General features: G+C 65.4%; 54 protein-coding genes and 1 pseudogene (1 of these 55 running past the window's edge). 45 read left to right on the top strand and 10 right to left on the bottom strand.

Annotated features, from left to right (window positions below):
• Positions 1–246, bottom strand: partial view of a universal stress protein gene (locus MXC11_RS02915; RefSeq protein ID WP_250005037.1) — the 5' portion only. 192 nt of this gene lie to the left of the window's left edge; 246 of the gene's 438 nt are visible here — the first part of the coding sequence; the start codon lies at positions 244–246; its stop codon lies beyond the left edge, outside the window.
• 145 nt (positions 247–391) lie between these two features.
• Here MXC11_RS02915 and fadB point away from each other — a divergent pair, with 145 nt between their 5' ends.
• The 6 genes from fadB to MXC11_RS02885 all read left to right on the top strand — a co-directional run bounded on the left by fadB (position 392) and on the right by MXC11_RS02885 (position 7598).
• Positions 392–2542, top strand: coding sequence for a fatty acid oxidation complex subunit alpha FadB (gene fadB / locus MXC11_RS02910; RefSeq protein WP_250005034.1), 2151 nt, complete (start codon positions 392–394; stop codon positions 2540–2542).
• A 10-nt stretch (positions 2543–2552) separates the two neighbouring features.
• Entirely contained in the window at positions 2553–3728 is a 1176-nt protein-coding gene (gene fadA, locus MXC11_RS02905) for an acetyl-CoA C-acyltransferase FadA (protein WP_250005031.1), read from the top strand.
• A 48-nt stretch (positions 3729–3776) separates the two neighbouring features.
• A complete protein-coding gene (locus tag MXC11_RS02900; protein ID WP_250005028.1) occupies positions 3777–4043 on the top strand; it encodes a DUF1653 domain-containing protein in 267 nt (88 codons plus the stop codon).
• A 120-nt stretch (positions 4044–4163) separates the two neighbouring features.
• On the top strand, positions 4164–6767 hold the full coding sequence (gene topA, locus MXC11_RS02895; protein ID WP_250005025.1) for a type I DNA topoisomerase: 2604 nt from the start codon (positions 4164–4166) through the stop codon (positions 6765–6767).
• A complete protein-coding gene (locus tag MXC11_RS02890) occupies positions 6767–7285 on the top strand; it encodes a DUF6586 family protein (RefSeq protein ID WP_250005022.1) in 519 nt (172 codons plus the stop codon). The genes topA and MXC11_RS02890 overlap by 1 nt, the downstream gene beginning before the upstream one ends.
• A gap of 73 nt (positions 7286–7358) precedes the next feature.
• Entirely contained in the window at positions 7359–7598 is a 240-nt protein-coding gene (locus tag MXC11_RS02885) for a hypothetical protein (RefSeq protein WP_250005020.1), read from the top strand.
• A gap of 43 nt (positions 7599–7641) precedes the next feature.
• Here MXC11_RS02885 and lexA read toward each other — a convergent pair whose 3' ends face one another.
• Positions 7642–8256 carry a transcriptional repressor LexA gene (lexA, locus tag MXC11_RS02880; protein ID WP_250005017.1) on the bottom strand — a complete coding sequence of 205 codons (615 nt, stop codon included), beginning with the start codon at positions 8254–8256 and terminating at the stop codon, positions 7642–7644.
• Positions 8257–8388: 132 nt separating this feature from the next.
• Between lexA and MXC11_RS02875 the strand changes: the two genes are divergently transcribed.
• The 3 genes from MXC11_RS02875 to MXC11_RS02865 are packed head-to-tail and all read left to right on the top strand — an operon-like array spanning position 8389 to position 10668.
• Positions 8389–8922, top strand: coding sequence for a L,D-transpeptidase (locus MXC11_RS02875; RefSeq protein WP_250005253.1), 534 nt, complete (start codon positions 8389–8391; stop codon positions 8920–8922).
• Positions 8919–9914, top strand: coding sequence for a beta-N-acetylhexosaminidase (gene nagZ, locus MXC11_RS02870; RefSeq protein ID WP_250005014.1), 996 nt, complete (start codon positions 8919–8921; stop codon positions 9912–9914). Before MXC11_RS02875 ends, nagZ begins: the two co-directional genes overlap by 4 nt.
• A gap of 13 nt (positions 9915–9927) precedes the next feature.
• Positions 9928–10668: an S-methyl-5'-thioinosine phosphorylase gene (locus tag MXC11_RS02865; RefSeq protein WP_250005012.1), complete on the top strand. Its 741-nt coding sequence runs from the start codon at positions 9928–9930 to the stop codon at positions 10666–10668.
• Positions 10669–10680: 12 nt separating this feature from the next.
• On the opposite strand, the gene MXC11_RS02860 is transcribed toward MXC11_RS02865, so the two are convergent.
• Positions 10681–11208, bottom strand: coding sequence for a CsiV family protein (locus tag MXC11_RS02860; RefSeq protein ID WP_250005009.1), 528 nt, complete (start codon positions 11206–11208; stop codon positions 10681–10683).
• An 11-nt stretch (positions 11209–11219) separates the two neighbouring features.
• A complete protein-coding gene (gene mfd / locus MXC11_RS02855) occupies positions 11220–14660 on the bottom strand; it encodes a transcription-repair coupling factor (RefSeq protein ID WP_250005006.1) in 3441 nt (1146 codons plus the stop codon).
• A 130-nt stretch (positions 14661–14790) separates the two neighbouring features.
• Between mfd and MXC11_RS02850 the strand changes: the two genes are divergently transcribed.
• From MXC11_RS02850 to sthA, 10 genes are all read left to right on the top strand, one after another.
• Positions 14791–16251 carry a glyceraldehyde-3-phosphate dehydrogenase gene (locus tag MXC11_RS02850; protein WP_250005004.1) on the top strand — a complete coding sequence of 487 codons (1461 nt, stop codon included), beginning with the start codon at positions 14791–14793 and terminating at the stop codon, positions 16249–16251.
• A gap of 289 nt (positions 16252–16540) precedes the next feature.
• Complete coding sequence (locus MXC11_RS02845) at positions 16541–17878, top strand: Na(+)-translocating NADH-quinone reductase subunit A (RefSeq protein ID WP_250004995.1); 1338 nt, start codon at positions 16541–16543, stop codon at positions 17876–17878.
• A 3-nt stretch (positions 17879–17881) separates the two neighbouring features.
• Entirely contained in the window at positions 17882–19093 is a 1212-nt protein-coding gene (locus MXC11_RS02840; protein WP_250004992.1) for an NADH:ubiquinone reductase (Na(+)-transporting) subunit B, read from the top strand.
• The gene (locus MXC11_RS02835) at positions 19086–19874 is read left to right on the top strand and encodes a Na(+)-translocating NADH-quinone reductase subunit C (RefSeq protein WP_250004989.1); all 789 of its coding nucleotides are present in this window, start codon (positions 19086–19088) and stop codon (positions 19872–19874) included. Before MXC11_RS02840 ends, MXC11_RS02835 begins: the two co-directional genes overlap by 8 nt.
• Positions 19875–19877: 3 nt before the next feature.
• Entirely contained in the window at positions 19878–20543 is a 666-nt protein-coding gene (locus tag MXC11_RS02830; protein WP_250004986.1) for an NADH:ubiquinone reductase (Na(+)-transporting) subunit D, read from the top strand.
• The gene (gene nqrE / locus MXC11_RS02825) at positions 20543–21151 is read left to right on the top strand and encodes an NADH:ubiquinone reductase (Na(+)-transporting) subunit E (RefSeq protein WP_250004984.1); all 609 of its coding nucleotides are present in this window, start codon (positions 20543–20545) and stop codon (positions 21149–21151) included. The genes MXC11_RS02830 and nqrE overlap by 1 nt, the downstream gene beginning before the upstream one ends.
• 15 nt (positions 21152–21166) lie before the next feature.
• Positions 21167–22390 (top strand): NADH:ubiquinone reductase (Na(+)-transporting) subunit F, encoded by a 1224-nt coding sequence (gene nqrF, locus MXC11_RS02820; protein WP_250004981.1) that lies wholly within the window; start codon positions 21167–21169, stop codon positions 22388–22390.
• A 56-nt stretch (positions 22391–22446) separates the two neighbouring features.
• On the top strand, positions 22447–23424 hold the full coding sequence (locus MXC11_RS02815) for an FAD:protein FMN transferase (protein WP_250005250.1): 978 nt from the start codon (positions 22447–22449) through the stop codon (positions 23422–23424).
• Entirely contained in the window at positions 23421–23654 is a 234-nt protein-coding gene (gene nqrM / locus MXC11_RS02810) for a (Na+)-NQR maturation NqrM (protein WP_250004979.1), read from the top strand. The genes MXC11_RS02815 and nqrM overlap by 4 nt, the downstream gene beginning before the upstream one ends.
• A gap of 126 nt (positions 23655–23780) precedes the next feature.
• Positions 23781–25184, top strand: coding sequence for a Si-specific NAD(P)(+) transhydrogenase (gene sthA / locus MXC11_RS02805; protein WP_250004977.1), 1404 nt, complete (start codon positions 23781–23783; stop codon positions 25182–25184).
• A 42-nt stretch (positions 25185–25226) separates the two neighbouring features.
• Here sthA and MXC11_RS02800 read toward each other — a convergent pair whose 3' ends face one another.
• The gene (locus MXC11_RS02800; protein ID WP_250004973.1) at positions 25227–25949 is read right to left on the bottom strand and encodes a glycerophosphodiester phosphodiesterase; all 723 of its coding nucleotides are present in this window, start codon (positions 25947–25949) and stop codon (positions 25227–25229) included.
• A gap of 181 nt (positions 25950–26130) precedes the next feature.
• Between MXC11_RS02800 and MXC11_RS02795 the strand changes: the two genes are divergently transcribed.
• Both MXC11_RS02795 and lolD read left to right on the top strand, forming a co-directional pair.
• Positions 26131–27378, top strand: a complete 1248-nt coding sequence (locus tag MXC11_RS02795) for a lipoprotein-releasing ABC transporter permease subunit (protein WP_250004970.1) — start codon at positions 26131–26133, stop codon at positions 27376–27378.
• Positions 27371–28060: a lipoprotein-releasing ABC transporter ATP-binding protein LolD gene (lolD, locus tag MXC11_RS02790; protein WP_250004967.1), complete on the top strand. Its 690-nt coding sequence runs from the start codon at positions 27371–27373 to the stop codon at positions 28058–28060. The genes MXC11_RS02795 and lolD overlap by 8 nt, the downstream gene beginning before the upstream one ends.
• 43 nt (positions 28061–28103) lie before the next feature.
• On the opposite strand, the gene MXC11_RS02785 is transcribed toward lolD, so the two are convergent.
• Positions 28104–28628: a DUF2062 domain-containing protein gene (locus MXC11_RS02785; RefSeq protein WP_250004964.1), complete on the bottom strand. Its 525-nt coding sequence runs from the start codon at positions 28626–28628 to the stop codon at positions 28104–28106.
• A 130-nt stretch (positions 28629–28758) separates the two neighbouring features.
• On the opposite strand from MXC11_RS02785, the gene MXC11_RS02780 reads away from it, so the two are divergent.
• From MXC11_RS02780 to murB, 7 genes are read left to right on the top strand one after another with little or no spacing between them, the layout of a single operon-like run.
• The gene (locus MXC11_RS02780; protein ID WP_250004961.1) at positions 28759–31008 is read left to right on the top strand and encodes a DNA internalization-related competence protein ComEC/Rec2; all 2250 of its coding nucleotides are present in this window, start codon (positions 28759–28761) and stop codon (positions 31006–31008) included.
• A 56-nt stretch (positions 31009–31064) separates the two neighbouring features.
• On the top strand, positions 31065–31685 hold the full coding sequence (locus MXC11_RS02775; RefSeq protein ID WP_250004958.1) for a MotA/TolQ/ExbB proton channel family protein: 621 nt from the start codon (positions 31065–31067) through the stop codon (positions 31683–31685).
• Between the two features lie 2 nt (positions 31686–31687).
• Positions 31688–32101 carry an ExbD/TolR family protein gene (locus tag MXC11_RS02770; RefSeq protein WP_250004956.1) on the top strand — a complete coding sequence of 138 codons (414 nt, stop codon included), beginning with the start codon at positions 31688–31690 and terminating at the stop codon, positions 32099–32101.
• Positions 32098–33096: a tetraacyldisaccharide 4'-kinase gene (lpxK, locus tag MXC11_RS02765; protein ID WP_250004953.1), complete on the top strand. Its 999-nt coding sequence runs from the start codon at positions 32098–32100 to the stop codon at positions 33094–33096. The genes MXC11_RS02770 and lpxK overlap by 4 nt, the downstream gene beginning before the upstream one ends.
• 41 nt (positions 33097–33137) lie before the next feature.
• A complete protein-coding gene (locus tag MXC11_RS02760; protein ID WP_250004950.1) occupies positions 33138–33323 on the top strand; it encodes a Trm112 family protein in 186 nt (61 codons plus the stop codon).
• On the top strand, positions 33320–34084 hold the full coding sequence (kdsB, locus tag MXC11_RS02755; protein ID WP_250004947.1) for a 3-deoxy-manno-octulosonate cytidylyltransferase: 765 nt from the start codon (positions 33320–33322) through the stop codon (positions 34082–34084). The genes MXC11_RS02760 and kdsB overlap by 4 nt, the downstream gene beginning before the upstream one ends.
• A 45-nt stretch (positions 34085–34129) precedes the next feature.
• Positions 34130–35149 (top strand): UDP-N-acetylmuramate dehydrogenase, encoded by a 1020-nt coding sequence (gene murB, locus MXC11_RS02750; protein WP_250004945.1) that lies wholly within the window; start codon positions 34130–34132, stop codon positions 35147–35149.
• Between the two features lie 128 nt (positions 35150–35277).
• Here murB and rne read toward each other — a convergent pair whose 3' ends face one another.
• Positions 35278–38481, bottom strand: coding sequence for a ribonuclease E (gene rne, locus MXC11_RS02745; RefSeq protein WP_250004942.1), 3204 nt, complete (start codon positions 38479–38481; stop codon positions 35278–35280).
• 544 nt (positions 38482–39025) lie between these two features.
• Between rne and rluC the strand changes: the two genes are divergently transcribed.
• The 3 genes from rluC to MXC11_RS02730 are packed head-to-tail and all read left to right on the top strand — an operon-like array spanning position 39026 to position 41651.
• Complete coding sequence (gene rluC, locus MXC11_RS02740) at positions 39026–39979, top strand: 23S rRNA pseudouridine(955/2504/2580) synthase RluC (RefSeq protein ID WP_250004939.1); 954 nt, start codon at positions 39026–39028, stop codon at positions 39977–39979.
• Positions 39972–40637, top strand: a complete 666-nt coding sequence (locus MXC11_RS02735; RefSeq protein WP_250004937.1) for an HAD-IA family hydrolase — start codon at positions 39972–39974, stop codon at positions 40635–40637. The genes rluC and MXC11_RS02735 overlap by 8 nt, the downstream gene beginning before the upstream one ends.
• A 21-nt stretch (positions 40638–40658) precedes the next feature.
• The gene (locus tag MXC11_RS02730) at positions 40659–41651 is read left to right on the top strand and encodes a S49 family peptidase (RefSeq protein WP_250004933.1); all 993 of its coding nucleotides are present in this window, start codon (positions 40659–40661) and stop codon (positions 41649–41651) included.
• A 3-nt stretch (positions 41652–41654) separates the two neighbouring features.
• Here MXC11_RS02730 and MXC11_RS02725 read toward each other — a convergent pair whose 3' ends face one another.
• Complete coding sequence (locus MXC11_RS02725) at positions 41655–42236, bottom strand: Maf family protein (protein WP_250004931.1); 582 nt, start codon at positions 42234–42236, stop codon at positions 41655–41657.
• A gap of 107 nt (positions 42237–42343) precedes the next feature.
• On the opposite strand from MXC11_RS02725, the gene MXC11_RS02720 reads away from it, so the two are divergent.
• From MXC11_RS02720 to MXC11_RS02665, 12 genes are all read left to right on the top strand, one after another.
• Complete coding sequence (locus MXC11_RS02720) at positions 42344–42874, top strand: YceD family protein (protein WP_250004928.1); 531 nt, start codon at positions 42344–42346, stop codon at positions 42872–42874.
• A gap of 12 nt (positions 42875–42886) precedes the next feature.
• Positions 42887–43069 carry a 50S ribosomal protein L32 gene (rpmF, locus tag MXC11_RS02715; protein ID WP_250004925.1) on the top strand — a complete coding sequence of 61 codons (183 nt, stop codon included), beginning with the start codon at positions 42887–42889 and terminating at the stop codon, positions 43067–43069.
• Between the two features lie 3 nt (positions 43070–43072).
• The gene (plsX, locus tag MXC11_RS02710; RefSeq protein WP_250004922.1) at positions 43073–44083 is read left to right on the top strand and encodes a phosphate acyltransferase PlsX; all 1011 of its coding nucleotides are present in this window, start codon (positions 43073–43075) and stop codon (positions 44081–44083) included.
• Between the two features lie 96 nt (positions 44084–44179).
• Complete coding sequence (gene fabD, locus MXC11_RS02705; protein ID WP_250004920.1) at positions 44180–45118, top strand: ACP S-malonyltransferase; 939 nt, start codon at positions 44180–44182, stop codon at positions 45116–45118.
• An 18-nt stretch (positions 45119–45136) separates the two neighbouring features.
• Entirely contained in the window at positions 45137–45877 is a 741-nt protein-coding gene (fabG, locus tag MXC11_RS02700; RefSeq protein WP_250004917.1) for a 3-oxoacyl-ACP reductase FabG, read from the top strand.
• 185 nt (positions 45878–46062) lie between these two features.
• Positions 46063–46302 (top strand): acyl carrier protein, encoded by a 240-nt coding sequence (gene acpP, locus MXC11_RS02695; protein WP_090348699.1) that lies wholly within the window; start codon positions 46063–46065, stop codon positions 46300–46302.
• A 124-nt stretch (positions 46303–46426) separates the two neighbouring features.
• Positions 46427–47671 carry a beta-ketoacyl-ACP synthase II gene (gene fabF, locus MXC11_RS02690; protein WP_250004901.1) on the top strand — a complete coding sequence of 415 codons (1245 nt, stop codon included), beginning with the start codon at positions 46427–46429 and terminating at the stop codon, positions 47669–47671.
• Entirely contained in the window at positions 47671–48492 is an 822-nt protein-coding gene (gene pabC / locus MXC11_RS02685; protein WP_250004899.1) for an aminodeoxychorismate lyase, read from the top strand. Before fabF ends, pabC begins: the two co-directional genes overlap by 1 nt.
• The gene (gene mltG / locus MXC11_RS02680) at positions 48489–49544 is read left to right on the top strand and encodes an endolytic transglycosylase MltG (protein ID WP_250004897.1); all 1056 of its coding nucleotides are present in this window, start codon (positions 48489–48491) and stop codon (positions 49542–49544) included. The genes pabC and mltG overlap by 4 nt, the downstream gene beginning before the upstream one ends.
• Positions 49541–50173, top strand: coding sequence for a dTMP kinase (gene tmk / locus MXC11_RS02675; protein ID WP_250004894.1), 633 nt, complete (start codon positions 49541–49543; stop codon positions 50171–50173). Before mltG ends, tmk begins: the two co-directional genes overlap by 4 nt.
• Positions 50166–51152, top strand: a complete 987-nt coding sequence (locus tag MXC11_RS02670; protein WP_250004891.1) for a DNA polymerase III subunit delta' — start codon at positions 50166–50168, stop codon at positions 51150–51152. Before tmk ends, MXC11_RS02670 begins: the two co-directional genes overlap by 8 nt.
• A 62-nt stretch (positions 51153–51214) precedes the next feature.
• Entirely contained in the window at positions 51215–51997 is a 783-nt protein-coding gene (locus tag MXC11_RS02665; RefSeq protein WP_250005247.1) for a TatD family hydrolase, read from the top strand.
• Positions 51998–52060: 63 nt separating this feature from the next.
• On the opposite strand, the gene MXC11_RS02660 is transcribed toward MXC11_RS02665, so the two are convergent.
• On the bottom strand, positions 52061–53185 hold the full coding sequence (locus tag MXC11_RS02660; RefSeq protein WP_250004889.1) for an aminotransferase class V-fold PLP-dependent enzyme: 1125 nt from the start codon (positions 53183–53185) through the stop codon (positions 52061–52063).
• Between the two features lie 105 nt (positions 53186–53290).
• Between MXC11_RS02660 and MXC11_RS02655 the strand changes: the two genes are divergently transcribed.
• Positions 53291–53824, top strand: a complete 534-nt coding sequence (locus MXC11_RS02655) for a DUF1285 domain-containing protein (RefSeq protein WP_250005244.1) — start codon at positions 53291–53293, stop codon at positions 53822–53824.
• 41 nt (positions 53825–53865) lie between these two features.
• On the opposite strand, the gene MXC11_RS02650 is transcribed toward MXC11_RS02655, so the two are convergent.
• Positions 53866–55530: an electron transfer flavoprotein-ubiquinone oxidoreductase gene (locus tag MXC11_RS02650; protein WP_250004885.1), complete on the bottom strand. Its 1665-nt coding sequence runs from the start codon at positions 55528–55530 to the stop codon at positions 53866–53868.
• A gap of 294 nt (positions 55531–55824) precedes the next feature.
• Between MXC11_RS02650 and MXC11_RS02645 the strand changes: the two are divergent.
• Positions 55825–55931: pseudogene (locus tag MXC11_RS02645) on the top strand (electron transfer flavoprotein subunit beta/FixA family protein); the annotation flags it as partial.

Raw genomic sequence — 55931 nt, 5'->3', positions numbered from 1 at the left:
ACGCTTGAGCTGCGGGTGGCGGGCGGCAAAGCCGTCCATGCGCTCGCGGGCCTGATCGATCTGCTGCTGCTGCAGGGCGGACAGATCCATCGGCACATCGCCGCCGAAGGCCATCGCCATCGGCTCGACCACATGCACCAGCGACAGGCGCGCCTGGCAGGCGCTGGCCAGTGCGCTGGCGCGCTCGATGACCAGATGGCAATCCTCGGCCATGTCGATGGCGACCAGCAGGTGTGTGTAGGTCATGGGCAGAGACTCCTTATGCGGGGATTTGCCTCAGTATGGCCCAGCTGCGCCAGCGGTGAGTAGAAAAGCACCGCGCGGCCCTCGATTGACAAGCTCCCGCTGCTTGGCCGAAGGTGCAGGGCATCATGCACATGGAGATGCCGCCATGATCTACCAGGGCAAAGCCATTCGCGTCACCGCGCTGGCCGACGAGATTGCCGAGCTGTGCTTCGACCGCGAAGGCGAGACGGTGAACAAGTTCGATCGCCTGACACTCAACGAGCTGAACGAGGCGGTGCAGGCGCTGCGCACGCATGTGCCGCTGCGCGCCGTGCTGGTGACCAGTGCCAAGGACGGGTTCATTGTCGGCGCGGACATCGGCGAATTTCTCGACAGCTTCCGCCAGCCAGCTGAGGTGCTGCAGGCGTGGCTGCAGCAGTCGGCTAGTTATTTCAGCGCCTTTGAGGATTTGCCGGTTCCCAGCGTGGCGGCCGTGCACGGTGTGGCGCTCGGCGGTGGGCTGGAGATGGCCCTGGCGGCGGATTTTCGCGTGCTGGCCGAGGATGCGCGGGTCGGGCTGCCGGAGGTCAAGCTGGGCATCAACCCAGGCTTTGGCGGTACGGTGCGGCTGCCGCGGCTGATCGGCGCGGACAACGCCATCGAGTGGATCGCCACCGGCAAGGAGCACGATGCGGCGGCGGCGCTGCGCGTCGGGGTGGCCGATGCCGTGGTGGCCCGTGCTGCGCTGCGCGATCAGGCGCTGGCGCTGTGCCGGCGGGCGATAGCCGGTGAGCTGGATTACCGGGCGCGGCGCCAGCTCAAGCAGGCGCCGCTGCAGTTGGCGCCGGTCGAGCAATTGATGGTGTTCGAGACCGCCCGGGCATTCGTCGCCGCCCAGGCCGGCCCGCACTATCCGGCGCCGCTGCAGGCGGTGAAGACCCTGCAGCAGGCCGCCACCCTGGATCGTGAGGCCGCGCAGGTCGTCGAGGCGCAGGCCTTCGTCAAGCTGGCTGGCACCGAGGTGTCGCGCAGCCTGGTCGGTCTGTTCCTCAATGATCAGTTGCTGAAGAAGAAGGCGCGCGCTGCCGAGCGCGCCGCGCGGCCGGTGCGTCAGGCGGCGGTGCTGGGTGCCGGGATCATGGGCGGCGGGATTGCCTATCAGTCGGCGCTCAAGGGCACACCGATCCTGCTCAAGGATGTGCGCGAGCAGGCGCTGCAGTTGGGGCTGGATGAGGCGGCCCGCCTGCTGGCGCGGCGTGTCGAGCAGGGGCGAATGACGGTGCTGGAGATGGCCAACGTCCTCAACAGCATCCGCCCGACCCTCTCCTATGGCGATTTTGCCGGTGTCGATCTGCTGGTCGAGGCGGTGGTAGAGAATCCCACCGTCAAGCGCAGCGTGCTGGCCGAGGTCGAGCAGCAGGTGGGTGAGGAGGCGATCCTCACCAGCAACACCTCGACTATCTCCATCGATCATCTGGCCGAGGTGCTCAAGCGTCCGGAAAACTTCTGCGGCATGCACTTCTTCAACCCGGTACACCGCATGCCGCTGGTCGAGGTGATTCGCGGCCGGCAGAGCAGCGAGCAGACCATTGCCACGGTGGTGGCCTGGGCGCGGCGGATGGGCAAGACGCCGGTGGTGGTCAATGACTGCCCGGGGTTTCTGGTCAACCGCGTGCTGTTCCCGTACTTCGCCGGATTCACCCGCCTGCTGGCGATGGGCATCGACTTTGCCCGCATCGACCGGGTGATGGAACGTTTCGGCTGGCCGATGGGGCCGGCGTACCTGCTGGATGTGGTCGGCATCGATACCGCGCACCATGCCCGTGCCGTGCTGGCCGCCGGTTACCCCGAGCGCATGCAGGAAACCACGCGCACCGCGCTGGATGCGCTGTATGACGAGGGCCGGCTCGGGCAGAAAAGTGGCCGCGGCTTCTACCGCTATGAGGCGGAGGCGGGCGGCAAGCCGAAGAAGCAGTCAGACCCGAGCGTCGAAGCTTGTCTGGCGCCGCTGGTCGGTGAAGTGCGCGAGCTGAGTGACGAGGAGATCGTCGCGATCCTGATGCTGCCGCTGTGCCTTGAGACCGTGCGTTGCCTGGAGGAGGGCGTGGTGGCTAGCGCTGCCGAGGCGGACATGGGGCTGATCTACGGCCTGGGCTTCCCGGCATTTCGCGGCGGTGCGCTGCGCTATATCGAGTCGCTGGGACTGGCCGAGTATGTGGCGCTGGCTGATCGACATGCCGCGCTGGGCGCGTTGTACACCCCGACCGCCCGGCTGCGCGAGATGGCCGCCAGCGGTCGTACCTTCTACGGACAGTGAGGAGTGCACCATGCAACTGAATCCGCACGATGCGGTGATCATTGATGCGGCCCGCACCCCGATGGGCCGCGCCAAGGGTGGTATGCACCGCCATACCCGTGCCGAGAACCTGTCCGCTGCGCTGATCACCGCGCTGCTGGCGCGCAATCCGGCGCTAGATCCCTCCACCGTCGATGACCTGATCTGGGGCTGTGTCAACCAGACGCTGGAGCAGGGCTGGAACATCGCCCGGATGGCGGCACTGCTGACTCCGCTGTCCAGCCACTGCCCGGCGCAGACGGTCAGCCGCCTGTGCGGTTCGTCGATGAGCGCGCTGCACAGCGCGGCCCAGGCGATCCAGAGTGGCAACGGCGAGCTGTTCATCATCGGTGGTGTCGAGCACATGGGCCATGTCGGCATGACCCACGGCGTGGACCCCAACCCGCAGCTGTCGCTGCATGTGGCCAAGGCGGCCGGAATGATGGGACTGACCGCGGAGCTGCTGGCGCGGATGCACGGCATCGACCGCGCCGCTCAGGATGCCTTTGCCCTGCGCTCGCACCAGCGCGCCGCGCAGGCCACCCGCGAGGGGCGCTTTGCCGGTGAGCTGATCCCGCTGCAGGGCCATGACGAGCAGGGCGCGCTGCGCCTGTTCGACGCCGATGAGACCATCCGCGCCGATACCAGCCTGGAAGGGCTGGCGGCGCTCAAGCCGGTGTTCGATCCACGTCACGGTACGGTCACTGCCGGCAGCTCCTCGCAGATTACCGATGGCGCTGCGGCGATGATCGTTATGAGTGCCCGGCGCGCCGAGGAGCTTGGGCTGCAGCCACTGGCGCGGGTACGGGCCATGGCGGTGGTGGGGGTGGATCCCTCGATCATGGGCTATGGACCGGTACCGGCCACCCACAAGGCGCTCGAACGTGCCGGGCTGAGCCTGGCGGACATTGAGTGTATCGAGCTGAACGAAGCGTTTGCTGCGCAAGCGCTGCCGGTGCTTAAGGATCTCAAGCTGCTGGACTGCCTGGATGACAAGGTCAACCTGCACGGCGGGGCCATTGCGCTGGGCCATCCGTTTGGCTGCTCCGGGGCGCGGATCAGCACCACGCTGCTCAATGTGATGCAGCAGCGCGATGCCACCTTCGGCCTGGCGACCATGTGCATCGGCCTTGGGCAGGGGATCGCCACGGTGTTTGAGCGCCTCTGAGGGCGCAGGTGGCGGGCCGCTGAGTCCGCCTGGTAAGGAGATGAGGGAATGACGCTGCAAACCGGTCTGTACCGGCATTACAAGGGTGGTGAGTACCGCGTGTTTGGCTGTGCCCGCCATTCGGAAACCGGCGAGCTGCTGGTGATCTATCAGGCGCTGTATGGCGAGCAGGGGCTGTGGGTGCGCCCGCTGGCGATGTTCTGCGAGTCGGTGCGGGTGGCCGATACCCTGCAGCCGCGCTTTGCCCTGCTCAGGGCCGAGGAGGGCAGCTTGCCGCTGCCCGGGGCGGGTCGTCCGGCACGGTCCCCGGCTTGACCGGGTTGCGCGGGCCACTATATAAGGCGAGGCTTTGCGGACGCGCCTCCCGGTGGTACCCGCGCATGTAGCGACGGCCAGCGCCGTTGATCCGATCTCTTTTCAGGAACTCTCCGATTCATGGGCAAATCACTGGTCATCGTGGAATCGCCGGCCAAGGCCAAGACGATCAACAAGTACCTGGGCAACCAGTACGTGGTGAAGTCGAGCATCGGCCATATCCGCGACCTGCCCACCAGCGGCTCGGCCAGCAAGGAGCCGGTCAAGCGTGGCAAGGCGGCAGCCAGCGAGGCGCCGGCACTGTCGCCCAAGGAAAAGGCCAAGCGCCAGCTGTTTGCGCGCATGGGCGTCGATCCTGAGCACGGCTGGAAGGCCCAGTACGAGATCCTGCCCGGCAAGGAGAAGGTGATCGAGGAACTGCGCCGGCTGGCCAAGGATGCTGACACCATCTACCTCGCCACCGACTTGGACCGCGAAGGGGAGGCGATCGCTTGGCACCTGCGTGAGGCGATCGGTGGCGATGAGGGGCGCTACAAGCGCGTGGTGTTCAACGAGATCACCAAGAAGGCGATCCAGGAAGCCTTCTCCCAGCCCGGCGCGCTGGATATCAACCGGGTCAACGCCCAGCAGGCGCGGCGCTTCCTTGATCGCGTGGTCGGCTACATGGTCTCACCGCTGCTGTGGGCGAAGATCGCCCGTGGCCTGTCGGCCGGGCGCGTGCAGTCGGTGGCGGTGCGTCTGGTGGTCGAGCGCGAGAAGGAGATTCGTGCCTTCGTGCCCGAGGAGTACTGGGACGTGCACGCCGACCTGGCGACCGCAGCTGGCGGCCAGGCGCGCTTCGAGGTGGCCCGCCAGGGCGGCGAGGCCTTCAAGCCGCTCAATGAAGCTCAGGCAATGGCGGCGGTGACCGCGCTCAAATCCTCGGCCTATCAAATCGTCAAGCGCGAGGACAAGCCGACCTCGACCAAGCCCTCGGCACCCTACATCACCTCCACCCTGCAGCAGGCGGCCAGCACCCGGCTGGGCTTTGGGGTGAAGAAGACCATGATGATGGCCCAGCGCCTCTACGAGGCCGGCTACATCACCTACATGCGGACCGACTCGACCAACCTGTCCGCCGACGCCATCGAGATGGCGCGCGGCTTCATCGAGGGCGAATTTGGCCGCCAGTATCTGCCGGAAAAGCCGAACCTCTATTCCAGCAAGGAAGGCGCCCAGGAGGCTCACGAGGCGATCCGTCCCTCCGACGTCAACCTCAAGCCCGCTCAGCTCTCCGGTATGGAGCGTGACGCCGAGCGCCTCTACGAGCTGATCTGGCGCCAGTTCGTTGCCTGCCAGATGCTGCCGGCGCAGTACCTGTCCACCACGGTCAGCGTGGCGGCCGGCGACTTCGAGCTGCGTGCCAAGGGCCGCATCCTCAAGTTCGACGGCTTCACCCGCGTGCAGCCGCCGCAAGGCAAGGCGGGCGAGGACGACGTGCTGCCGGACATGCGCGAGGGCGAGCGGCTTGAGCTGCTGGGCATCGATCCGACCCAGCACTTCACCAAGCCGCCGGCGCGCTTCTCCGAGGCCAGCCTGGTCAAGGAGTTGGAAAAGCGCGGCATCGGCCGGCCGTCCACCTATGCGGCGATCATCTCGACCATTCAGGAGCGCGGCTATGTTACCGTGCACAACCGCCGCTTCTATGCCGAGAAAATGGGCGAGATCGTCACCGAGCGTTTGTCCGAGAGTTTTGCCAGCCTGATGGACTACGGTTTTACCGCCGGGATGGAAGAGCATCTGGACGATGTGGCCCAGGGCGAGCGCGAGTGGAAGCATCTGCTGGATGAGTTTTACGCCGATTTTCGCGCCAAGCTGGAAGTCGCTGAAGCAAGCGAAGGCGGCATGCGTGCCAACGTGCCGACCCTCACCGACATTCCCTGCAAGGAATGCGGCCGGCCGATGATGATCCGCACGGCCTCCACCGGGGTGTTCCTTGGCTGCTCGGGCTATGCGCTGCCGCCCAAGGAGCGCTGCAAGGCGACCATGAACCTGGTGCCGGGCGATGAAATCGCCGAGGACGATGAGGGCGAATCTGAATCGCGCGTGCTGCGTGGCAAGCACCGCTGCCCCAAATGCGGTACGGCGATGGACGCTTACCTGCTGGATGAAACCCGCAAGCTGCACATCTGCGGCAACAACCCCGACTGCTCGGGCTATGAGATCGAGCAGGGGCAGTTCCGCATCAAGGGCTACGAAGGCCCGAGCCTTGAGTGCGACAAGTGCGGCAGCGAGATGCAGCTCAAGACCGGGCGCTTTGGCAAGTTCTTCGGCTGTACCAACCCCAGCTGCAAGAACACCCGCAAGCTCTTGAAGAGCGGCGAAGCGGCACCGCCGAAGATCGACCCGATCAAGATGCCGGAGCTGCGCTGCGCCAAGGTCGATGACGTGTATGTGCTGCGCGATGGGGCCTCTGGCCTGTTCCTCGCCGCCAGCCAGTTCCCGAAGAACCGCGAGACCCGCGCGCCGCTGGTGTCCGAGCTGCTGCCCCACAAAAAGGAGCTGGACGCCAAATACCACTACCTGCTCGAAGCGCCGCAGCAGGACCCGGAAGGGCGTCCGGCGGTAATCCGCTTCAGCCGCAAGACCCGCGAGCAGTACGTGCAGAGCGAGGTGGACGGCAAGCCCACCGGCTGGAAGGCGCTCTATGTGAATGGCACCTGGCAGATTGAGGACAAGCGCTGATGGCTGGCGAGCGTTATACCCGCACCAATCAGAAACTCTACTTCGCAAGCCTGGCCCTCAAGGCCTGGCAGGATGCTGAGGCTGAGCAGGCGCTGAATGTCACGACCCGCATTCAGGCGGCACGCGAGACAGCGGTGTTTCATCTCTACGGCGCGCTGCTCGGCCTGTGTCATGAGATTACCGGCTACTACCGCCTGCCGGAGGCGCAGGCCAGCCGCGTGGAGTCGCTGCTGGATCCGGCCGGGCTGGCGGCCCCCGGCCCTGAGCTCGGCGAGCTGAGCGCGCTGGCGGCCCAGTCGGGCAGCTGGGTGCAGGCACTGCTGAAAGCCTGGCAGCAGCTCTTCGAGCCGCCGCAGCCCGAGCGCAAGGCCAAGGTCGATCCGGCGCTGCCGCTGATCGCAGCGGTGGAGGTGGGTGCGGTGGCACGCCCTGAGCTGTCGCTGCAAACCCTGACCGACTGGCATGCCCAGCTCAGTGTGCTGGCGGTGCGCTTTCGCGAAGGGATGAGCGAGTGGTGAGCGCGCGCCGGACGGGCTAGGGTGCCGGGGCGGGCGCTGTTACAATGCCGCCCCTTTTCATGGAGTACCCTGCATGCCGACTTCTTTTCTGGAAATCGTGGAACTGCCGGATGGCCGCATCGTGCTGCGTCGTGGTGACGATGAGGCGATTCTGGCGAGCCTGGAGTTCTCCGAAGAGGCCAAGGCCTTCCTGAACGGTCAGCATGTCGAAGTGGCGCGCACCATGTTCAGCGTGGGGGTCGATATGGCCAGCAGCCTGGCCGAGGGTGAATACTTCGAGGATGAAGACGAGCAGCCCGCCACCTTGCACTGAGTGAGGACCGGCTGCGCGCCCCTGCCATCCCGGTGTGGCGCGCTTAGCGGCGCAGTACACCGACACTCAGCCCCTCGATGGAAAACTCCACTCCGGGCGCGTCCAGATCAACCACGATCGGAGCAAACTCCGCGTTTTCTGCCAGCAGCTTGATCTGCCGGCCCCGGCGCTGCAGGCGCTTGACCGTGACCTCCTCCCCGATACGCGCCACCACGATCTGCCCGTTGGCAGCCTCGCGGCAGGCATGCACGGCCAGCAGATCGCCATCGAGAATCCCGGCATCTTTCATGCTCATGCCGTGGACGCGCAGCAGGAAATCAGCCCGCGGCGAAAACAGCGCCGGGCTGAGCCGGCAGGTTTCTTCGATATGCTGCTCGGCGAGGATCGGCGCTCCGGCCGCCACCCGGCCAATGATCGGCAGCTCATCCTCGCGCGAGGGCGCTTCGTGACCCGGGATGCGCAGACCGCGCGAGGCGCCCGGAATCATCTCGATAGCGCCCTTGCGGGCCAGCGCGCGCAGGTGCTCCTCCGCCGCATTCGGTGAGCGAAAGCCCAGCTGACGGGCCATTTCGGCACGGGTGGGCGGGTAGCCGTGTTCATCCAGCCAGGATTTGATGAAGGCGAGAATCTCGCCCTGGCGCGGGGTCAGTTTCTGCATGGCACGGGCTCGTTGAGGGAAGGAGTGTGGCTGGAAGTATATACAGCACGCTCCACCAGGCAAGCCCGCAACCAGCTGCCAGCGTCAGGGTGATCGGCTATGCTGGCGGCCCGTGACTGTGAATGCGCCTCCATGCTCGATTGCCTGCATATCTCGATTGCCGACCAGTATTTATACGGTTTTGCCGGCGGACAGCTGCGCCTGCGTCTGCCGGTTTCCACCGCCCTGAACGGCCCGGGTGAGCGCCAGGGGTCGGGCTGCACGCCGCGCGGCTGGCATCAGGTCCGTGCGCGGATCGGTGCTGGGCTGCCTGAGGGTGCGGTGCTGGTTGGCCGGCGCTGGACCGGTGAGATCTGCACGCCCGCCCTGCAGGCCGCCTATCCACAGCGTGACTGGATTCTTAGCCGCATCCTGTGGCTGAGCGGCTGCGAGCGCGGGCTGAACCGCCTCGGCGCCGTCGATACCTTTCGCCGCTACATCTACCTGCACGGCACCCCGGACAGCGAGCCGATGGGCGTGCCGCGCTCCCATGGCTGCATCCGCCTGCGCAACCGTGATCTGATCGTGCTGTTCGAACAGGTGCCGCTGCATTGCCGTGTCCATATCACCGAGGCAGCCTGCACGTCCTGGCGTGACGCGGCGCTGCCGTCTGAGGAGTTTGCATGAAGGGTTCTTTGATGCTGGATATCGCCGGCACCTGGCTGACCGCGGCGGATCGGCAGCTGCTGCGCCAGCCCGAAGTCGGTGGTCTGATCCTGTTCGCCCGCAATATCGAAGATCCGCGCCAGGTCCGCGAGCTGTGTCTCGCCCTGCGCGCCGAGCGGCCGGATCTGCTGATTGCCGTCGATCAGGAGGGTGGGCGGGTCCAGCGCCTGCGTAACGGTTTTGTCACGCTGCCCTCGATGGGCGCGCTGGCAGCCCACGGTGACGAGACGCTGGCCCGCCACTGCGGCTGGCTGATGGCCTGTGAAGTGCTGGCCGCCGGCATCGACTTCAGTTTTGCACCGGTGCTCGATCTGGATCACGGGCGCAGCAGCGTGATCGGTGCCCGCTCGTTTGGCCGCGATCCAGCGCAGGTGATCCGGCTGGCTGGTGCCTTTATCGATGGCATGCATGAGGCTGGCATGGCAGCGACCGGCAAGCACTTCCCCGGACATGGCTGGCCGGTCGCCGACTCGCACGTCGCCATTCCGCGTGATGAGCGCGACCTGCAAGCGATCCGCAACGATGATCTGCAGCCCTTTGCCGCGCTGGCGCCACGCCTGGAGGGTCTGATGCCGGCCCATGTCATTTACACCGCCGTCGATAGCCAGCCGGCCGGCTTCTCGCGGCGCTGGCTGCAGGAGATTCTGCGCGGTGAGCTGGGTTATCGCGGGGTGATCTTCAGTGATGATCTGAGCATGGCCGGTGCCCATGTCGCCGGTGATGCCGCCGCCCGGGTACAGGCCGCCCTGGAGGCCGGCTGCGACATGGCGCTGGTCTGCAATGATCGTGCGGCGGCCGAGCAGGCCCTGACCGCGCTACAGCGCCTGCGTGTATCAGCGCCTGCAGGGCTGAGCGCGATGGCTGCGCGCGGCTGGCCGGGCAACGATTACCGCGCGCAACCGCGCTGGCAGCAGGCGTTGCAGGCCCTGCGCGCCGCCGCGCTGATCGACTGAACAGGAGCTTTGCATGTCTGTACTGGCAATTATCGGTGGCAGTGGCCTGACCCAGCTGGAAGGGCTCCGGCTGCTCAGCGCCGACACGCCCCACACGCCCTATGGCGCACCGTCCGCGGCGGTGCTGCGCGGGGAACTGGCCGGGCGCGAGGTGCTGTTTCTCGCCCGCCACGGCCATCCGCACCGAATCCCGCCACACCAGATCAACTACCGGGCCAACCTCTGGGCGCTCAAGCAGGCTGGCGCGCAAGCGGTGCTGGCGGTCAACGCCGTCGGCGGTATTCACCCGGCGATGGACAGTGGTCACCTGTGCGTGCCCCATGACCTGATCGACTACACCTGGGGGCGGGCGGCGACCTTCTTCGAGGATGACCTTGAGCACGTGACCCACGTCGATTTCAGTTACCCCTACGATGAGCCGATGCGCCAGCAGCTGATCGCCGCACTCCGCGCCGAGGGCTGTGCGTTCAGCAGCCATGGGGTGTATGCCGTGACCCAGGGGCCACGGCTGGAGACGGCGGCGGAGATCATGCGTCTGGAGCGTGATGGTGCGGACATCGTCGGCATGACTGGCATGCCAGAAGCCGTACTGGCCCGCGAGCTGGGGCTGCCCTATGCCTGTCTGGCGCTGGTGGTCAATCCGGCGGCCGGCAAGACGCAGGGGGTGATCAGCATGAGCGAGATCGAGCAGGTGCTTGAGGCCGGCATGGCCGAGGTGCGCCGCGTGCTGCACCGTCTGCTGGCCGGCCACTGACCCGGCGGCGACTCAGGGCAGGCGCGCGCGCACCAGGGCGCCAAGGCTTGGATGGTCGATGTAGGTCAACTGGCCGGGCAGCAGCCGCTGCTTTTGCCGCAGACGCTCGCTGGACTGCAGCTGCCCCTCGGCATCGAAGTGATTGACCCAGAGCTCCAGGGTCAGCTGCGGATAGCGGCTGCGGCCCTGCTCAAGGCTCAGGATGCCCTCGACCGTCTGGTGGCCATCGCGCGTGGGGCCTGCCCCGAAGCGCACCCGGCTGGCGCCTTCACCGAGGCGCTGCTGCCAGGCTTGCTGCAGCAGCACCGGCCCCAGATGCTCACCCAGCTGGGCGGCCTGATCGCGCAGTACCGCGGTGCGCTGATCGAGCTTGGCAATCGGTGCCACGCCGGCGCTCCAGTCCTCGCCGGGCGGCTGACTGGCCAGCAGCGGCGGCGCCTGGCGGAACACCAGAAGCTCAAGGTGATAGAGGGTTTCGGCCAGGGCGTTGGGCGCGATCAGCCACAGGGCAAGGCACAGCGGGGAGAGCAGTCGGCGCATGATGGCTGGTCTCAGGCGGGTTTGGGGGTCAGGCGCTCGAGCAGCGCCTCCAGGGTATTGAAGCGTTGCTCGGCCTGCTCCATCGGCACCTGGAACTTGAGGGTGCTGCCGCCGTCGAGCCGGTAGCGGCTCGGCTGGCTCTGGATCAGCTGGATCAGGCTCAGTGGTTCGACCGGAGTTTGCGCGGCGAACTCTAGGCGCCCGCCCTGCGGGCCGGCCTCGATCTTGCGAATGCCCAGCTGCTCGGCCTGCAGCTTCAGGAGCGTCAGACGCATCAGGTTCTTGGCCGGTTCCGGCAGCAGGCCAAAGCGGTCGATCATTTCCACCTGCAGTTCGGTCAGCGCCGCCTCATCGGCGGCCGAGGCGATGCGTTTGTAGAGAATCAGGCGCGCGTTGACATCCGGCAGATAGTCCTCGGGGATCAGCGCCGGCAGGCGCAGGTTGATTTCCGGCCCGCCGCCCAGCGGCTGGTCCAGATTGGGCTGCTCGCCCTTGCGAATCGCCTTGACCGCGCGCTCGAGCATTTCCATGTACAGGGTGAAGCCGACCGCCTGGATCTGCCCGCTCTGGCCCTCGCCGAGCAGCTCGCCGGCGCCGCGGATCTCCAGATCGTGGGTGGCCAGCACGAAGCCGGCACCGAGGTCCTGGGCGTTGGCGATGGCTTCCAGACGCTTCTGCGCGTCCTCGGTCATCTGCTTGCGCGGCGGGGTGAGCAGGTAGGCATAGGCCTGGTGGTGGCTGCGCCCGACCCGGCCGCGCAGCTGGTGCAGCTGGGCCAGGCCGAACTTGTCGGCGCGCTCGATGATGATGGTGTTGGCGCTGGGCACGTCGATGCCGGTCTCGATGATGGTCGAGGCGACCAGCACGTTGAAGCGCTTGTGGTAGAAGTCGCTCATCACCTGTTCCAGCTCGCGCTCGCGCATCTGTCCGTGGCCGATGCCAATGCGCGCCTCGGGCACCAGCTCGGCCAGCTCGCTCGCACACTTCTCGATGGTCTTCACATCGTTGTGCAGGTAATAGACCTGACCGCCGCGCAGCAGCTCGCGCAGCAGCGCTTCCTTGATGCTCGGCTGGTTGGCCTCCAGCACGAAGGTGCGCACCGACAGCCGGCGCGCCGGCGGGGTGGCGATGATCGACAGATCGCGCATCCCCGACACCGCCAGGTTCAGGGTGCGCGGGATCGGTGTGGCGGTCAGGGTGAGGATGTCCACCTCGCTGCGCAGCGCCTTGAGCTGCTCTTTCTGGCGCACCCCGAAGCGGTGCTCCTCATCGATGATCACCAGCCCGAGATCCTTGAACTGCACCTCATCCTGCAGCAGCTTGTGGGTGCCGATCACGATGTCGATCTGCCCGTCGGCGAGCTTTTGCACCGCGGCTTCCACATCCTTGGCGGACTTGAAGCGGCTCATCACCTCGACCTTCACCGGCCAGTCGGCGAAGCGGTCGCGGAAGCTGTTGTAGTGCTGCTGGGCGAGCAGGGTGGTCGGTACCAGCACCGCCACCTGCTTGCCGCTGTGCACGGCGATAAAGGCGGCGCGCATCGCCACCTCGGTCTTGCCGAAGCCGACATCGCCGCAGACCAGACGATCCATCGGCTTGCCGGCCAGCATGTCGGCGCGCACCGCGTCGATGGCCGCCTGCTGGTCGGGGGTTTCCTCGAAGGGGAAACCGGCAGCGAAGGTGGCGTAATCGGTCTGCGGATCATTGAAGGCAAAGCCTGCGCGGGCAGCGCGGCGCGCGTAGACATCCAGCAGCTCGGCGGCCACATCGCGCACCTGTTCGGCAGCCTTGCGCTTGGCCTTCTGCCAGACTTCCGAGCCGAGGCGATGCAGCGGGGCCAGGGCATCATCACTGCCGGTGTAGCGGGCAATCAGGTGCAGGCTGGAGACCGGCACATAGAGCTTGGCCTCGTCGGCATACTGCAGAGCGAGGAACTCGGCGCTCTGGCCGTCAAACTCCATGGTCACCAGGCCCAGGTAGCGGCCCACGCCATGATCCAGATGCACCACCGGCGCGCCTTCGCGCAGCTCGGTGAGGTTCTTGATCACGTTGTCGCTGGCGCCGGGGCTGCGCTCACGGCGGCGGCGCTGCATGACCCGCTGACCGAACAGCGGGCTTTCCGGGATCAGTGCCAGCTCATCCAGCAGCAGGCCTTCATCCAGCGGCGCGATGCTGATGGCCAGCCGCTCGTCGCTGGCGATGAACGCCGCCCAGCCCTCGACCTCGCGGGGGCGCAGATGCAGGCGGGCCAGCAGCTCCAGCAGCACCTCGCGCCGACCTGCCGATTCGGCGCAGAACAGGATGCGTCCGGGATATTGCTCGACAAAACGGCGCAGCGCGGCCAGCGGCTCGCCGCTCTTGGCCTGAATGGCCAGATCCGGCAGCGCCCGGGCGGTGAAGCGCTCGCGGCCGACGCCAGGCTCCAGATCACGCTCATCGATCACCACCCGCAGCCATTTTTTCAGGCGGGCGAAGCAGTCCTCGACCGGCAGAAACAGCTCAGCGGGCGGCAGCAGCGGGCGCTGCGGATCGACGCGCCGCTCCTCGAAGCGGCTGCGCGCATCCTGCCAGAAGTGCTCGGCGGCCTGCTCGATGCCGGGCAGGGAGAACACCTGGGTATTGGCCGGCAGGTAGTCGAACAGGGTTGCGGTCTGCTCGAAAAACAGCGGCAGGTAGTACTCGATGCCAGCCGGCGTCAGGCCGCTGGACAGATCCTGATACAGCGGGCAGCGCCGGTAGTCGACGTCAAAACGCTCGCGAAAACGTGCGCGAAAATCGGCGACGGCCTTTTTCTCCAACGGGAACTCGCGTCCTGGCAGCAGGCGAATCGACTCGACCTTCTCGATCGAGCGCTGGGTCTCGGGATCGAAGGTGCGCAGGGTTTCGATTTCCTCATCGAACAGGTCGATGCGGTAGGGCAGGGTGCTGCCCATCGGGTAAAGGTCGATCAGCGCACCGCGCACCGCGAACTCGCCGTGCTCATAGACGGTTTCCACGCAGCGATAGCCCGCCGCCTCCAGGCGCGTGCGCGTGGCCTCGACATCCAGACGCTGACCGACATCCAGCACCAGGCTTGAGCCGAGCAGGAAGGCCGGCGGTGCCAGGCGCTGCAGGGCGGTGGCAATCGGCACCACCAGAATGCCGTGGCTCAGTCCCGGCAGCTGGTAGAGGGTGGCGATGCGCTGGGAGATGATGTCCTGGTGCGGGGAGAACACATCGTAGGGCAGGGTTTCCCAGTCCGGAAAATGCAGCACCGGCAGGTTCGGCGCAAAGAAGCGCAGCTCCTGCTCAAGGCGCTCGGCGCTGGCACTGCCTTCGGTGAGCAGCAGGGTGAAGCGCCCGGCGGCACTGGCGGCCTCGGCAATCGCCAGGCTCTGGGCAGCACCGGGCAGATTGCCCCAGTGCTGTTTGCCGGCAGCCGCCGGCAGGCTGGGAAGACGCAGTACGGTCACGATCGGCTCTGGGTGGCGATGAAAGCGGCCGATTCTAGCGGGCTGTCCGGGTGTCTGTCAGTGCTGGCGCGCGCGCGTTGCCCGGCAGCGCGCTCGTGGTCATAATACAGGCCCTTTTTTCAGCACCTACTTGTGGAAGGTATCGCTCGTGAGCCAGAAGCCCGAACAGTGTCTCGGTGAGTGGATTGATCGTGAGGCCCTCGCCGAGGCCATGATCCCGCTGATCGGTCAGCTCTACCGCAACAACAATGTGGTCACCTCGATCTACGGTCGCAGCCTGATCAACCGCTCGGTGGTCGGCATCCTCAAGGCACATCGCTTTGCCCGCCAGATCGATGACGCCGAGCTGTCGGTGCGCGAGACCTTCCCGCTGCTGCAGGCGATGGCCAGCCTCAAGCTGGGCGCCGCCTCCGTGGATCTGGGCCGCATGGCGGTCAAGTTCAAGCAGGAAGGCAACGGTCGCAGCGTTGAAGAGTTCGTGCGTGCTGAGCTTGCCGATGTGGTCGGTAAGCTCGGCAGCGAGAAGCGCGAAGGCACCGATGTGGTGCTCTACGGCTTTGGCCGCATCGGCCGTCTGCTGGCGCGCATCCTGATCGAGAAGGTCGGTGGCGGTGACGGTCTGCGTCTGCGCGCCATCGTGGTGCGCAAGGGCGCAGCCAATGATCTGGTCAAGCGGGCCAGCCTGCTGCGCCGCGACTCGGTGCATGGCTCCTTCAACGGCACCATCACCATCGACGAAGAAAACAACACCATCCTCGCCAATGGCAACCTGATCCAGGTGATCTACTCCAACGATCCGACCACCGTTGATTACACCACCTATGGCATCAACAACGCCATCATTGTCGATAACACCGGTAAGTGGCGCGATGCCGAAGGTCTGGCTCAGCACCTCAAGTGCCCGGGTGCCGCTCGTGTGATCCTCACCGCGCCGGGCAAAGGCGAGATCAAGAACATCGTGCACGGCATCAACCATCAGTTGATCAGTGCCGACGACAAGATCCTCTCCGCCGCTTCCTGCACCACCAATGCCATCGTGCCGGTGCTCAAGGCGGTGTACGACAAGTTCGGCATCGTGCATGGTCACGTCGAGACCGTGCACTCCTACACCAATGATCAGAACCTGATCGATAACTTCCACAAGGGCAACCGTCGTGGTCGCAGTGCGCCGCTGAACATGGTGATCACTGAGACCGGTGCCGCGACCGCTGCTGCCAAGGCCATGCCTGAGCTCAAGGGCAAGCTGACCGGCAACGCGATCCGTGTGCCGACACCGAACGTGTCGATGGCGATCCTCAATCTGACGCTGGAGCAGTCCACCAGCCGCGAGGAAGTCAACGAGTACCTGCGTCACATGGCGCTGCACTCGGAGCTGAGCAAGCAGATCGACTTCACCAATTCGCCGGAAGTGGTCTCCAGCGACTTCGTGGGCTCGCGCCATGCCGGTGTGGTGGATGCCGAGGCGACCATCGTCAACGACAACCGTGTCGTGCTGTACGTCTGGTACGACAACGAGTTCGGCTACAGCTGCCAGGTGGTGCGTGTGCTTGAAGATATGGCTGGGGTCAACCCGCCGGCCTTCCCGCGCTGATCCGCGCCGGGTGATGTACGCAACGGGAGCCTCTGGGCTCCCGTTGTGCTTTCTGCTGCTCTGGAATGCCGCTTTGTCGTCTATTTAGTGTGTGTGCGGACTTGTCAAGTCCCGCAAATAATCCAGTGGTCCGGTGGTCACCGTCGTTCATAGCTCTTTATAATCGCCCGGATTATTTTTGCGGGCGTGCAATCTGCCGGGCTGTATGCAAGGTGAGACATGATGTCGCGCTTTGTGCATGGCTTTGCGCATGCCTGAACTCGTTCATAACAGTGATTGGGCAATAGCAATGATAAAGATCAAGCGTGGTCTGGATCTGCCTGTCACCGGTGCACCCGCACAGCGCATCGAGGCCGGTCGGCCGGTGCGCAGTGTGGCGGTCGTAGGCTTCGACTATCACGGTATGAAGCCCACGATGCAGGTGCAGGTCGGTGATCGCGTCAAGCTCGGGCAGCCCCTGTTTGCCGACAAGAAGACGCCGGGCGTGGTGTACACCGCTCCTGCTGCCGGTGTGATCAGCGCGATCCACCGTGGCGAGAAGCGTGTGCTGCAGTCGGTGGTCATCGATATCGACGGCCAGGAGCAGGAAACCTTCGCCCGCTATTCAGCCGGTGAGCTGGCCAGCCTGAGCGATGCCAAGGTGCGCGAGAACCTGCTGGCCTCAGGCCTGTGGACAGCCCTGCGTACCCGCCCGTTCAGCAAGGTGCCGGCGGCGGATGCGGTGCCCAGCTCGATCTTCGTGACCGCCATCGACACCCACCCGCTGGCCGCAGATCCCCGTGTGGTGATCGCCGAGCAGAGCGATGCCTTTGCCCAGGGATTGCAGGTGCTGACCCGCCTGGCGCCGGTGTTCCTGTGCAAGGCCGAGGGCGCGAGCCTGCCGGGCGAAGACCTCTCCGGCGTGCGCAGCGAAAGTTTTGCCGGGCCGCATCCGGCAGGCCTGCCGGGGACCCATATCCACTTCCTCGATCCGGTCAACGCCACCAAGAGCGTGTGGACCATCGGTTATCAGGATGTGATCGCCGTCGGTAAGCTGTTCACCACCGGTGAGCTGTATGTCGAGCGCGTGCTGTCGCTGGCGGGGCCGGTGGTCGAGAACCCGCGTCTGGTGCGCAGCCGTCTGGGTGCCAACCTGCAGGAGCTGACCGCTGGCGAGCTGCAGGTCGGCAACAACCGGATCATCTCCGGCTCGGTGTTTGGCGGGCGTACCGCTCAGGGCGCGATGGCCTTCCTTGGTCGCTACCACCAGCAGGTGTCCTGCTTGCGCGAGGGCAATGATCGCGAACTGGTGCACTACCTGCGTGCCGGGGTGAACAAGCACTCGGTGCTGAGCATCTTCGTCTCCAAGCTGGCGTCCGGCCGGCTGTTCGATTTCACCACCACCACCAACGGCAGCCCGCGTGCCATGGTGCCGGTCGGCAACTATGAAAAAGTCATGCCGCTCGACATCCTGCCGACCCAGCTGCTGCGTTACCTGATTGTCGGTGATACCGAGATGGCCCAGAAGCTCGGCTGTCTGGAGCTGGACGAGGAAGACCTCGCCCTGTGCACCTACGTGTGCGCCGGCAAGTACGAGTACGGTCCGATCCTGCGTGACAACCTCACCCGTATCGAGAAGGAGGGTTAAGCCATGGCCTTGCGTGGATTCCTCGACAAGATCGAGCACAACTTCGAAAAAGGCGGCAAGTACGAGAAGTGGTATGCGCTGTATGAAGCGGTGGATACCTTCTTCTATCGTCCGGCCAGCGTGACCCGCACCACGGCTCACGTGCGCGATGGTCTCGACCTCAAGCGCATGATGATCACCGTGTGGCTGTGCACCTTCCCGGCCATGTTCTTTGGCATGTGGAACATCGGTTTCCAGGCCAACCAGATCTTTGCCGCCAACCCGGAGCTGTTCAATGCTCAGGACGGTGTGCGCCTCTCGCTGATCGGTGCCCTGGCGGGGTTTGATCCCGGCAGCGTGTGGGACAACTTCATCCAGGGGGCAGCGTATTTTCTGCCGGTCTATCTGACGGTGTTCATCGTCGGCGGCTTCTGGGAAGTGCTGTTCGCCTCGATCCGTCGCCATGAGGTCAACGAAGGCTTCTTCGTCACCTCCGTGCTGTTCTCCCTGATCCTGCCGCCGAGCATTCCGCTGTGGCAGGCGGCGCTGGGCATCAGCTTTGGCGTGGTGCTGGGCAAGGAAGTGTTCGGCGGTACCGGCAAGAACTTCCTCAACCCGGCGCTGACCGGTCGTGCCTTCCTGTTCTTCGCCTATCCGGCGCAGATGTCCGGGGATGCGGTATGGACCGCGGTGGATGGCTACACCGGTGCCACGGCCCTGAGCCTCGCCGCTTCCGGCGGCATCGAGAACGTGATTGCCGGTGGCATCACCTGGATGGACGCCTTTGTCGGCAAGATCCACGGCTCGATGGGTGAAACCAGCACCCTGGCCATCCTGATCGGTGGCGGTCTCTTGGTGCTGACCCGCATCGCCTCCTGGCGCATCGTCTCGGGCGTGTTCATCGGCATGTTCCTGACCAGCAGCCTGTTCAACCTGCTCGGCTCGGACACCAACCCGATGTTTGCCATGCCCTGGTACTGGCACCTGGTGGTGGGCGGCTTTGCCTTTGGCATGTTCTTCATGGCCACTGATCCGGTGTCCGCGTCGATGACCAATACCGGCAAGTGGCTGTTCGGCGGGCTGATCGGCCTGATGGTGGTGCTGATCCGTGTGGTCAACCCGGCCTTCCCGGAAGGCATGATGCTGGCGATCCTGTTCGCCAACCTGTTCTCGCCGCTGATCGACCACTTCGTCGTTCAGGCCAATATCAAGCGGAGGCTGGCACGCAATGTCTAGTCAAAAAGAATCCACCGCCCGCACGCTGATGGTGGCCCTGCTGGTTTGCCTGGTGTGCTCGGTGTTCGTGGCCGGGGCGGCCATCGCGCTCAAGCCGACCCAGGTCGAGAACCGCGTGCTCGACAAGCAGCGCAGCATTCTGGCGATTGCCGGGCTGAGCCAGCCGGGCATGTCGGCCAACCAGATCAAGCAGCTCTATGCCGAGCGCATTGTGGCGCGCGTGGTGGACCTGGAAACCGGTCGCTTCACCGATGCCCATGATCCGCGCAGCTTTGACCCGCTCAAGGCCGCCAAGGATCCGGCGCTCTCCCGCGCGCTGCCGGGCAGTGACGACATCGCTGGCATCAAGCGGCTTGAGCGCTTCTCCACCGTATATATGGTGGAGCGCGATGGCCAGCTGGATACCCTAATCCTGCCGGTGCGCGGTTACGGTCTGTGGTCCACCCTCTACGGCTTCATGGCACTCAAGGGTGACCTGAACACCGTGGTCGGTTTCGGCTTCTACCAGCACGGTGAAACACCGGGTCTGGGCGGGGAGGTCGATAATCCGAAGTGGACCGGTCAGTGGCCGGGCAAGACCCTGTTCGATGAGCAGGGTGAGCTGGCGGTGGCCGTAGTCAAGGGCGGCGTCGATCCGCAGAGCCCGCAGGCCACGCACCAGGTCGATGGCCTGGCGGGTGCGACCCTGACCAGCAACGGTGTCGATAATCTGCTGAAGTTCTGGCTCGGCCAGCGTGGCTTCGGCGCCTTCATTGCCCATCTGCGTGACGGGGAGGCCTGATTCATGGCGCAACCGACCATCAAGGAAGTACTGCTCAACCCAGTCTTCAATAACAACCCCATCGGCCTGCAGATCCTCGGGATCTGCTCGGCCCTGGCGGTGACCTCCAACCTCAAGACCGCGCTGGTGATGTCCATCGCCCTGACGCTGGTCACCGGGTTCTCCAACCTGTTCATCTCGCTGATCCGCAGCCAGATTCCTGGCTCGATCCGCATGATCGTGCAGATGGTGATCATCGCCTCGCTGGTGATCGTGGTCGATCAGCTGCTCAAGGCCTATGCCTATGGGCTGTCCAAGCAGCTGTCGGTGTTCGTCGGCCTGATCATCACCAACTGCATCGTGATGGGCCGTGCCGAGGCCTTTGCCATGCAGAACCCGCCGGTGCTGTCGTTCTTTGACGGCATCGGTAACGGTCTGGGCTATAGCGCCTTCCTGATTGTGCTGGGTGTGATCCGCGAGCTGTTTGGTGCCGGCAAGCTGCTGGGCTACGAGATCATCCCGGTGATCAATGACGGCGGCTGGTATCAGCCCAACGGCATGCTGCTGCTGCCGCCCTCGGCGTTCTTCCTGATCGGCCTGTTCATCTGGGGCATCCGCAGCTGGAAGAAGGAGCAGGTTGAGACCACCGTCTACAAGATGGCTCCGCAGGTTTCCAAGGAGGCCTACTGATGGAACATTACATCAGCCTGTTCGTGAAGGCGGTGTTCGTTGAGAACATGGCGCTGGCCTTCTTCCTCGGCATGTGTACCTTCATCGCCATTTCCAAGAAGGTCGAGACTGCAATTGGTCTGGGCGTTGCTGTGGTGGTGGTGCTCGGCATCACCATGCCGGTCAACAACCTGATCTACACCCACATCCTCAAGGACGGTGCGCTGGCCTGGGCGGGTATGCCGGAAGCGGATCTGAGCTTCCTCGGCCTTCTGACCTTCATCGGCGTGATCGCGGCGCTGGTACAGATTCTCGAGATGACCCTCGACAAGTATGTACCCTCGCTCTACAACGCCCTGGGTGTGTTCCTGCCGCTGATCACCGTGAACTGCGCCATCATGGGTGGTTCGCTGTTCATGGTCGAGCGCGACTACAACCTGGCGGAGAGTACGGTCTATGGCATCGGCGCCGGCGTCTCCTGGGCGCTGGCGATTGCTGCACTGGCCGGTATCCGCGAGAAGCTCAAGTACAGTGATGTGCCTGCCGGCCTGCAGGGCCTGGGAATCACTTTCATCACTATCGGGCTGATGTCGCTGGGCTTCATGTCCTTCTCCGGCGTGCAGCTCTAAGGAAGGGGTGAACAGATGAACTATGAAGTCTTTCTTGCGATCGGCATGTTCACGGCCATCGTGCTGGCCCTGGTGCTCATCATCCTGATGGCCCGCGCCAAGCTGGTGTCCAGCGGTGATGTGACCATCGAGGTGAATGGTGAGCGCACCATCACCGTGCCAGCTGGCGGCAAGCTGCTGCAGACCCTGGCTGACAACAATATCTTCCTGTCCTCTGCCTGTGGCGGTGGCGGTACCTGCGCGCAGTGCAAGTGCATCGTCGAATCGGGAGGCGGTGAAATGCTGCCCACCGAGGAGTCGCACTTCACCAAGCGCGAGGCCAAGGAAGGCTGGCGCCTGTCCTGCCAGACTCCGGTCAAGCAGGACATGAAGATCGAGGTGCCTGAAGAGGTCTTCGGGGTGAAGAAGTGGGAATGCACGGTGGAGTCCAACCCCAACGTGGCCACCTTCATCAAGGAGCTGACCCTGCGCCTGCCCGAAGGCGAGAATGTCGATTTCCGCGCCGGTGGCTATGTGCAGCTCGAATGCCCGCCGCACCTGGTCAACTACAAGGACTTTGATATCCAGCCTGAGTATCGGGGCGACTGGGACAAGTTCAACATGTGGCGCTATGTGTCGAAGGTGGATGAAACCACCATTCGCGCCTACTCCATGGCCAACTACCCGGAAGAGAAGGGCCTGGTGAAGTTCAATATCCGTATTGCTTCCCCGCCCCCCGGACGTGACGACATTGCGCCCGGCAAGATGTCCTCCTTCGTCTTCAACCTCAAGCCGGGTGACAAGATCACCGTCTACGGACCCTTCGGCGAGTTCTTCGCCCGTGAGACTGAAAACGAGATGGTGTTCATCGGTGGTGGTGCGGGGATGGCGCCGATGCGCTCGCACATCTTCGACCAGCTCAAGCGCCTGAAGTCGACCCGCAAGATCAGCTTCTGGTATGGCGCGCGCTCGATGCGCGAGGCGTTCTATGTCGAGGAGTTCGACAAGCTGCAGGCCGAGAACCCCAACTTCAAGTGGCATCTGGCGCTGTCCGATCCGCTGCCTGAGGACAACTGGACCGGCTACACCGGCTTCATCCACAACGTGCTGTACGAGAACTACCTGAAGGATCATCCGGCACCGGAGGATTGCGAGTTCTACATGTGCGGCCCGCCGATGATGAACGCCGCTGTGATCAAGATGCTGCTCGATCTGGGCGTGGAGCGGGAAAACATCCTGCTCGATGACTTCGGCGGTTGATCTTGAGCGTGCCAGCCTTGTGGCGTCCGGCCGTAATCGTCGCCTGTGCGGCGTTCATGGCCGGTTGCGGGTCTTCCGAGTCGCTGGAGCATTTTGCCGGCCCGACCATGGGCAGCACCTACAGCGTCAAGTACGTGCGTAGCCGTGCAACCCCCGAGCAGGCGTACCTGCAGGAAGGCATCGAGAGCATCCTCGCCGAGATCGACGTGCAGATGTCGACCTACCGGGATGATTCGCTGCTCGAAGGCTTCAACCGGGCGCCGGCGGGCAGCTGCCAGCCGATGCCGGAGGCGGTGCTGGAGCTGGTGCGGGTCGGTGAGACCCTCAACCGCTCCAGCGAAGGTGCTCTGGATCTTACCCTGGATCCGCTGCTCAAATTGTGGGGCTTTGGCCCGCGCGGGCGCAACGAGCAGGTGCCGGATGCGCAGGCGATTGCCGAGGCGCGCGAGCGTACCGGCCATCAGTTCCTGTCCATCGAGGGCGAGCAGCTGTGCAAGTCGGCGGATATCCAGCTTGACTTCAACAGTCTGGCCGCCGGTTACGCGGTGGACCGGATGGCGGACTGGCTGGAGAAGCAGGGCGTGAACCGCTACCTGGTCGAGGCAACCGGCGAGCTCAAGGCCCGGGGTCGCAAGCCGGATAGCAGCGCCTGGCGGATTGCCGTGGAAGCCCCGCGGGATGATCAGCGCGTGGCGCAGCGTATCCTCGCGCTGGATGGTCTGGGGGTCTCGACTTCCGGTGATTACCGTAATTATTTTGAGCAGGACGGCCAGCGCTACTCGCATACCCTCGATCCCCGCAGCGGGCGCCCGATCAGCCATACCCTGGCCGCGGTGACAGTGGTGCATCCACAGACCGTGCAGGCGGACGCACTGTCTACACTGCTGATGGTCCTTGGCCCCGAGCAAGGCATGGCCTATGCCGAGCGTGAGGGGCTGGCGGCACTCTTTGTGCAGCGCCGTGGTGAGGGTTTTGTCAGTCAGGCCAGTCCCGCATTCGATGCGCTGTTCCCGGCGCAGGAGGAAACCCCATGACCTGGTTACTGGTGTTCGTATTCATGCTGCTGGTGGTGCTTGCCATGTCGGTGGGCGTGCTGATGGGCCGCAAACCGATTGCCGGCTCCTGCGGCGGCATCGCCAATCTGGGCATCGAGAAGGATGAGTGCCCGATCTGTGGTGGCGATACCAAAAAATGCGAAGAGGCCAGCGAGGAGCCCGGCAGGGCCTCGGTGGTACAGACCTTCGATGCGGCACGCAGCCGTTGAATAATCCCGACGGGGGCAGGAAACTGCCCCCGTTGTCATTTGTGCATCGCGCGGCCGGTGACGGTGGCGAGGTGCGGCGCAGGCCCCTCGGTCGGGTTGCGGTTTGTTGTTGATAAGGAGCGGCAGATGGCTGTCTACAACTACGATGTGGTGGTGCTGGGTGCAGGCCCGGCGGGTGAGGGGGCGGCCATGAGCGCTGCCAAGAGCGGACGCAAGGTCGCTGTGGTGGATAGCCGCAAGCTGGTGGGCGGCAACTGCACTCACCTGGGGACCATCCCTTCCAAGGCCCTGCGTCACTCGGTGCGGCAGATCCTGCAGTTCAATACCAACCCGATGTTTCGTCAGATTGGCGAGCCGCGCTGGTTCTCCTTCCCGGATGTGCTCAAGAGCGCGGAAAAGGTCATCGCCAAACAGGTCGCCTCGCGCACTGGCTATTACGCCCGTAACCGGGTTGATCTGTTTGTCGGTACCGCCAGCTTTGCCGATGCCAACACCATCGAGGTGATGGGGCATAACGGCGTGGTGGAGACCCTGATCACCAAGCAGGTGGTGATTGCCACTGGCTCGCGCCCCTATCGCCCGGCTGATGTCGATTTCAGCCATCCGCGCATCTATGACAGCGACACCATCCTCAACCTCAGCCACACTCCACGCAAGATCATCATCTATGGCGCAGGGGTGATCGGCTGCGAATATGCGTCGATCTTCAGCGGCCTGGGTGTTCTGGTCGATCTGATCGACACCCGTGACCAGCTGCTCAACTTCCTCGATCGCGAGATCTCCGATGCGCTGAGCTATCACCTGCGTACCAATAACGTGCTGATTCGCCATAATGAGGACTATCAGCGCATCGAGGGCACGGACAGCGGGGTGATCCTGCACCTGAAATCCGGCAAGAAGATCAAGGCTGATGCGCTGCTCTGGTGCAACGGCCGTACCGGCAATACCGACAAGCTGGCGCTGGAGAATGTCGGCCTTGAGGCCAACAGTCGCGGGCAGATTGATGTCGATCGCCACTATCGCACCAGCGTGACGAACATCTATGCGGCGGGCGATGTGATCGGCTGGCCGAGCCTGGCCAGTGCCGCTTACGATCAGGGCCGCTCGGCGGCGGCCAACATGGCCGAGCATGTCGGCTATGAAGGCTGGCATTTCGTCGAGGATGTGCCGACCGGGATCTACACCATTCCCGAGATCAGCTCGATCGGCAAGACCGAGCAGGAGCTGACCCATGCCAAGGTGCCTTACGAAGTGGGCAAGGCCTTCTTCAAGTCGATGGCGCGTGCGCAGATTTCCAATGAGCGTGCCGGCATGCTGAAGATCCTCTTCCATCGCGAGACCCTGCAGCTTCTGGGGGTGCATTGCTTTGGCTATCAGGCTTCGGAGATCGTCCATATCGGTCAGGCGATCATGAACCAGGAGGGGGAGGCGAATACCATCAAGTATTTCATCAACACCACCTTCAACTACCCGACCATGGCCGAGGCTTACCGCGTCGCGGCCTTCGATGGCCTCAATCGGCTTTTTTGAGGTGCCCCGACCGGGCGCCTGACCCGGTCGGTGGCTGGCCGTTCAAGGAGCCCGGAGTGTGGCACTGGCCAAACCGGGAAAGTCTGTAATCAGGCTATCCACCCCCGCGGCAGCGAGCCGGCGCATCAGCGCCGGCTCGTTGACTGTCCAGGCTGAGACATGCAGCCCTCGCTGCTGTGCCCGGCGTACACGTTCAGGCGTACAGAGCGTCCAGTTCAGTACCAGCATCTGGCAGCCATAGCGCTGGGCAAGGCGTACCGGGTCCAGCCAGGCATGCTCGGCCACCAGCCCCCGGGCGAGCTGCGGCGCGTCCTGGCGCAGGGCGCGCAACACGCTGCGTGAGCTGCTGGTGACAATCACCTGGTCCTCCAGGCCATGCTCGGCCACCAAAGCGGCAATCGCGCGGACGATCTGCCGGGCGCGCCGTGCCGAGGCGCTTTTCACCTCCAGTTGCCAGTGCTCGAACGGGCACGTGGCGAACAGCTGGCTGAGCCGTGGAATCGGGCAGGGGAGCGGCCAGGCGGGTCCGTTGCTGCGTGCATCCAGGACGGCCAACTCTGCGCCAGTGTGTGCGCTGACCCGTCCGCGCCGGCCGGTGGTGCGCCGCAGCGTGGGATCATGGATCACCATCAGCTCGCCGTCGGCCGACAGGTGCAGGTCCAGCTCGCAGCGCGTCACGCCATGCGCCAGGCAGCGCTGGAAGCTGACCAGGGTATTTTCCGGTGCTTCGCCGCGTGCACCGCGATGGCCATAGATCAGGGGCATGGATGACTCTCCGCGGGTATCAGTCTTCAATGGATAGCGCACTTCTAGCGGCTTGTCGCATGTCCTGCAAATGCCCTGCGATGCAGCCCGCAGTGGCTTGGGGTAGACTGCCCTGCGGCTTGCCACTGGCAAGCGCCAGCCAACCGGAAGTTTCCCTTACGCCCGCCAGGCCAACTCGAGCATGTTCAGACCCTTACCTGTGTTCATCGGTGCGCGCTATACCCGCGCCAAGCGCCGCAACCATTTCATCTCGTTCATTTCCCTGACCTCGATGATCGGTCTCGCCCTGGGCGTTCTGGTGATGATCCTCGTGCTCTCGGTGATGAACGGCTTCGACCGTGAGCTGCGTACGCGCATCCTCGGCATGGTGCCCCATGCCACGGTCAGCAGCCTGCAGCCGATCGATGACTGGCAGGCGGTGGCCCGTCAGGCGGCGGATCATCCGGCGGTGCTGGCGGTGGCGCCCTTTACCCAGCTGCAGGGCATGCTCAGCCACAGCGGCGGTGTGCAGCCGGTGCTGATCAACGCGGTGTTGCCGGAGGCTGAAAAGCAGGTTTCGATCATCGATCAGCACATGGTGCAGGGGCGTCTTGACGCGCTGGCCAGTGGCGAGTTCGGCATCATCATTGGCGAGGTGACGGCGCGGCGTTTTCGCGTTGGTCTGGGCGACAAGCTGACTTTCATCCTGCCGGAGGCCTCAGTGACACCGGCCGGGGTATTCCCGCGCCTCAAGCGCTTTACCGTGGTCGGTGTGTTCAAGGTCGGCGCCGAGCTGGATAGCTCGCTGGCGCTGATCCATGTCGGGGACGCGGCCCGCCTGTCGCGCTGGGCCGAGCATCAGGTCGAGGGCGTGCGCCTCAAGCTCGATGACCTGTTCAAGGCGCCGCGGGTGGCGTGGGAAATCGCTGATCGTCTGCAGGGCAGTGACTATCAGGCCCGCGACTGGACACGCAGCCACGGCAGCCTGTTCCAGGCGATCCAGATGGAGAAGAAGATGATTGCGCTGCTGCTGCTACTGATCGTCGCGGTGGCGGCCTTCAACATCATCTCCACGCTGGTGATGGTGGTGACCGACAAGAAGGCCGATATCGCCATCCTGCGCACCCTGGGCATGACGCCGCGGCAGATCATGCTGGTGTTCATGGTGCAGGGCACGGTGATCGGGGTGACAGGCACCCTGATCGGCGGGGTGCTCGGGGTGGTGGCGGCGCTGAATATCACCGACTGGGTGGCCGCGCTGGAGCGGCTGCTGGGGCATCAGTTCCTCAGTGCCGATGTGTACTTCATCAACTATCTGCCCTCGCAGCTGCGTGGCGAAGATGTGCTGCTGATCTGCTCGACGGCGCTGCTGCTGAGCTTCCTCGCCACCCTGTACCCGGCCTGGAAGGCCGCCCGTACCCAGCCTGCGGAGGCACTGCGTTATGAGTAAGGCACAGTCGGTTTTGTCCTGCCGCAACCTGGGCAAGCGTTACGAGGAAGGCCCGCAGTCGGTACAGGTGCTGCAGGGCGTGCAGCTGGAGCTGCTGCCGGGTGAGCGGGTGGCGATTGTCGGTAGCTCCGGCTCCGGCAAGACCACCCTGCTGAACCTGTTAGGCGGGCTGGACAATCCCAGCGAGGGCAGTGTCTGGCTGGCCGGTGAGGAGCTGTCGGCGCTGGGCGAGAAGGAGCGCGGCTTGCTGCGCAATCGGGCGATGGGCTTCGTCTATCAGTTCCACCATCTGCTGCCGGAGTTTTCGGCGCTGGAAAACGTCTGCATGCCGCTGCTGATCGGCCGCACGCCGATCAGCGAGGCGCGCGAGCGGGCCACCGCCTTGTTGGAGCAGGTCGGGCTTGGGCATCGTCTGAGCCATAAGCCGGGTGAGCTGTCAGGCGGCGAGCGTCAGCGGGTAGCGATTGCCCGTGCGTTGGTCAACCGGCCGGCCCTGGTGCTGCTGGACGAGCCGACCGGGAACCTGGATCAGAACACCGCCCGCGGCATTCAGGAGCTGATGCTGGAGCTGAGTGTGTCACTGAAGACGGCGTTTCTGGTCGTGACCCACGACCTGTCCCTGGCGCACCAGATGGACCGCGTACTGCATCTTGAAGGCGGACGTTTGGTGGAAAAAGCCTGAGCAGGCCTGCGGCGGTGCCCGGTGGGTGGGCGCTGCCGCGCTTTCAATCGAAGCCGTTACGCCGCTCACGCCGCTTGCGCCAGCTGCGCTGTACCCACCAGCGCCAGTAGAGCAGGGTGCCAAAGTAGCCGATCAGCGCGGCGCCCAGTGCGGCCACCAATGAGCCCAGATACAGCGGCTTCCACAGGTTGACCAGCTCATCAGTCACCCATTCCATGCTCAGTTCATCCGGCATCACCAGCTCCGGCAGCCCCATCAGCCAGGCGCCGAGCCTGTAGGTGGCATAGAAAATCGGCGGCATGGTGATCGGGTTGGTCAGCCAGACCAGCCCGATGGAAATCGGCAGATTGGCGCGCAGCGGGATCGCCAGCGCCGCCGCCGCGAGCATCTGCATCGGCATCGGGATCATCGCCCAGAACAGGCCGATGGACATCGCCCGGGTCACCGAATGGCGATTGAGGTGCCAGAGGTTGGGGTCGTGAATCAGGCTGCCGAGAAAGCGCAGCGACTGATTGCTTTTGATGCGATCGGGATGGGGCATGTATCGCTTGAACAGACGGCGCGGCATGATGGCTCCGGCAGGGAAGATGCCCGGCTATTATGCCTGCCTCACACGCCTTGTGCTGTTGGCATAAAGGGGGATGCGCCCCCGTGGCGGGGTGTATCGACCGAACGGCAGGTCTCCAGGGAAGGGTGTGATGCACAAGGAATTGCTGGCGCTGTGTGTGGGGCTGTTGTCGCTGCGTTTTCTGCCTGCTCTGCCGGATCTGTACTGGCCAGCAGCGGCGCTGCTGCTGAGTCTGCTACTGCTCGGCTGGTGGCCTGCCAGGCCTTGGGCGGTGCTGCTGGTCTGCCTGTGTCTGGGGAGTGGCTGGGCAGTCTGGCAGGCGCAGGCAGTCCTGGATGATCGCCTGGCCTCCGCGCGTGATGGCCAGACCCTCTGGCTGGAAGGGCGCATCAGCGGGCTGCCCGAGCACAGCGAGGGCGTGACCCGCTTCTATCTGGAGCAGGCCCACTCGCGCCGGGGGCCGCTGCCGGCCCGGCTGCGCTTGTCCTGGCATGGAGCGCCGGCGCTGATGGCCGGTGAGCAGTGGCGACTGGCGGTGAATCTCAAGCGCCCGCGCGGCAGTATCAATCCACATGGCTTTGACTACGAAGCTTGGCTCACCGCCCGCAAGATTGGTGCGACTGGCTCGGTCAAGCAGGGCGAGCGTCTGCAGGCGGCCGAAGGGGTGCTGGCCTGGCGCGATCGGCTACGTCAGCGTCTCTTGGCAGTGCCGGCCAGTGAACGGGCCGGGGCGCTGGCCGCACTGGTACTGGGCGATGGCTCCGGGATGAGCGAGCAGGACTGGAAGGTTCTGCGGGCCACCGGCACCACGCATCTGCTGGTGATTTCCGGTCAGCATGTGGCGATGCTGGCGGGGCTGTTGTATGGGCTGGTAGCTGGGCTGTTTCGTCTGGGACTCTGGCCGCAGCGCTGGCCCTGGTTACCGAGCGCCTGCCTGCTGGCACTCGGCGGAGCGCTGGCCTATGGGGCGCTGGCGGGCTTTGAGGTTCCGGTGCGCCGTGCCTGTCTGATGACCGCGATCGTCCTGTTGTGGCGCTGGCGCTATCAGCATTTGGGCGCGGGTACGGCGCTGTTGCTGGCACTGGCTGCGGTCCTGCTGCTGGATCCTTTGGCCAGCTTGCAGGCGGGCTTCTGGCTGTCGTTTGCGGCGGTGGCGCTGCTGGTCTGGTGTTTTGCCGCACGGCTCGGGCGCGCCCACCCCCTGGGGCTGCTGCTGCAGACGCAGTGGGTGATGACCCTCGGGTTGTTGCCGCTCTTGCTGGCGCTGGGCCTGCCGCTCAGCGTCAGTGCGCTGCTGGCCAATCTGCTCGCTGTGCCCTGGGTGAGCCTTGGCATCGTGCCGCTGGCGCTTGCGGGCAGCCTGCTCTTGGGCGTCCCGCGGCTGGGGGAGGCGCTGTTGAATTTGGCCGGCTGGCAGCTACAGCAGCTGTTCCTGCTGCTCGATGGGCTGGCGCAGCGCTGGCCGGCTTGGCAGGGCGCTGCATTGCCGCCTTGGGCGGTGCTGCTGGCGCTTTTGGGTGCCTTGTTGATGCTGCTGCCGCGCGGGGTGCCGCTGCGTCTGCCGGGGTTGTTGTTGCTGGCTGTGGCGCTGTGGCCGGCAGCGCCCACGTTGCCGGAGCAGCGTGCGCAGATCTGGGTGCTGGATGTCGGGCAGGGGCTGGCGGTGCTGGTGCGTACCCGTCAGCACGCCCTGCTGTATGACGCCGGGCCGGCCGCGCCGGGGTTTGACAGCGGCGAGAAGATCCTGCGTCCGCTGCTGGCCGGGCTTGGGGTGCGGCACCTGGATCTGCTGCTGCTCAGTCACGCGGATCGCGATCATGCCGGTGGCGCGGGGGCGTTGCTGGCGGGCCTGAGCGTAGGGCGGCTGGTCAGTGGTGAGCCGCTACGCGGAGCGCTGCCACGCCTGCCGGAGGCCTGTCGGGATGGCCAGCAGTGGCAGTGGGACGGCGTGCAGTTTCGTACCCTGCAATGGCAGGCTGCGCCGAATGGCAACGAGGCATCCTGTGTGCTGCAGGTCGAGGCCGGGGGCGAGCGTCTGCTGCTGACCGGCGATATTGGCGTGGCGGCCGAGCGTGAGCTGCTCCGCCGGCCGGGGCTGCAATCCGACTGGCTGCTGGTGCCCCATCACGGTAGCCGCAGCTCGTCCAGCGCAGCCTTCATCCGTGCGGTTGCACCGCGTGGCGCGCTGCTGACCCGCCGTTGGCTGAGCCCGTACGGCCATCCGCATCCCCAGGTGGTGGCGCGCTATCAGCAGCTGGGCGTACCGCTCTACGATACCGCCGCCCAAGGGGCGCTGCACTGGGTGCTGGGCCGTGGAGAGGTGCCGCGTGGCCTGCGCGGGCAGGGAGGATTCTGGCAGGAAAAACCGCCCGCCGACTGAGCGGCAGCCGGGTGGCCCTGTGCTAGAGTGGCGCGGTTTTTGGGGAGGGCTCGAAGGTGTGGGAACTGATCGCAAACGGTGGCTGGACGATGCTGCCGATCATGCTCTGCTCGCTGGCAGCGCTGACCATCAGTCTTGAACGGCTGTGGGTGCTGCGCCCGGGGCGGGTCGCGCCACCGGCCCTCGGTGCCCAGGTGGCCGAGTGGCAGGCTGCCGGTTCGCTCAGTCGTGCGCAGCTGGAGACCCTGCGCCAGCAATCCCCGCTGGGCACCATCCTCGCCACCGGCCTGCTCAATGCCGAGCACGGCCGGGAGATCATGAAAGAGAGCATCGAGCAGGCTGCCGCGCGGGTCATCCATGAGCTGGAGCGCTACCTCAACGCGCTGGGCAGTATCGCCGCCATCGCCCCGCTGCTCGGGCTGCTGGGCACGGTGCTGGGCATGATCGAGCTGTTTGGCGGCTTCACCGGGGCGGGCATGAGCAATCCCGCCCAGCTGGCCAGCGGCATCTCCCGCGCACTGATCACCACGGCGGCCGGGCTGATCGTGGCGATTCCGGCGCTGTTCTTCCACCGCTACCTGCAGCGCCGAGTCGATGAGCTGGTGGTTGGTATGGAGCAGGAGGCGATTGCGCTGGTCGAGCGCACCCAAGGTCTGCGCGACGGGTTCGGGGGCTGAGTGTGAAGTTTCCCCGCCGCGCGCGTGATCCGGTAGAGATTGGCCTGGCGCCGCTGCTGGATGTGATCTTCATCCTGCTGCTGTTCTTTGTGGTCAGCACCTCCTTCAGCCGGGAAGCCCCGCTGCAGCTGGAGCTGCCCGAGTCGGCCAGCACCGCGCCCGCCAGCCCGCCACAGGGCCTGGAGCTCCGTATCGATGCCGCCGGCCGCTACCAGCTGAATCAGCAGCCCTTGGCGGATGCCGCGGCGCTGGCCCAGGCGCTGGCGGCGCGTCAGGCCGAGCGCGAGCAGGGGCTGCTGATCAGCGCGGATGCGCGCACCGCCCATCAGGCGGTGGTCACGGCGCTTGATATCGCCGCGCAGCAGGGCTTTACGCGCCTGCGCATAAACACCTTGCCGCGTGGAGAGGCGCCATGAAGCTGGCGGAGCGGGTGAGTCAGGCTTGGTATACCGGGCATCCGGCACTGGGATTGTTGCGTCCCTTGGAGGTGCTGTATCGCTGGGTGGTGCGGCGTCGGCGCGCGGCGTTTCTGCGTGGTCAGCCTCCGGCCTTCAAGGCGCCGCTGCCGGTGATCGTGGTCGGTAACCTCACAGTCGGTGGTACCGGCAAGACCCCGCTGATCCTCTGGCTGATCGAGCATTGCCGTGCCCGTGGTCTGCGGGTCGGGGTGGTCAGCCGCGGCTACGGCGCCCGGCCGCCCTGCCTGCCCTGGCGGGTCAAGGCCGGGCAGGCGCCGGGCGAGGCGGGCGATGAGCCCTTGATGATCGTCGAGCGCAGCGGCGTAGCGCTGATGATCGACCCGGATCGTCCCCGGGCGATTCGCGCCCTGCTTGAGCAGGAGCCGCTGGACCTGATCCTCAGTGATGATGGCCTGCAGCATTACCGTCTGGCCCGCGATCTGGAGCTGGTGCTGATCGATGCCGCCCGCGGTCTGGGCAACCGCCGCTGTCTGCCGGCCGGGCCGCTGCGCGAGCCGGTCGAGCGTCTGAAGAGCGTGGATGCCTGCCTGTTCAACGGCGCCGCCGGTGATCGTGCCGAGGGCTTTGCCTTCAACCTGCAGCCCCGCGCGCTGGTCAACCTGGCCAGCGGCGCGCGTTACCCGCTCGATCATCTGCCGCCCGGTCAGCGCGTGCACGCCGTGGCCGGGATCGGCAACCCACAGCGTTTCTTCGCTACCCTCGAGGCGCTACACTGGCGGCCGATTCCGCATCCTTTCGCCGACCACGCGGCCTATCGCGCCGAGGATCTGCAGTTCACGCCGGCCTTGCCGCTGCTGATGACCGAGAAGGATGCGGTGAAATGCCGGGGATTCGCCGCGTCTGACTGGTGGTATCTGGCGGTCGATGCGCAGCCGTCCGAGGCCTTCGTGGCCTGGTTCGACGCCCAGCTCGAGCGCCTGCTGTCACGCTGACGCCGCACGGGTCCCCCTGATACCTCTGCCAGGAATGGATCATGGACCCGAAACTGCTCGACATACTCGCCTGCCCGCTGTGCAAGGGCCCCCTCAAACTCAGTGACGACCAGTCTGAGCTGATCTGCAAGGCCGATGGCCTGGCCTACCCGGTGCGCGATGGCATCCCGGTGATGCTGGAGAGCGAGGCGCGCACCCTGAGCGTTGATGAGCGCCTGGACAAATGAGCATGGATTTTGTCGTCGTCATCCCTGCCCGCTACGCCTCCACCCGCCTGCCCGGCAAGCCGCTGCAGGACATCGCTGGCAAGCCGATGATCCAGCACGTCTGGGAGCAGGCGCGCCAGAGCTCCGCCCGCCGCGTGGTGGTGGCCACTGATGATGCGCGCATCGTCGCGGCCTGCCAGGCGTTTGGGGCTGAAGTGCTGCTGACCCGCGCCGAACACAACTCCGGCACCGACCGTCTGGCCGAGGTGGCCACCCAGCTGGGTTTGCCCCCTGAGGCCATCGTGGTCAATGTGCAGGGTGATGAGCCGCTGATTCCGCCGGCGATCATCGATCAGGTAGCGGCCAATCTGGCGGCCAACCCGCAGGCCGGCATCGCCACCCTGGCCGAGCCGATCGAGGACGCGGCCCAGCTGTTCAATCCCAACGTGGTCAAGGTGGTCAGCGATACCAGTGGTCTGGCGCTGACCTTCAGCCGCGCGCCGCTGCCCTGGGCGCGTGATGCCTTTGCCACTGGGCGCGACCGTCTGCCGGCTGGCGTGCCGTTCCGCCGCCATATCGGCATCTATGCCTATCGCGCCGGTTTTCTCCACGACTTCGTCGCCTGGGGCCCGTGCTGGCTGGAAGACACCGAGTGCCTGGAGCAGCTGCGCGCGCTGTGGCACGGCGTGCGCATCCATGTGGCCGATGCCCTCGAGACGCCGCCGGCCGGGGTCGATACGCCGGAAGATCTGCAGCGCGTCCGCCAGTGGCTGGGGGCGTGACATGCATCGTGCGCGATTGAAGCGCTGCTGGTGTCGGGAGAGCCCATGACGCTGATCATTCACGAGCACTATCCGCTCAAGGCCTGCAACACCTTCGGGGTGGCCGCCACGGCGCGCTGGTTCGCCGAGGCTCATGATGAGTGTGAGGTGCGCGAGGCCCTGAGCGCCGCTGCGGCGCGCGGCGCTGAACTGCTGCCACTGGGCGGGGGCAGCAACCTGCTGCTGACTGGCGATCTGGATGCCTTCGTGCTGCGTCTGGCCAGTCGTGGCCGGCGCCTGCTCGGTGAGCAGGACGGTCAGGTGCTGGTCGAGGCCGAGGCGGGCGAGCCCTGGCATCCCTTTGTGCTCTGGACGCTGGAGCAGGGGCTGTGTGGCCTGGAGAACCTCAGCCTGATTCCCGGCACCGTGGGTGCGGCGCCGATGCAAAACATCGGTGCTTATGGCGTCGAGCTCAAGGATGTCCTGCACAGCCTGCTGGCGCTGGATCGCCAGTCGGGCCAGCTGTGTGAATTCAGCGCGGCGGAATGCGGCTTTGCCTACCGCGACAGCCGCTTCAAGCGTGAGGCGGGACGCTGGCTGATCCTGCGGGTGCGCTTTGCCCTGAGCCGTCGCGCGGCGCTGCAGCTCGACTACGGTCCGCTGCGCCAGCGTCTGCAGGCCTTGGGGATCGAGCAGCCGAGTGTGCAGGATGTGAGCCGGGTGGTCTGCGCCATTCGCGCGGAGAAATTGCCGGATCCGCAGGTGCTCGGTAATGCCGGCAGCTTCTTCAAGAACCCGCTGGTCAGCGCCGCCAAGGCTGAGGCGCTGCGGGCGCAGTGGCCGGGGCTGGTCAGTTATCCGGCTGCTGAGGGGCAGGTCAAACTGGCGGCCGGCTGGCTGATCGAGCAGGCCGGCTGGAAGGGCTATCGCCGGGGTGATGCCGGGGTGCATGTCCAGCAGGCGCTGGTGCTGGTCAATTACGGCAAGGCCACCGGCCGTGAGCTGTTGCAGTTGGCGCAGCGCATTCAGGCTGACATCTACGCGCGTTTTGGGGTGGAGCTGGAGATCGAACCGCTGGTGCGTTGAAGTCGCGGCGCGCGGGTTGCCGGCCAGCCTGAGCGAGGCGCGGATGCTGCGCCTGTAGCTATCCATGCGTTACAGACAAAAAAGGGGGATGCCCGGTGTGGGCATCCCCCTTTTACATGGCGCGGGCCTCAGGCCTGCGGGCGCGGAGTCGACGTCTCGTCCGGCTCGGTCGCGCTGGCCGGCGCAGCCTCTGCCTGATCGGCAGGGGCTGTAGCTTGCTCACTCGACTCGATGCTGGCTGTGGCGATTTTCGCCTCGTCAGCAGCTTCTGTCGGCTCGGCTGCCGTCACGGCTGCCTCGGGCTCGGGCTCAGCCACCGGCGCGACTTCAGCCGCTTCGGCCTGCGGTTCGACAGCCGCGGGCGTCTCGGCGACGACCGGCGCAACCTCAACCGCCTCAGCAGGCGCTTCGACGGCGGTGCTCGGTTCAGTGCTGGCCGGTGCTACCTCGGCAGCCTCGGTAACGCTGGCCGCGGCTTGCGCCACGCTATCGGCGGCGTCCTGAGGCACATCCGCGGCGGTGCTGCTGAGCGCGGCGTCTGCAGCGTCTGCGGCGACGGGCAGGGCCTCGGCGGGTGCGCTGGCAACTACCGGGGCTTCGGCCGGCTGCGCGGCAGCGGCTTCACGGGCCTTGCGCTCAGCTTCGCGGCGGCGACGGCGCTCGCGTGGATCGTTGGGCGCGCGGCTGCCGGTGCTGCTGGCGGCATCCTCGGTAGCGTCGGTGGTGCTCGGGGTTTCGGCGGTATCGCTGGCAGCGGCAACAATCACCTCGGCGTCCGGCGTATCAACAGCCGGTGCCTCGGTGGCGCTGCTGGCCGCGACCACGGCCTCGGTAGCGCTATCGGTTGCATTCTGCGCCACGGGCAGCTCGCCAGTGGCGTGCTCGGCAACGCTCACCGCTACGCTGGCCGCGCCAGCGACGGTAACGCCAGCAACCGGCAGGGCACCCTCTTCAGCGGTGTAGGGCTCGATACCGGCCTCACGCTGACGCTCACGGCGGTTGCTACGACGACGCTGGCCGCGCGGGCGGCGACGTGGACGCTCGCCATCCTCGTCCTGCAGCTCATCCTGCTCGATCTCGCTGTCCGGCAACTCGCTCTCAGCAGCTTCTGCGGCCTCACTGCGGCGCGGACGCTCGTTGCGGGGGCGACGGCTGCGCTCTTCACGGCGGCCTTCCTGCTCGGCAGGAGTCTCGCGGGTCGCGACAGGCTCGCTGCCGGTCTCGATCAGGGCATCGCTTTCCTGCGGCTCGCGGGGCAGGCGCTCTTCGCGCGGTGCGCGCTCTTCACGGGCCGGGCGCTCCTCGCGCGGTGCGCGCTCTTCACGGGCCGGGCGCTCCTCGCGCGGTGCGCGTTCTTCACGGGCTGGGCGCTCTTCGCGCGGGGCACGCTCCTCACGGGGCTTGCGTTCTTCACGCGGTTTACGCTCCTCGCGCGGTTTGCGCTCGGCACGCTCACCCCGCTCCGGGCGGTCACTGCGCTCTGTGCGCTCGCCACGCTCAGTGTCACGGCGACGATTCTGCTGGCGACCGCTGCGACGCTCCTCGCTGCGCGGTGCGCGCTCGGTCTCGCTCGGGCTGCTGACCGGGGCTTGCGGGGCGGGTTCGTCCTTGCCGGCGAACAGGCTGATCAGCGAACGGATCAGCCCTTTGAACAGGCTGGGCTCCTGAGCCGGGGCAGTCACCGGTGCTGCAGCCGGTGCCACGGGCTGCGGCTCGGCCACGGTCTGCGGAACCGGGCGTTCCGGGGCCACGGTCTTGACCGCGGCTTCCTGGCGGACCAGGGTGCGGGTGGCGGCCGGCGGCGCGACATCCTCGACCTCGGCGGGGGTCATCTCGTAGCTGGACTGGCCGGCGAGCACTTCGGGGCTGTCGTCGCGCAGGCGCTGGACTTCAAAGTGCGGGGTTTCCAGGTGGTCGTTGGGCAGGATCATGATCCGCGCCCGGGTACGCAGCTCGATCTTGGTGATGCTGTTGCGCTTCTCGTTGAGCAGGAAGGCAGCCACCGGGATCGGTACCTGGGCACGCACTTCGGCGGTGCGGTCCTTGAGGGCTTCTTCCTCGATCAGGCGCAGGATCGCCAGCGACAGGGATTCCACATCGCGGATGATGCCCTGGCCGTTGCAGCGCGGGCAGACCACGCCACTGGTTTCGCCGAGCGAGGGACGCAGGCGCTGGCGGGACATTTCCAGGAGACCAAAGCGCGAGATGCGCCCGACCTGTACGCGGGCGCGGTCGGCTTCCAGGCACTCGCGCATGCGGTCTTCCACGGCGCGCTGGTTCTTCGCCGGGGTCATGTCGATGAAGTCGATGACGATCAGGCCGCCGATGTCACGCAGGCGCAGCTGGCGGGCGATTTCCTCGGCCGCTTCCAGGTTGGTCTGCAGCGCAGTTTCCTCGATGTCGCCGCCCTTGGTGGCGCGCGCCGAGTTGATGTCGATGGAGACCAGTGCTTCGGTCGGATCGATGACGATCGAGCCGCCGGAGGGCAGGCGCACTTCGCGCTGGAAGGCGGTTTCGATCTGGCTCTCGATCTGGAAGCGGTTGAACAGCGGCACGCTGTCCTGATACAGCTTGATCTTGCTGGCGTACTGCGGCATGACCTGCTGGATGAAGCTCAGGGCTTCTTCCTGGGCCTCGACGCTGTCGATCAGCACCTCGCCAATGTCCTGGCGCAGGTAGTCGCGGATCGCGCGGATGATGACGTTGGATTCCTGATAGATCAGGAACGGCGCATGGCGGCCTTCGGAGGCTTCCTTGATCGCGGTCCACAGCTGCAGCAGGTAGTCGAGGTCCCACTGCAATTCTTCGCTGGAGCGGCCAAGGCCTGCGGTACGCACGATCAGGCCCATGTCGCCCGGGACATCCAGGCCATTGAGGGCTTCGCGCAGCTCGTTGCGCTCCTCACCCTCGATACGCCGCGAGATGCCACCGGCCCGCGGGTTGTTGGGCATCAGCACCAGGTAGCGACCGGCCAGGCTGATGAAGGTGGTCAGTGCGGCGCCCTTGTTGCCACGCTCTTCCTTCTCGACCTGGACGATGACTTCCTGACCCTCGCGCAGCACGTCCTTGATGTTGACGCGCCCTTCCGGGGTCTTGGAGAAGTATTCGCGGGAGATTTCCTTGAGCGGCAGGAAGCCATGACGTTCGGCGCCGAAGTCGACAAAGGCCGCTTCCAGGCTGGGTTCGACGCGGGTGATGCGGCCTTTGTAGATGTTGGCCTTCTTCTGCTGGCGGGCGCCAGATTCGATATCAAGGTCGAACAGGCGTTGGCCATCGACCAGTGCAACACGCAACTCTTCGGGCTGAGTCGCGTTGATCAGCATTCTTTTCATGTAGTACCCGTGGTTTCCGGGCTGCCGGAAACGGCACTTGGCACACACGACTCTCGTGGTCGGTGTCAGGTGCGCCGGGTGCCCCCTGAGGGTGGCTCCCCTGTCAAGCGCGGCAGGCTCTGGCCCGGGCGCGACTGGCGTCTCCTGCGAACTGTGGTGACAGAAGCACTCGTTCAGGAGGAGGAATCAAACAATGCTGCGGACGATCGGGGCGTCGGGTAAAGGCGAGTGCTACGCAGCGGGTGTTTGTACATCTCCACCCTGCACAGGTTCCCTGAGAATCGGGTGCCGCAGCAGAATCCGCAGCGGGTTTTCAATCGAGTACAGCGCGGTGCGCTGTACGCCATGTGTCTCAAGGCTGAAGTTTCCGAATCATCGGCACAATGCGCTGGGATGACCCGTCGGACGGCCTAGCGTCCGTGAATGTGTGTCCGGCGGCGGGTGCAAGGACCTGCCAAGGCACGGAAAGCCGCTTTTGACGGCGGCCGGAATATAGCAGCAATCACTAGCTGCTTCAATTCAGGGAAAATTGTATGATCCGCCCATGACAACTCCCACCCAGATCTCCACCGGCGTCCAGCTGCTTGAAGTGCAGCCGGAACTGGCCGGACAACGCATTGACAATTTCCTGCGCACCCAGCTCAAGGGCGTCCCCAAGACCCTCATCTACCGCATCCTGCGCAAGGGTGAGGTGCGGGTGAACAAGGGGCGCATCAAGCCGGACTACAAGCTGCAGGCTGGCGACGTGGTGCGTGTGCCGCCACTGCGCGTGGCCGAGCGCGATGAGCCTGAACCACTGGCCCAGGGGCTGCTGCAGCGCCTGGAAGAGGCCATCGTGTATGAAGACAAGGCGCTGATCGTGCTCAACAAGCCGGCTGGCATTGCCGTGCATGGCGGCAGTGGCCTCAGCTACGGGGTGATCGAGGCGTTTCGTCAGCTGCGCCCCGAGGCGAAGGACATCGAGCTGGTGCACCGCCTGGATCGCGATACCTCGGGTCTTTTGATGATTGCCAAAAAACGCAGCATGCTGCGCCACCTGCATGAGGCGCTGCGCGGTGATGGCGTGGACAAACGCTACCTGGCGCTGGTGCGTGGCAGCTGGCCGACCTCGAAAAAACAGGTCAATGCGCCGCTATTGAAGAACACCCTGCGCTCGGGCGAGCGGATGGTCGAAGTCGATGCTGAAGGCAAGGATGCGCTGACCGAGTTCCGGGTGGTGCGCCGCTTTGGCGAATTCGCCACCCTGGTCGAGGCCAGTCCGATCACCGGGCGGACCCATCAGATCCGCGTGCATGCCAAGCACGCCGGGCACCCGATTGCCGGCGACAGCAAGTACGGCGATGACGACTTTACCCGCGAGATTCGCGAGCTGGGCGGCAAGCGCCTGTTCCTGCATGCCCACCGCCTGCGCATTCGCTTGCCGGAAGGCGGGGAGCTGGCGCTCGAAGCGCCGGTCGATGCGCAGTGGGCGGGTACGCTGGAGCGCCTGGATGCCTGATTACGCGCTGCTGGTGTTTGACTGGGACGGCACGCTGGTCGATTCAATCGCACGTATTGTCGAGTCGGTGCGCCGCGCCGCAGAGCAGTGCGCTCTGGTGCAGCGTGATGAGGCGCGTATTCGCGGCATCATCGGTCTTGGGCTGCCTGAGGCAATTGCCAGTCTTTACCCTGATGTCGAGGATCCTCAGCTGCTGGAGCGCTTTCGCACCGTCTACAGCGAGCATTATCTGCAGCTGGAGCGCGAGCCCTCGCCGCTATTCGAGGGGGTTGAGGAGGATCTGCAGGCCTTTCGGGCGCAGGGCTATCGTCTGGCGGTCGCCACCGGCAAGAGTCGGCGTGGGCTGGATCGGGTGCTGGCCGGGCGTGGCTGGCAGCAGTTTTTTGATGTCACCCGCTGTGCCGATGAGACAGCCAGTAAGCCGGACCCGCGCATGCTGGAGGAGATTCTCGCGCATTGCGGCCTGCGTGCTGGGCAGGCATTGATGGTGGGCGATTCCCCCTTTGATCTGCAGATGGCGCAACGGGCCGGCATGTCATCCGTGGCGGTGGGGTATGGGGCGCAGCCCCTGTCGGTGCTGGAGCGCTGTGCGCCGGTGCTGGCGATCGAACATTTCAGTGAGTTACGCCGCTGGCTGGATGCCCGGCGCGCGGTATAGCGAATGCGGGGGTGAACAGACATGCAGGATGAGTGGAAGGCACCGGTCGAGGCGCTAGAGCGTACAGGTGGTCATGAGGTGCGTAGCTGGCAGCTGATGGAGCAGGCGCTGCTGGCGGGCGTCATCGAGCAGCGTCGCAAGCGCCGCTGGGGGATCTTCTTCAAGCTGCTGGGCTTTGCCTACCTGCTGGCCGTGCTGTTCTCGTTCTCGCCCTGGACGGGGCTGGCCGAGACGGCCAGTCACGGTCCCCACACGGCGCTGATTGATGTGCGTGGGGTGATTGCCGATGAGGAGCGCGCCAGTGCGGATAATCTGATCGGCAGTCTGCGAGCGGCATTTGCCGACGACAATACCCGCGCCGTGCTGCTGCGCATCAATAGTCCGGGTGGCAGTCCCGTGCAATCGGGGTATGTGTATGACGAAATTCGTCGCCTGCAGGCGCGACATCCACAGACCAAGGTGTATGCCGTGATCAGTGATCTGGGCGCTTCGGGGGCGTATTACATTGCCAGCGCTGCCGATGCGATCTACGCCGACAAGGCGAGCCTGGTCGGGTCGATTGGGGTGACCGCCTCGGGGTTCGGTTTTGTGGAGGCCATACAGCGGCTGGGGATTGAGCGACGTGTCTATACCGCGGGTGAGCACAAGGGCTTTCTGGATCCCTTCCTGCCCCAGCAGGATGCCCAGACGCGCTTCTGGGGTGAGGTGCTGGAAACGACCCATCGCCAGTTCATTGCCAGCGTCAAGGAAGGGCGCGGCGAGCGCCTGAAGGATACCGATAATCCAGAGCTGTTTTCCGGGCTGGTCTGGTCGGGTGAGCAGGCGCTGGCGCTGGGTTTGATCGATGGTCTGGGCAGCGCCAGTCATGTGGCGCGTGAGGTGATCGGCGAGGCAAAGATCGTCGATTTCACCCAGAAGGAGTCGCCAATCGATCGTTTCGCCAAGAAGATTGGCGCAGGCGTCAGCCAGCAGCTGATGCTGTGGATGGGGCTGCAGGGGCCGACGCTGCGCTGAATCTCAGGGAATGCTTGCACCGGCCTCCAGTAGCATGTCCACCAGGCGGATCAGTGGCAGGCCGATCAGGCTGGTGGCGTCCTCGCCTTCGGTGGCGCGAAACAGGCAGACGCCGAGACCCTCTGACTTGAAGCTGCCGGCACAGTCATAGGGCTGTTCGGCGTGCAGATAACGACTGATCTGCGCCTCGTCGAGCGCGCGAAAATGCACGGTGAATGGCACGCGTGCCACGCGTGCCTGACCGCTGGCGCTGTCGAACAGGCACAGGCCGGTGTGGAAGATCACGCTGGAGCCGCTGGCGGCGCGTAGCTGGGCCTGGGCGTTGGTGAAGTCATGCGGCTTGCCGAGGATCTGTCCGCCGGGCAGGCTGGCGGCCTGATCCGAGCCGATGATCAGGTGCTTGGGGTAGCGGGTGCTGAGGGCGCGAGCCTTGGACTCGGCCAGGCGACAGACCAGCGCCTCGACTGATTCACCGGCCAGTGGCGTCTCGTCGATGTCTGGCGAGGCGCAGGTAAAGGGCAGGCGCAGCCGCTCGAGCAGATGGCGCCGATAGGGCGAGCTGGAGGCCAGAACCAGAGGTTGCATGTCGGTTTCCTCGTGATGGGCCGGCAATTCTAAGGGGCCTGACCGTGCGCTGCACGGCGGGAAATTTCTTTGACAGTTAATAGGGGTGTCCCTAGAATGGCGCGCTTATGTTGAAAGGGCCGATTCCACCGCACATCGATCCGCGAAAACTTGCCGATCGCGCCACTACCCTTGAGGGTGAGTGGCCGCTTGCGCAGTTCTCGAGGCTCTGCGAGCAGTTGGTCAGCGATGCCGGCAGCGTTCGGGCTCACCTAGAGTTCGGGCGTGACGAGCAGGGGCTGATCGTCATGCGCGGCAACCTCGACGTGGAGGTGCAGATGGTCTGTCAGCGTTGTCTGGAGCCTGCGCTCCTGCCGGTACACAGCGAATTTGTTTATGCCGTGCTCCGCGAGGGTCGCAGTACTGACAACCTGCCCAAAGGCTACGATGCACTGGAGCTTGGAGAGGATCCTCTCGACCTGATCGAACTGGTCGAAGATGAACTGCTTCTGGCGCTGCCCATCGTGCCGGCCCATGACCCAGACCAATGCCAGCATCCTTCGGGCTATGCGGCAGCACCAGAACCGAGCGTCGAAGAGGTTCCGCGGTCCAACCCCTTCGGCGTACTGGCGCAGTTGAAACGTGACCCGAACGTTTAGGAGTTAATCACCATGGCTGTTCAGCAGAACAAAAAGTCTCGTTCCGCCCGCGACATGCGCCGTTCCCATGACGCGCTCACTGCCAACGCGCTGTCCGTCGAAAAGAGCACCGGCGAAGTCCACCTGCGCCACCACGTGAGCCCGGACGGCTTCTACCGTGGCCGCAAGGTGATCGACAAGGGCGCTGACGAGTAATCCTTGTCTGCCCCGGTCATCGCTGTCGATACAATGGGTGGGGACTTCGGTCCCCGCTGCATTGTTCAGGCCTGTATTGAGAGCCTGACAGAATTTCCCCTGCTGCGACTGATTCTCGTTGGTCCGCACGATCTGCTCGCTGCACTTCTGGCTGAGCACCCCCACGCTGATCTGCAAAGACTTCACCTGCACGCGGCCAGCGAGATCGTCACCATGGACGACCGCCCCTCGCGCATGTTGCGCAGTCTGCCGGATTCCTCCATGCGCCAGGCGCTCGAGCGCGTGCGCTGCGGCGAAGCGCATGCCTGCCTGAGTGCCGGTAATACCGGTGCCCTGATGGCGCTCTCCTGTCATGTCTTGAAGACCCTGCCCGGTATCGATCGTCCGGCAATGGTCACGGCCATTCCCACGCTGCAGGGGCATGCGCTGCTGCTGGATCTGGGCGCCAATCTCGACTGCCCCCCCCAGGCGCTCAGCCAGTTTGCCGTGATGGGCAGCGTGCTGGCCGAGCTGCAGGGCCTGACGCGGCCGCGGGTGGCACTGCTCAATGTGGGTCTTGAGACCATCAAGGGTAATCAGCAGGTACGCGAAACAGCTGAGCTGCTGCGCCAGATGCCAGATATTCACTATGTCGGCTTCGTCGAGGGCGACGGTCTGTACCGTGGCGAGGCGGATGTGGTCGTCTGTGACGGCTTTGTCGGCAATGTGGTGCTCAAGGCCAGCGAAGGGCTGGCAGCGATGATCGCGCTGCGGCTGAAGGCGCAGTTTTCCCAGGGGCTGCGCGGCCGGCTGGCCGGCTGGCTGGCGCTCCCGCTGCTGCGCCGGTTGCAGGGTGAGCTGCGCCCGGCGCGCTACAATGGCGCCAGTCTGCTGGGGCTTCGGGGCATCGTGGTAAAAAGTCACGGCAGTGCGGGGGTCGAAGGCCTGCGCAGTGCCATCCGGCGCACACTGTGGGAGATTGACGAGAATCTGCCGCAGCGTCTGGGCGAGCGCCTTGGGCAGCGCCTGGCATGATCAGTCGCCAGGTATTCATCGCGCCTCGTCAGTCACCTCCACCGGGCATGCCATCTGTGCATGCCTGACGTACACGCATACAAGGAATCGGCCTTTATGTCTTCTTCCCTTGCTTTCGTTTTTCCCGGTCAGGGCTCTCAAGCGGTCGGCATGCTCGCCGAGCTGGGCGAGCAGCACGCCATCATCCGCGATACCTTCGCCGAGGCCTCGCAGGCGCTGGGCTACGACCTCTGGACGCTGACCCAGCAGGGCCCGGCTGAGGCGCTCAATCAGACCGATCGCACCCAGCCGGCCATTCTCACCGCTTCCATTGCGCTTTGGCGTCTGTGGCAGACTGAAAGCGCTGTGCGGCCGGCATTCGTGGCCGGCCATAGCCTGGGTGAGTACTCGGCGCTGGTGGCTGCCGGCAGCCTGGGCTTTGCCGATGCCGTGCGTCTGGTCGAGCGGCGTGGTCAGCTGATGCAGCAGGCGGTACCGGCCGGGCAGGGCGGCATGGCGGCGATCCTTGGGCTTGAGGATGAGGTGGTACGCGCCGCCTGCGCTGAGGCCGAGCAGGGCGAGGTGGTCAGTGCCGTCAACTTCAATGCCCCGGGCCAGGTGGTGATCGCAGGGGCGGCGGTGGCGGTCGAGCGGGCCATCGAGGCCTGCAAGGCGCGTGGTGCCAAGCGGGCCATGGCGCTGCCGGTCAGCGTGCCATCCCACTGTGCGCTGATGCGCCCGGCGGCCGAGCGCTTTGCCGAGTCGCTGGCGGCGGTGGCCTGGCAGGCCCCCCAGATCGCGCTGGTGCAGAACACCAGTGCGGCTGTGCCGGCGGATCTTGAGGTGCTGCGCAGCGATCTGCTGCAGCAGCTCTACAGCCCGGTACGCTGGGTCGAATCCATCGCCTTCCTGGCGGCGCAGGGCGTGACCGAGCTGGTCGAATGCGGTCCGGGCAAGGTGCTGTCCGGGCTCAACAAGCGCTGCGCCAAGGGCGTCAACGCCCACAATCTGGATACCCCCGATGCCTTCGCCGCCGCACGCGCGGTGCTGGGCTGATCTTCAGGAGAATTACCCATGAGTCTGCAAGGTAAAGTCGCTCTCGTCACCGGTGCCACCCGCGGCATCGGTCAGGCCATCGCGCTGGAGCTGGGGCGTCAGGGGGCTATCGTGATCGGTACGGCGACCTCGCCGGCCGGTGCCGAGCGCATCGCCGACTACCTCAAGGAGCACGGCATCCAGGGGGCCGGTCTGGTGCTGGATGTGGCCAGCGATGAGTCGGTCGCCCAGACCCTCGAGCACATCCAGCAGCACCTCGGCCAGCCGACCATCCTGATCAATAATGCCGGGATCACTCGCGACAACCTGATGCTGCGCATGAAGGACAGCGAGTGGAATGAGGTGATCAACACCAACCTGACCAGCATCTACCGCCTGTCCAAGGCCCTGCTCAAGGGCATGACCAAGGCGCGCTGGGGGCGGATCATCAACATCAGTTCGGTGGTTGGCTCGATGGGTAACGCCGGTCAGGCCAACTACGCCGCGGCTAAGGCGGGCGTTGAGGGCTTCAGCCGTGCGCTGGCCCGCGAGGTCGGTTCGCGCAACATCACCGTCAATGCGGTCGCGCCGGGCTTCATCGATACCGATATGACCCGCGAACTGCCGCAGGCCCAGCGTGACGCGCTGCTGACCCAGATCCCGCTGGGGCGTCTGGGGCAGGCCGAGGAGATCGCCAGCGTGGTGGCCTTCCTGGCTGGTGAGGGTGGAGCCTATGTGACCGGCGCCACCATTCCGGTCAACGGCGGCATGTACATGTAAGATGGCGGCGGGGCTGGCACACGCTCTGCCCCGCGGTTTTTGCGCATTTTCCCGGCAGGTGGCGTGCAGACTGGCGCAAGGTCGAAGACTCGCCAGAGGGGGTTGCGCTTGAAAACCCGAAAACCCTTTCTATACACTACGCGCCACCAGCTACATGGGATTCTCCATAGGAGTGAGAACACGATATGAGCACCATCGAAGAACGCGTCAAGAAAATCGTCGCCGAGCAACTGGGCGTCAAAGAAGAAGAAGTCACCAACAGCGCTTCCTTCGTTGAAGACCTGGGCGCGGACTCCCTGGACACCGTCGAGCTGGTGATGGCCCTCGAAGAAGAATTCGAGACCGAAATCCCGGACGAACAGGCCGAGAAGATCACCACCGTTCAGGAAGCCATCGATTACATCAATGCTCACGGTCAGCAGTAAGTAATCGTCGGTTTCGACAGTAAAAGCCGCACGTCCGTGACAAGACGTGCGGCTTTTCTTTGCAGCACAGGAAGGCGCCGCTGCCGGCGCATCCATCGCAGTGAAACAACAAGAGGAGAGCGCTGTGTCGCGTAGACGCGTTGTGGTCACCGGTCTTGGCATGGTGTCGCCCCTGGGGCCGGATGTGGCTTCCAGCTGGCAGGGCATTCTGGCCGGCCGCAGTGGTATCGGCCCCATCGAGCATATGGATGTATCGGCCTTCGCTACTCGCTTTGGCGGTTCGGTGCAGGGGTTCAATGTCGAGGAGTATCTCCCCGCCAAGGAAGCCCGCAAGATGGATCTCTTCATCCAGTACGGCTTGGCGGCCAGTTTCCAGGCGCTGCGTGACTCGGGCATCGAGGTCAATGACAGCAACCGCGAGCGTATCGGTGTGGCGATGGGTTCGGGGATCGGTGGTCTGACCAACATCGAGAACAATGCCCGCTCACTGTTCGACCAGGGGCCGCGGCGCATTTCGCCGTTCTTTGTCCCCGGCTCGATCATCAACATGATTTCCGGCTTCCTGTCGATCCACCTGGGCGCACAGGGGCCGAACTATGCCATCACCACCGCCTGCACCACCGGCACCCACAGCATCGGCATGGCCGCACGCAACATCGCCTATGGCGAGGCGGACGTGATGATTGCCGGTGGCTCGGAAATGGCCACCTGCGGGCTGGGCCTGGGCGGCTTTGGTGCCGCGCGCGCCCTGTCGACCCGCAATGACGAGCCGACCCGTGCCAGCCGCCCGTGGGACTGTGACCGTGATGGCTTCGTGCTCTCCGATGGTGCCGGCGCGCTGGTGCTGGAGGAGCTTGAACACGCCCGTGGCCGTGGCGCGCAGATCTATGCCGAGCTGGTCGGTTTTGGCATGAGCGGTGATGCCTACCACATGACCGCTCCACCGGAAAATGGCGATGGCGCCGCGCGCTGCATGATCAATGCCCTGCGCGATGCCGGCCTCAATCCCGAGCAGGTGCAATACATCAATGCCCACGGCACCTCGACGCCGGCCGGCGATGTGGCCGAGGCGTCAGCGCTCAAGCGGGTGTTTGGCGAGCACGCCTACCGTCTGGCGGTCAGTTCGACCAAGTCGATGACCGGCCACCTGCTCGGCGCCGCCGGTGCGGTGGAAGCGATCTTCAGCATCCTCGCGCTGCGCGATCAGGTCGCTCCGCCGACCATCAACCTCGATAACCCGAGCGAGGGTTGCGACCTCAACTTCGTGCCTCACCAGGCCCAAGCCCTGCCGATCGACGTGGCGGTTTCCAACTCCTTCGGCTTTGGTGGCACCAACGGCACCCTGGTGCTGCGTCGCTTCACCGGCTGATGCTGAGCTGGATCGATGGCCGGCCGGCCCAGCAGGTGCCGCTGACCGACCGGGGGCTGGCTTACGGCGATGGGCTGTTCGAGACCATCGCCGTGCGTGCCGGGCGCATGCCGCTGCTGGCGCGGCATCTGGCGCGCTTGTGCGAGGGTTGTGCGCGCCTGGCGCTGCCGCTGGAGCGCCCGCTGATCGAGGATGAGCTGCAGCGCTTTGCCCGTGAGCTGGGGCAGGGCGTTGTCAAGCTGATCCTTACCCGGGGTGACGGCCTGCGCGGTTACGGTGCGCCGCAGCCCACCCACCCCCGGCGCATCCTGACCGGCAACCCGCCACCTGCCTATCCACCGGCTCATCGCCAGCAGGGGATTACCCTGTATCCCTGCCAGACCCGTCTGGCGCACCAGCCAAGGCTCGCCGGCCTCAAGCACCTCAATCGCCTCGAGCAGGTACTGGCGCGTAGCGAGTGGCAGGACAGCCGCTACGCCGAGGGGCTGATGCGTGACATGCGCGGCCGGGTGATCGAAGGGGTATTCAGTAACCTGTTTCTGGTGCGTGCGGGGGTATTGCTGACCGCTGACCTGCGTCGCTGCGGTGTTGCCGGTACCCTGCGCGCTGAGCTGCTGGTGCGTGCAGCCGCGGCGGGCATCGCGGTACAGGTGCGCGATTTGTCCCTGCAGGATCTGCGCTGCGCCGATGAGGTGTTCATGTGCAACAGCCTCTACGGGATCTGGCCGGTCATCGCCTGGCAGGCGCAGCGCTGGGAGGTCGGTCCCCTGACCCGTACACTGCAAACCCTGATTGCTGACCTGCTGGATGAGCCTGCGTGAAACGAATCCTGATCGCCCTGTTGCTGGGCACTGTGCTGTCGACGGGGCTGGCGCTGCTGCTGGCCAGCTGGCGTCTGCAGGTCGCGCTGGAGCAGCCGCTGGTGCTCGAGCAGGAGCGCCTGCTGGAGGTGCCGGCGGGTGCGGCGCCGGGGCGCTTGCTGAACACGCTGGAAGAGCAGGGCGTGCTGGATCAGGCCCTGTGGCTGCGTCTGTACTGGCGCTTTGCCCTGGACAGCCCGGCGCTGCATACCGGCGAATACCGCCTGAGCCCCGGGCTGCGGGCCACGGATCTGCTCTCCTTGTGGCAGCGTGGCGAGGTGGTGCAGTACAGCCTCACCCTTATCGAGGGCTGGAACTTTCGTCAGCTCCGCGCTGCGCTGGAGGCTGAGCCGCGCCTTGAGCAGACCCTGAGTGGGCTGGATGATGCCGCACTGATGGCGCGGCTAGGCCTTGAGGGTGAGCACCCGGAGGGGCGCTTCTTCCCGGATACTTACCGCTTTGCGCCCGGCATGCGCGATATCGACCTGCTGCAGCTGGCCCGTGAGCGACTCGATCAGGTGCTGGAGGATGAATGGGCGCAGCGCGTCGAGGGCTTGCCGTATCGCACGCCCTACGAGGCGCTGATCATGGCCTCGCTGATCGAGAAGGAAACCGGGGTCGCCTACGAGCGGGCGCAGATTGCCGGCGTGTTTCTGCGCCGGCTGCGTCTTGGCATGCTGCTGCAGACTGATCCGGCGGTGATCTACGGCATGGGCGAGCGCTTCCAGGGCAAGCTGACCCGCGCGGACCTGCGCACCCCCACGCCCTACAACACCTACACCAACCCGGGCCTGCCACCGACGCCGATTGCCTTGGTGGGCCGTGAGGCAATCCATGCGGCCCTGAATCCCGCCGACGGCGATACGCTGTACTTTGTGGCACGTGGCGATGGCTCCCATGTGTTTTCACGGACCTTGGATGAGCACAACCGAGCGGTGCGGGCCTACCAGCTCAAGCGCCGCGCCGACTATCGCTCCAGCCCGCCACCCTCCGTACAGGAAGCCGCACGATGAGTGGTCTGTTCATCACCCTTGAAGGCCCGGAAGGGGCCGGCAAGAGTACCAATCGTGATTATCTGGCCGAGCGCCTGCGCAGCGCAGGCTGCGAGCTGCTGTTGACCCGCGAGCCGGGCGGCACCCCGCTGGCAGAGCGGATCCGTGAACTGCTGCTGGCCCCCAGCGGCGAGCCGATGGCGCTCGATACCGAGCTGCTGCTGGTATTTGCGGCGCGGGCCCAGCATCTGGAGCAGGTGATTCGCCCGGCGCTGGCGGCCGGCAAGATCGTTCTGTGTGATCGCTTTACGGATGCGACCTACGCCTATCAGGGCGGTGGGCGCGGGGTGGCGCTGGAGCGCATCGCGCTGCTCGAGCAATTCGTGCAGGGGGATCTGCGCCCGGATCTGACCCTGGTGTTCGATCTGCCGGTCGAGATCGGCCTGGCGCGAGCGGCGGCCCGCGGTCGTCTGGATCGCTTCGAACAGGAGGCACAGAGCTTCTTCGAGGCGGTGCGCCAGGCCTATCTGCAGCGCGCGGCAGCGGCGCCCGCGCGTTATCGCTGCCTGGACGCGGCCCAGCCACTGGCGGCGGTGCAGGCGCAGCTCGATGCGCTATTGCCGGAGCTGCTGGAGCGCTGGCGTGGCTGAACCGTTGCCGTCCTGGCTGGAGCCCTTGTGGCAGTCGCTGGTGCGGCGCCGCCAGCATGCCCACGCTTATCTGCTGCAGGGGGTGCCGGGGATCGGCAAGCGCGAGCTGGCCAATCGCCTGGGTGCCTGGTTGCTGTGCAGTGCGGCGCAGCCTGAAGGCGCCTGCGGGCAGTGCAAGTCCTGCCTGCTGCTGCAGGCTGGCAGTCACCCGGATGTCTTTGAGGTGTATCCCGAGGAGCCTGACAAGCCGATCCGCGTCGATCAGGTGCGTGAGCTGGTCGACTTTATTACCCGCACTGCCCAGCTGGGTGGGCGCAAGCTGGTGCAGCTGGCGCCGGCGGAGGCGATGAACCTCAATGCGGCTAATGCGCTGCTGAAAAGCCTCGAGGAGCCCTCGGGCGATACTGTGATGCTGCTGGTCAGCCACCAGCCCAGCCGGCTTCTGCCGACCATCCGCAGTCGCTGTCAGGCACTCAGTTGCCCGCCGCCGTCGATGGCGCAGGCGCTGGACTGGCTGCAGGTGCATCTGCCCGAGGCGGATGAAGCTCAGCGCCGGCAATTGCTGGCGCTGGCCGGTGGCGCGCCGCTGCGGGCGCTGGAGCTGCAGGCGGCGGGGGTGATCGAGCAGCGCCTGCAGGTCGAGGAGGACATCAAGCGCCTGCTCAAACAGCAGGCCGCACCCAGTGAGCTGGCCGAGCGCTGGAAGGCCATACCGCTGACTTTGCTGTTCGAATGGTTCTGCCAGTGGTCGCTGCAGGTGCTGCGCGTGCAACTGGCTGGCAGCCAGGCGGCGCTCGAGGATGGCATGGCCAAGGTCATCGGCTATCTGGCCGAGCGTGCGGCGCTGGCCGAGCTGCTGGCCCTGCAGGACTGGCTGCTGGCCGAGCGGCAGAAGCTGCTCGGCAAGGCCAATCTCAACCCGACCCTGCTGCTGGAAGCACTGCTGGTGCGATGGGCAAGCCTTCTGCCACCGCGCTAAAATCGCCGCCCGCCGTCTGCCGGCGCTCTCCATCCGTTTCCTGCCAGGGTATTGCCTCGATGATGCTTGTAGATTCCCACTGCCACCTCGACCGCCTCGATCTGACCGCCTATCAGGGCAATCTCGATGCGGCGCTGGAGGGCGCGCGTCAGCGGGGAGTCGGCCGTTTCCTGTGCATCGGCATCAGCGCCGATAACGCGGCCGCCGTGCGTGAGCTGGCGCACCGGCATGCCGATGTGTATTGCTCGGTGGGCGTGCATCCGCTGGATGTCGCGCCGGACGATGCGCCGCTACTCGACTGGCTGCTGCAGGCGCTGGATGATCCGCGGGTAGTGGCCATCGGCGAGACCGGGCTGGACTATCACTACCAGAGCGCTGAAGCCTGCGGCGCGCTGCAGCAGGAGAGCTTTCGCCTGCATCTGGAGGCCTCGCGCCAGACCGGCAAGCCGGTGATCGTGCACACCCGTGAGGCGCGCGCCGACACCCTGGCCCTGCTGCGCGAGGCCGATCTGCCCCAGGCCGGGGTGCTGCACTGCTTTACCGAGGACTGGGCGATGGCCCGTGCGGCGCTGGATCTGGGCTATTACATCTCGCTGTCGGGCATCGTCACCTTCCGCAATGCCGAACAGCTGCGCGAGGTGGCGCGCCAGGTGCCGGCCGATCGCCTGCTGATCGAAACCGACTCGCCCTACCTGGCGCCGGTGCCCCATCGCGGACGGCCGAACCTGCCTGAATACGTGCGCGATGTGGCGGGGTTCCTCGCCCAGCTGCGCGGTGTGTCGCTGGAGACGCTCGCCGAGCAGACCACCGCCAACTTCCAGCGCCTGTTCCCGCTGGCGGTCTGAGTCGGGGCAGCCGCCAGCCTTGCAACAGGGCGGCGGCGGCCCTCCGCGCGGGCAGAGTGTGAGTCAGCCGTTATGCAGCAGGCGCAGGGTGTTCTCCAGCACCGACTCCGGAGTGTAAAAATGTGGCGACAGGCGAATACCGCCGCCGCGCAGCGCGCACACCACCTGATGGGCGCGCAGGTGCTCGAACAGCGCGTTCATGTCATGCCCGTCGAGGGTGAAGGTCAGAATGCCTGCCCGCCGCTCCGGCTGAATCGGGCTGAGCAGCTGCACACCGGGCAGTTGGGCCAGTCCGGCCTGCAGATGGGCGATGCGCGTCTCGATCTGCGCGGCCACCTGTGCCATGCCCACCTCTTCCAGCAGCGACAGGCTGGCCTCCAGTGCCATCGCACCGAGCATGTTCGGGCTGCCGCACTCAAAGCGCCGGGCGCTGTGGGCCGGCTGCCAGTCGCGGCGGTCATACTGGCCAACCGCCTCGCACATGTGCCAGCCGTACTCATGCAGCGCCAGCTGCTCACGCAGATCCGCCCGGCAGTAGAATACCCCCAGCCCCTCCGGGCCGAGCAGCCACTTGTGTCCGTCGGCCATGGCAAAGGCGCAATCGCTGGCCTGCACATCGAAGGGCTGCGCACCCAGTTGCTGGATGGCGTCGATGCAGAACAGCACGCCGCGCTGGCGACAGCCCCGCCCGAGCCGCGCCAGATCCAGACGCAGGCCGCTGGCGTACTGCACCGCACTGATCGATAGCAGGCGGGTGCGCGCCGTGCAGGCGGCCAGCAGGGCCGCTTCGGGATCCGTGCCTTGCAGGTTCACCTCGCGTACCTCGACGCCACGGGGCGCCAGTGCCTCCCAGACGATGCGGTTGGAGGGAAACTCCTCGTCGCTGATCACCACCTGATCGCCCGGCCGCCAGTCGAGGCCGAACGCCACAAAGGAGAGCGCCTCGGAGGTGTTCTTGACCAGCGCGATGTCCTCCGTGGAGGGGGCGTTGAGCAGGCGAGCCAGACGCTGACGCAGGCGGGCTTCGACCTTGAGCCACTCTGGGTAGTCACGGGCACCAAGCTGCATGTTCTCGGCGGCGAAGGCCTGCACCGCCGCACAGGCCCGCCGGGGCCAGGGGGCTACTGCCGCGTGGTTGAGGTAGAGCAGGCCAGCCTGCTGGGGAAATTCGTCATACCACGGGTTCATCGCGGTCCTCCGCTCAGCGAGTCTTTACGGCATCATAGCCTGCGCGGCGCTGAGTGAGGGGCGCAGGCCTTGAGGGGGAGCATCGGGATGAGTGAAGACAAGCGCATGTTGCAGCAGCTGGCCGGACAAGCCTCTAGCGCGGGTGCGGCCGACTGGAATCCGCCATTTTGCGGTGACATCGATATGCAGATTCGCCGCGATGGGCGCTGGTGGTATCAGGGAACGCCGATCGAGCGCCCGGCCCTGGTGCGCCTGTTTGCCAGCGTGCTGCGCCGCGAGGGTGAGGGCTACTTTCTGGTCACGCCGGTGGAGAAGGTCGGTATACGTGTCGAGGATGCCCCCTTTGTGGCGATCGATCTGCAGGTCAGTGGCGAGGGGGAGGCGCAATGCCTGTACTTCACCACGCAGGTCGAGGACCGGGTGATGGCCGGCCCCGAGCATCCGCTGCGCTTTGTCGAGGATGCGCAGACCGGCGAGCCATCGCCCTATGTGCTGATCCGCGAGGGGCTGGAGGCCCTGATTCACCGCAACCTGTTTTACCAGCTGGTCGAGCTGGCGGTGCTGCGGGCCGTGGCGGGGCGCGACTGGTATGGGGTGTGGAGCGGCGGGCAGTTCTTCCCGATCAGCGCCGCTGACTGAGGCGAAAACAACAAGGGCGCCCAAAGGCGCCCTTGAAGGTCTTACATGTTGGGGTAGTTCGGCCCGCCGCTGCCTTCTGGCGCGACCCAGGTGATGTTCTGCGCCGGATCCTTGATGTCGCAGGTCTTGCAGTGCACGCAGTTCTGCGCGTTGATCTGGAAGCGCTGCTCGCCATTCTCTTGCGTGACGATTTCATAGACCCCGGCCGGGCAGTAGCGCTGCGCGGGCTCGTCGTAGAGTGGCAGGTTGCGGGCCAGCGGGATGCTGGCGTCGCGCAGCTTCAGGTGGCAGGGCTGCTCCTCTTCGTGGTTGGTGTTGGAGAGGAACACCGAGGAGAGCTTGTCGAAGCTCAGCTTGCCATCCGGTTTGGGGTAAGCGATCTTCGCGCAGGCCGAAGCCGGCTTCAGGCAGGCATGGTCGGGCGTGGTATCGCGCAGGGTGAACGGCAGCTTGCCGCCGAACAGGTTCTGATCGATGAAGTTGAACGCGCCGCCCAAGAGGGTGCCGAACTTGTGGATCGCCGGGCCAAAGTTGCGGCTGCGCTGCAGTTCGTCATACAGCCAGCTGGCCTCGAAGGCCTGCACGTAATTGTTCAGCTCGTCACCGCCCTCGCGACCGGCCGCCAGCGCCTCGACGATGGCCTCGGCGGCCAGCATCCCGGATTTCATCGCCGTGTGGCTACCCTTGATCTTGGCGAAGTTCAGGGTGCCGGCATCGCAGCCGATCAGCGCGCCACCAGGGAAGACCATCTTCGGCAGCGAGTTGAGGCCACCCTTGCAGATCGCACGTGCGCCATAGGCGATGCGCTTGCCGCCTTCCAGGTACTGGGCGATGGTCGGGTGATGTTTGTAGCGCTGGAATTCGTCGAACGGCGAGAGGTGCGGGTTGCTGTAGGACAGATCGACGATCAGCCCCACCACCACCTGATTGTCTTCCAAGTGATAAAGGAAGGAGCCACCGGTGTTGTCCTTGCCGGTGATGTCCAGCGGCCAGCCCGCGGTGTGCACCACCAGACCCGGCTGATGGCGGCCCGGCTCGACTTCCCAGAGCTCCTTGATGCCGATGCCGTAATGCTGGGGGTCGCCATCGCGATCGAGCTTGAAGCGCTGGATCAGCTGCTTGCCGATATGCCCGCGGCAGCCCTCGGCGAACAGGGTGTACTTGGCGCGCAGCTCCATGCCCGGGGTGTAGAGGCCATCTTTGGGCTGACCTTCGCGATTTACGCCCAGATCACCGGTGATGATCCCGCGCACCACGCCGGCTTCATCGATCAGTGCCTCCTGCGCGGCGAAGCCCGGGTAGATCTCGACGCCCAGGTTCTCGGCCTGTTGGGCCAGCCAGCGGCACAGGTTGCCCAGCGAGATGATGTAGTTGCCCTCGTTATGCATGGTCTTGGGCACCAGGGCATCGGGCAGACGCTGCGCCGACTCGGCGTTTTTCAGCAGGTAGATGTCATCGCGCGTCACCGGCGTGTTGAGCGGCGCGCCGAGGGTTTTCCAGTCCGGGAACAGTTCATTGAGGGCGCGCGGCTCGAACACCGCACCCGAGAGAATGTGCGCACCGACTTCGGAGCCTTTTTCGACCACACAGACGCTGAGCTCCTGATCACGCTCGGCGGCTTTCTGTTTCAGTCGGCACGCGGCAGACAGGCCGGCCGGGCCGGCTCCGACGATGACCACGTCGAATTCCATGTATTCGCGTTCCACACACTCTCTCCTGTTCAGGATGATTCGGTCTGCATTCGGGGCGGCCAGACGAGGGCCGCAGGGCGCAGGCGGGGCGTCCGGCGCAGGGCAGGACAGCTGACAAGACGCGCATTTTACGGCTTCGCCGCCGCGCAGTGGAAGGTTTGTCGTATTGACCGGGTAGGGTGATGGCGGCAACATACTGCTCCTTTTGCGGGTCGCGACTGCCCGCCCGCCTGCAACGGGCCGGGTGCCGTCCTGTCAGGCTCTGCCTGACGCTGGCCTGATCAACTCAGCGGAGAACACGGGGAATCCATGAAGATTCTGGTAGCTGTCAAACGAGTGGTCGATTACAACGTCAAGGTCCGCGTCAAGGCGGATCAGTCCGGCGTGGATCTGGCCAACGTCAAGATGTCGATGAA

Source organism: Pseudomonas eutrophicaquae (assembly GCF_023544715.1).
Classification (GTDB): Bacteria; Pseudomonadota; Gammaproteobacteria; order Pseudomonadales; family Pseudomonadaceae; genus Geopseudomonas.
Note: the sequence above shows the minus strand (reverse complement) of the source record. Positions and strands in the feature narration are given on the sequence as shown.

Coding starts and splice junctions, on each gene's coding strand:
- rluC (WP_250004939.1), top strand. CDS start 39,026: ATGACAACTCCCACCCAGATCTCCACCGGCGTCCAGCTGCTTGAAGTG.
- MXC11_RS02835 (WP_250004989.1), top strand. CDS start 19,086: ATGTCTAGTCAAAAAGAATCCACCGCCCGCACGCTGATGGTGGCCCTG.
- acpP (WP_090348699.1), top strand. CDS start 46,063: ATGAGCACCATCGAAGAACGCGTCAAGAAAATCGTCGCCGAGCAACTG.
- MXC11_RS02785 (WP_250004964.1), bottom strand. CDS start 28,628: ATGCCGCGCCGTCTGTTCAAGCGATACATGCCCCATCCCGATCGCATC.
- sthA (WP_250004977.1), top strand. CDS start 23,781: ATGGCTGTCTACAACTACGATGTGGTGGTGCTGGGTGCAGGCCCGGCG.
- MXC11_RS02725 (WP_250004931.1), bottom strand. CDS start 42,236: ATGCAACCTCTGGTTCTGGCCTCCAGCTCGCCCTATCGGCGCCATCTG.
- MXC11_RS02780 (WP_250004961.1), top strand. CDS start 28,759: ATGCACAAGGAATTGCTGGCGCTGTGTGTGGGGCTGTTGTCGCTGCGT.
- MXC11_RS02860 (WP_250005009.1), bottom strand. CDS start 11,208: ATGCGCCGACTGCTCTCCCCGCTGTGCCTTGCCCTGTGGCTGATCGCG.
- nagZ (WP_250005014.1), top strand. CDS start 8,919: ATGAAGGGTTCTTTGATGCTGGATATCGCCGGCACCTGGCTGACCGCG.
- MXC11_RS02830 (WP_250004986.1), top strand. CDS start 19,878: ATGGCGCAACCGACCATCAAGGAAGTACTGCTCAACCCAGTCTTCAAT.
- kdsB (WP_250004947.1), top strand. CDS start 33,320: ATGAGCATGGATTTTGTCGTCGTCATCCCTGCCCGCTACGCCTCCACC.
- MXC11_RS02800 (WP_250004973.1), bottom strand. CDS start 25,949: ATGCCCCTGATCTATGGCCATCGCGGTGCACGCGGCGAAGCACCGGAA.
- MXC11_RS02875 (WP_250005253.1), top strand. CDS start 8,389: ATGCTCGATTGCCTGCATATCTCGATTGCCGACCAGTATTTATACGGT.
- MXC11_RS02890 (WP_250005022.1), top strand. CDS start 6,767: ATGGCTGGCGAGCGTTATACCCGCACCAATCAGAAACTCTACTTCGCA.
- murB (WP_250004945.1), top strand. CDS start 34,130: ATGACGCTGATCATTCACGAGCACTATCCGCTCAAGGCCTGCAACACC.
- MXC11_RS02760 (WP_250004950.1), top strand. CDS start 33,138: ATGGACCCGAAACTGCTCGACATACTCGCCTGCCCGCTGTGCAAGGGC.
- MXC11_RS02865 (WP_250005012.1), top strand. CDS start 9,928: ATGTCTGTACTGGCAATTATCGGTGGCAGTGGCCTGACCCAGCTGGAA.
- topA (WP_250005025.1), top strand. CDS start 4,164: ATGGGCAAATCACTGGTCATCGTGGAATCGCCGGCCAAGGCCAAGACG.
- MXC11_RS02720 (WP_250004928.1), top strand. CDS start 42,344: ATGTTGAAAGGGCCGATTCCACCGCACATCGATCCGCGAAAACTTGCC.
- MXC11_RS02655 (WP_250005244.1), top strand. CDS start 53,291: ATGTTGCAGCAGCTGGCCGGACAAGCCTCTAGCGCGGGTGCGGCCGAC.
- pabC (WP_250004899.1), top strand. CDS start 47,671: ATGCTGAGCTGGATCGATGGCCGGCCGGCCCAGCAGGTGCCGCTGACC.
- MXC11_RS02815 (WP_250005250.1), top strand. CDS start 22,447: ATGGCCGGTTGCGGGTCTTCCGAGTCGCTGGAGCATTTTGCCGGCCCG.
- MXC11_RS02735 (WP_250004937.1), top strand. CDS start 39,972: ATGCCTGATTACGCGCTGCTGGTGTTTGACTGGGACGGCACGCTGGTC.
- MXC11_RS02660 (WP_250004889.1), bottom strand. CDS start 53,185: ATGAACCCGTGGTATGACGAATTTCCCCAGCAGGCTGGCCTGCTCTAC.
- MXC11_RS02885 (WP_250005020.1), top strand. CDS start 7,359: ATGCCGACTTCTTTTCTGGAAATCGTGGAACTGCCGGATGGCCGCATC.
- MXC11_RS02795 (WP_250004970.1), top strand. CDS start 26,131: ATGTTCAGACCCTTACCTGTGTTCATCGGTGCGCGCTATACCCGCGCC.
- lolD (WP_250004967.1), top strand. CDS start 27,371: ATGAGTAAGGCACAGTCGGTTTTGTCCTGCCGCAACCTGGGCAAGCGT.
- rne (WP_250004942.1), bottom strand. CDS start 38,481: ATGAAAAGAATGCTGATCAACGCGACTCAGCCCGAAGAGTTGCGTGTT.
- fabG (WP_250004917.1), top strand. CDS start 45,137: ATGAGTCTGCAAGGTAAAGTCGCTCTCGTCACCGGTGCCACCCGCGGC.
- fabD (WP_250004920.1), top strand. CDS start 44,180: ATGTCTTCTTCCCTTGCTTTCGTTTTTCCCGGTCAGGGCTCTCAAGCG.
- lpxK (WP_250004953.1), top strand. CDS start 32,098: ATGAAGCTGGCGGAGCGGGTGAGTCAGGCTTGGTATACCGGGCATCCG.
- MXC11_RS02900 (WP_250005028.1), top strand. CDS start 3,777: ATGACGCTGCAAACCGGTCTGTACCGGCATTACAAGGGTGGTGAGTAC.
- fadB (WP_250005034.1), top strand. CDS start 392: ATGATCTACCAGGGCAAAGCCATTCGCGTCACCGCGCTGGCCGACGAG.
- MXC11_RS02665 (WP_250005247.1), top strand. CDS start 51,215: ATGCTTGTAGATTCCCACTGCCACCTCGACCGCCTCGATCTGACCGCC.
- nqrF (WP_250004981.1), top strand. CDS start 21,167: ATGAACTATGAAGTCTTTCTTGCGATCGGCATGTTCACGGCCATCGTG.
- fadA (WP_250005031.1), top strand. CDS start 2,553: ATGCAACTGAATCCGCACGATGCGGTGATCATTGATGCGGCCCGCACC.
- tmk (WP_250004894.1), top strand. CDS start 49,541: ATGAGTGGTCTGTTCATCACCCTTGAAGGCCCGGAAGGGGCCGGCAAG.
- MXC11_RS02840 (WP_250004992.1), top strand. CDS start 17,882: ATGGCCTTGCGTGGATTCCTCGACAAGATCGAGCACAACTTCGAAAAA.
- nqrM (WP_250004979.1), top strand. CDS start 23,421: ATGACCTGGTTACTGGTGTTCGTATTCATGCTGCTGGTGGTGCTTGCC.
- rpmF (WP_250004925.1), top strand. CDS start 42,887: ATGGCTGTTCAGCAGAACAAAAAGTCTCGTTCCGCCCGCGACATGCGC.
- MXC11_RS02730 (WP_250004933.1), top strand. CDS start 40,659: ATGCAGGATGAGTGGAAGGCACCGGTCGAGGCGCTAGAGCGTACAGGT.
- nqrE (WP_250004984.1), top strand. CDS start 20,543: ATGGAACATTACATCAGCCTGTTCGTGAAGGCGGTGTTCGTTGAGAAC.
- MXC11_RS02845 (WP_250004995.1), top strand. CDS start 16,541: ATGATAAAGATCAAGCGTGGTCTGGATCTGCCTGTCACCGGTGCACCC.
- lexA (WP_250005017.1), bottom strand. CDS start 8,256: ATGCAGAAACTGACCCCGCGCCAGGGCGAGATTCTCGCCTTCATCAAA.